This window comes from Leminorella grimontii (assembly GCF_039789245.1).
GTDB classification, from domain to species: Bacteria; Pseudomonadota; Gammaproteobacteria; order Enterobacterales; family Enterobacteriaceae; genus Leminorella; species Leminorella grimontii.
On the sequence record NZ_CP146357.1, the window covers coordinates 3,325,686 to 3,383,356 of the forward strand.

The window sequence follows — 57,671 nt, forward strand, 5'->3', positions numbered from 1 at the left end:
CCTGTTCAAGTACCCGAACATGAAACCCTGATGAGGATGCGATGAACATGAGACAGATAGGGAGAATGCTAAGGCCGCTCATCGCGTTCGGCGCGCTGGTGTGGCTGTCCAGCGCGCTCGCGGCGGAGCCTGACAACGGGCAGTGCCTGCGCTGTCACGCCGACAGCGATATTCACGCCGTAACGCCCGCCAACGCGGGAAAAAGGCTGTTTATATCCAATGAAGCCTATCGGGAAGGCGTTCACGCCTCGCTGCCGTGCGTCGCCTGCCACCAAAGCCCGGCGGGCAACGCCGGGTTTGAAGCGCTGCCGCACAAAGAGGTCGCTACGGTCGCCAACGCGTGCGAAAGCTGCCACGGCGTAGTCAAACACGATATCGTCAGCGCCTACCAAAAGAGCGTTCACGCGCAGAAAATCGCTCAGGATAAGTTTAGCTGTCAGTCCTGCCACGATGCCCACACCATGCAGCCCGCCGTTATTACACGGCCAAGCAGGTCGCAGATAGCGGCAACTAACGCGCTGTGTACCGACTGCCACACGAGAGCGGCGGACTACAAGGCGCTGTCCGGCAAATCTGTCACTGAGCAAGACCTGAGCCATCCTCAGCTCCCTGCAGCGCAGCTGCACCTGTCGTCACTGCGCTGTACGGACTGCCACGCGGCGACGGGAGACGGCACGCTTCACAACGTTGCGCCGGCAAAAGAGAGCGTCGCCTGCAGGCAGTGCCACAGCGAGTCGTCGCTGTTGGCCGAGCGCCAGCGCTTCACGCCGCCAGAGTCGCTTCGCGCAGGAAGCCTGCTGGGCCACGGCCTTTTTGACGACACATCGCTGATTAAAACGCTGGATTCGCTCGGCGGCATACCCGCACGGCAGCAGGTTCAGGTAGAAAACGCAGGTGCGTTCATCGACAGCTATATGGTCGGTGCGAACGGCTCCCCGAGGGTCGATCTCGCCATTTTCTGGGCGATGGGAATACTGGCTGCGCTGTTAGTCTCTCATGGCGCTATTCGCCTGCTGACAGGCAAACGCGAAGCGGGCGCTGAGTGGCACAGAACCTATCTGTACACGCTGCCGGTCAGAGTCTGGCATTGGCTCAACGCGCTGTGCTTTATCGTTCTGCTGTTCTCCGGCGTCGTGATGCATTTCGCCATCGGCGATCTGGCCTTCTGGGCAGAAGTGCACAATGCGGCGGGGCTTACCCTGTGCGGCGTTTGGCTGCTGTTCCTGCTGGTGAACCTGACCGGAAACGGCCACCACTACCGGGTTAGGATGCAGGGGCTAGCGGGCCGCATCGTCCGCCAGGCGCGCTATTACCTGATAGGCATCTTCCGCCATGAGCCGCACCCGGAAACGCCGAACGAACGCAGTAAGTTCAATACGCTGCAGCAGCTAGGCTATCTGTGCGTGATGTTCCTGATGGCGCCTCTGCTGTTGGCCAGCGGGCTTTTGATGCTCTACCCGGAATACGTCCCGGAAATGCTGTTTGGCCTTCCCGGCAAGCAGCTCGTTGCCTGGTCGCATTACGGGCTGGCCGCCGCCGCACTGGCGTTCCTGCTGGTACACTTCTATCTTTGCACCACGGGCGACAGCCTTAGCGCACTGATAAAGGGAATGATTGACGGCTATCACCGCCATAGGGATAAAAACTCAGACAACCGCGATTAATCAACGCACGGCCCCTTGAACATTAAGGGGCCTTTTTATAAAAAGAAACACAAATTCACATTTTGTAATAAATATTGAGATAAATCAGTGCCGCCCCTTCCGCTCCGTCTTACATTTCTTAATATTGTTCGGGGAGTGTCGTTTTATTATCCGTATCTATAAAAATAACAAGAAGACATAAAGGAAGGTCTACGCGCCATGCGTGAAGCACTTTGCAGTACGTTGCATCTTGAGAAAGCCATTGCGGCCTGTATTCAAGCCGCGCCCAGCGACTTTCCCATTGACGGCATCTTTCTCAACTATTACCGCGACGACATTCAAAGCATGCAGTTCCTCGCGCTGGCGACAAGGCGGCGCAGCCGGGCGAAGCTGAACGTGCTGTCGATTCCGATTCACGTACTGTCTAAATTTATCGTCAGGGAAAACTTTACCACCACCATCCTCAACCGGCTGTCGGACGATCCTCTCACCGAATTCGTTATTAAACACCACTTTCGTAAGGTGAAATCCGCCATCGTCATGCGCCTGAAAGTGGACGATATCCGCTTAGGGGCGGTTATTTTCTTTAGCTACAGGGCAAACGCCTTCAACGCACACCATGCGGAACTGGCCGAATCGCTGAGGGGGCCATTCTCTCTGCTAGCCTCCCGAGCGCTGTCCCAGCTTAAAATCATCAGTGAAGAAACGCTGAAAGCCAGCTACACCCATCGCGCATCGATGCAGGAAGACAGCCTGCCCGCCGGCGTCATCGCCACGCAGAAAAGCCCCATGGCCTCGCTGTTTATGCGCCTTCCCGACATTGCAAAAAGTCAGCGGGTCATCGTCATCAAGGGGGAAAAGGGAAGCGGGAAATCGCTGTTGGCCCACCATCTTTATCAGCAGTCGGACCGTTCGCAGCAGCAGTTGGCCGTGCTTTACGCCGAAACGCTGACGCTGTTTATCCACCGAGACGGCCAAACCACTGAAGCGCGTACGCTAACGCCGAGCTCGCTAACGGACGGTACGCTGCTTGCGCAGGTAAACAGCGGAACGCTTTTGATTGAGAACGTAGAAAGCCTGCCCGAAGAGCTGCTTTGTAACCTGATGAAAAGCATCCGCATTCATAAAGAGAAAGGATGGCCCACCAGCGTCATCATCACCAGAACGCAGTCGCAGCGCCATCAGATAAACCCCGAAGCGCTGCTGAGCTGTGAATGCTACTGTTCTCTTTACTGCCTCTCGGTCACGCTGCTTCCCTTAAGGCAGCGGCGGGAGGATATTCCCGAACTGGTGACCTATTACCTGCTTAAGCTTAGCCAGAATACGCAGCACAGGCCGCCGCTGCTTTCCGTGCGCTTTCAGCAGTCGCTGCTGCACTATGAGTGGCCTGGAAACATCGCTGAGCTTATCGCACGGCTGGAAAAAGCGCTGCTCGCCTGCAGCACCGACGTGCTGGACGTTAAGCCGGAAGAGTACGTTCAGAGCGCCGACGACAGGAACAGATCTATTCTGCCGTTAGACGAAATCGTGCGAAGACACATTATTGAAACGCTGAGAAGAACAAACGGAAAAATATCCGGCGAAGGCGGTGCGGCGCAGATGCTACAGGTCAACAGCAACACGCTGTACAGCAAGATGAAAAAGCTGGGCATCACCCGCGATATCTACGCGCAGTAGCGCATCCGCTACTGCGAAAGAGCGCGCATCGTGTTGAACGACCTATTGGCTGTTAAAAAGCAACAGGCCGTCCAGCTCCTGCTGCGCCTGTTCGAACAGGCGATACAGAGGAAGAAAATCCAACGCCTGCCTGTCAAAGTGGGTAAACACTATCTGCACCGGCAGGTTTATTCCTACGGTTAACGCATCCCACAGCGCGTCCAGATTATTACCAAACCAGTCCGGCAGTAAAAAGGTGTCGACAAACTGTAGATAAAAATCGGGCATTGAACCTATTTTAGCAAAATCAAAAACAACGCTTCTCATGATTACTTTACCTCCATGAAACGTTGATAATGGTCTATCGTTACATAAATCAGGCCATCATCTGAATACAGTAACCTCTCTGCTCCTCGATGGCCGCAGCGATAATTAATATCCGCTTCAAACCACGTTCGCCCTTTGGCCTGCGGCAGGCGCTTTTCCCGGTTAGAAAAGCGATCTCCGCCAATAGCCTTTCCGGGCAGAACGGAACACAGATTACCGTCGCGCGCATCCCAGCCTTGCGAACGGGCTTGACTCTTGGTGATGTAATAGTCCGGCAGGCGACCGTGCTCACGCACATAATTCACAACCGTTTGTCGCTGAGTCAGGCGGTCAATATCCTGAACGACCTGAGAAGACGAAGAGATACCGCCCGCAGCGCCGTCCGATATGCCGCCGTTGCTACTATGTAAAAAATTAAAGGCTAAGCCGCCAATAATCAGTAACAGAAAAACAACGAGTAGTAATTGCGTATTTCTTTTCATCACTCAGCGTTTGTTGGGGATATCTCTGCCATTCAACGTAGTTATATTACACACCCTGCCTATTTACTCTTTAATGACCATTTATCCTAGCCATTAATAATAAAAGTATGACATTGTTTTCAATTCGTCAGCTTATTTTCGCTTTCTTTACGTTGGCTAAAGAATTTTAATTCCGCGATGATGGTAAAGGTAATCACGACCAGCAGCCCCCACGAGCTGATTTTTCCCAGATGCACCAGCTCCCAGCCTCCCGTCTGATTTGGATACTGCCAGCCGCCAAACAGCGTAGTTACGTTCTCGGCAATCCAGATAAAAAAGCCTATCAGCAAAAAGGCCAGCGGCATCGGCATCCAAAACTCTCTTACCATCGGACGGAAATAGACGCGGGTACGCCAGAAGGCCGCCACTAAAGCCAGCGTCAGCGGCCAGCGGTAGTCGCCGATAAAGTGGTGAGTAAAGAAGTTCAGATAAATCGCAAACGCCAGCGTAACCGCCAGCCAGTGAGGCGGGTAGCCAGTCAGCCGCAGCGAAAGGTAGCGCCACGACTGCAGCATATAGCTGGCAACCGCTGCATACATAAACCCGCTGTAGAGCGGAACGCCGGCAAGCTTGGAGTAGGCAAACTCAGGGTAAGCCCACGAGCCGATGGTTGGAGAGGTCTTAAAGATTTCCAGCGCCAGCCCCAAAAGGTGAAACAGCGAAACGGCCGCCAGCTCTCTTTTAGTCTCTAAGCCGTAATACACCAGCGCAAACTGCACCGCCAGCGCAACGATAAGAATAAAGTCATAACGGGGTAAATCACCCATCGGCAACGCTTTCGACAACGCCAGAGTAATAAAGAAAGAAACGGCGAACGCGCAGCTCAGCGCTTCTTTAATGCCAAAGCTCCAAAACTCCAGCAGAGGCAAAGGCAAGCGACGCATCGGCGAGGGCATATACCACGGATACCGGTATTCCCTCAGGCAGTCGCTGTCATAAACGGCAATCGCGAACATAGCAAAATCCCTGCAAATAGAACAAACGTTATATGCAGAATAATCAGGCTATGTGTGAAGCGCGTGAAGCAAACGTGAAGTCAGAATAATTTTACCGCCCGACGGTAGTCGAGCGGCAAACGTCGTCAGATTTTACCCAGATAGTCGCGCTTGCCGACGGCTACACCGTTGTTGCGCAAAATGTTATAGGCAGTAGTAATGTGGAAATAGATGTTCGGCAGCGCGTGCTGTAACAGGAAAACGTCGCCGCGCATCGGTTCGTCGTACCAAGGCAGTTGGATCTGGCGCGATTCGCTGTCGGCGAAATCTTTCTCTTCCAGCGATTTAATGTAGTCAATCGTCTTAGCTATCCGCGCCTTAAGCTCGGCGAACGTCGTCTCGTTGTCTTCATAAATCGGCGGCTCCAGCCCGGCAAGGCGCGCTGCGCAGCTTTTGGTCATGTCGCTGACCAGCTGGACCTGACGCACCAGCGGAAACATGTCCGGCGCCAGGCGAGAGTTGAGCAGCACCTGCTCCTCAATGCGTCGCTCTTTGCAAAACGCGGTCGCAATGCTCATCAGAAAGTCGAGGTTGTTCAGTACGCGGATCGTACTCTGTGTTGCCAACTGATAATAGGACAAGCTCATCGTATCACTCCTGAAAGTCAGACTACCCCACGCGCCGCGCTCGCAGAACCCCTGAGGTTCGTAGAGGCGGCACACCTCTCTCTTTAGGCGGTTCCGCCCACGGTCAGGCTGTCAAGCTTCAGCGTAGGCTGGCCGACGCCGACCGGAACGCTTTGCCCCTCTTTCCCGCAGACGCCGACGCCCTTATCCAACGCCAGATCGTTGCCAACCATAGAAATTTGCTGCATCGCCTCAATGCCTGAGCCAATCAGAGTCGCCCCTTTCACCGGCTTGGTGATGCGCCCATTTTCAATAAGATAGGCTTCAGACGTCGAAAACACGAACTTTCCGGACGTAATATCGACCTGACCGCCGCCGAAGTTCGGCGCATACAGGCCAAAGTCTACGCTTTCAATAATCTCGTCTCTGGTGGACTCGCCGGCCAGCATATAGGTGTTGGTCATTCGCGGCATCGGCAGGCTGGCGTAGGACTCGCGGCGACCGTTACCGGTGGGCGCAAGCCCCATCAGGCGGGCGTTAAGCTTATCCTGCATGTAGCCTTTCAGTACGCCCTTCTCAATCAGCACGTTGTACTGACCGGGAACGCCCTCATCGTCGACGGAAAGCGAACCGCGACGGCCCGACAGCGTACCGTCATCGACAACCGTACAGAGCTCAGACGCGACGAGTTCCCCCATGCGGCCGCTAAACACCGACGCGCCCTTGCGGTTAAAGTCGCCCTCAAGGCCGTGCCCCACCGCTTCATGCAGCAGAACGCCCGGCCAGCCGGCGCCGAGCACGACCGGCATTGCGCCCGCGGGCGCCGCAACGGCGGAAAGGTTCACCAGCGCCTGCCGGACGGCTTCGCGAGCGAAGGCCTCGGCCCGAACGCCCTCCGAGGTCGGCTCAAGGAAGTAATCGTAGCCAACCCGACCGCCGCCGCCGCTGGAGCCGCGCTCGCGCTTGCCGTTTTCTTCGACCAGAACGCTCACCGACAGGCGAACCAGCGGCCGAACGTCCGCCGCCAGCGTGCCGTCCGTCGCTGCAATCAGCACCGTTTCATACACGCCGCTTAGGCTGGCGTTAACTTCCTGCACCCTGGCGTCTTCCGCCCGAGCGGTCTTGTCGACCAAGTGCAGCAGGTCAATTTTTGCCTCACGCGACAGGCTTTGCAGCGGGTCGAGGGCGGGATACAGCGGCGCATAGCCCACCGCGCCGAGCACGTGGGTTTTGCCGTCGCCGACGTCGTTAACAATGCTTTTGGCGGCGTTGGCGCTCTGAATCAGCGCCTGAAGAGTTATCTGATCGGCATAGGCAAAGCCGGTTTTCTCACCGTGAACGGCGCGCACGCCGACGCCTCTGTCGATATTGTAGGAACCCTCTTTAATGATGCGATCTTCAATCACCCAAGACTCATGGTAGCTGGACTGAAAGTAAAGATCGGCATAGTCCAATCGGCGTGAAGACATCTGCCCCAGAACGTCAAACAGATCCTGATGGCTTAAGCGATTGGCCGTAAGCAGCTGCTCACTGACCAGAGTAAGATTCATTGCGTTACTCACCTTTTTTTATCACCGCTTTAAGCACCGGCTCGAAGCGGTTATGTTTCATTAGCGGCATTTGCTCGCGCAGCTTCGGCAGCCCGCTGGTATCGACGCGCACCTTGATGCCCTCGACCGCATCGGCGTTAATGCCCACCACGCTGCCCCACGGGTCAACGGCCATCGTATGCCCCCAGGTGCGGCGCGTAGCGCCGTGACGCCCCACCTGCGCCGGAGCCAATATCCAGCACTGGTTCTCAATCGCCCGGGCGCGCAGCAAAATCTCCCAGTGCGCTTCGCCGGTCACGCGGGTAAAGGCGGCGGGAACGGTAATAATGTCCGCGCCGCGATCGCGCAGCGCCTGGAACAGGCCAGGGAAGCGCAGATCGTAGCAAATAGTCATGCCCAGACGGCCGACCGGCGTATCCACCACGGTCAGGTGCTGGCCGTAGTCGTAAGTATCGGACTCACAGTAGTGGCCGTGGCTGTCGGCGACGTCCACATCAAACATGTGCATTTTGTCGTAGCGCGCCTTCAGCTCGCCCTTATCGTCAAACAGCAGGCTGCTGGCGGTTAAACGCTCAGGGTTTTCGCGGCTGATAAGCGGCATCGAGCCCACCAGAATCCACACGCCGTAGCGCACCGCCATTTCACGGATGGCGTCCTGCAGCGGGCCCGTTCCCTCGGTTTCGGAGTGCTTATAGTAGGTTTGCGTATCGGCAAAAAGCAGCGCGTTCTCCGGCGTCACCACCAGCTTGACGTGCGGCTTCAGCTGCTTGATCTGCTGTTCGATCTGCGCCAGGTTAGCGCGAATATTTTCCCCACTGCATAACTGTAACAAAGCAACGTTGGCGCTTTTCATTAACTAGAGTCTCCCTTTGGCTGTCGTAGCACTTCATGCACGACAGGCTCATCTAAATCACCGTCAATTCTGTAACGTATCAGCGAAATCTTATTCCACAGCGGCGACAGCACTTGGCTTGCGGCAAACACCGCCGCGCCGGCTATCGGGTTAACGACGAAGGCCGTCGCTACGCCAACGGTGCCGGAAATTTCCGGCGCAACCACGGCGTTAAGGCCCAGGCGGCGATTAACGAAGTCAATATCACCGTCAATCGCGATGTCCGCTGACAGTCCGTCAACCAACAGGTTGTCGGTTTTTGCCACACCGTTGGTTAACTTGATGCTACCGCTGATAGTATCAAAGTAAAAACCTTTACCAAAGGTATCGCGAAAATCAAACTGCAGCTTGCGCAACAGTGCGTTAAAGCTCAGCAACCGCAGAAGCTGGCCCGCATGGCCGCCGCCCGCGTTGTCCACCTGCCCTTTGCCAAGCTTGGCCGTTACGCCGCCGTTGAGCGTATCGACCAGAGGAGACCAAGGGTCTCCCTGCCAGTTCAAGTCGAAATCGACGTTAAACGGCGCGTCTTTCAGCGGCGTATAAACGCCAAAGTAATTCATGCTGCGATCGATTCGTTTGCCTGACAGCGTACCGTCAAAGCGAGTCGCAGAGCCGCCCGGCGAGCGAAGCCAGTCGGCGGAAAAGGTTAACTTCGTCGTACCGGTATCCACCAGCCCGTTCGTCACGCTCAGGTTATCGCCCCGAAAGCGCAGATCGGCGTTAACCACTCCCAAACGCTGGCCGACCACCCAACACTCTTTACAGCGCACGGCAATAGAGGGAAGCTGAGGGAAACGGTTGAAAGCGGCGCCCGCACCTTTGTTTTTTGTTGAGGAAACCGAAAACAGATCGGATTTAGGGTTAAAGTAAAAATAGTCAATGTCGGCCTGCCACGGCTGGCTGCCGTTCATCGCCAGACTGGCGCGAATTTCCTTACCGTTGAGCGCGACGCTGGTTGCGCCGACGCTGCGGTTAACATCTACCGTAAGATCGCGCCAGTATTGCCCCGCAAGCTCAAGCTGCGGCGAGTGGATCACCCAGCGCGACGGCAGAGTAAACTTGGCCGCGACAGCGCTCTCTTTGCCGTCCGAACCGGACAGCGGCGACAGCAGCCCCAACAGGCGCTCGCCGTCTACGGCGGGTAACTGTATGTCTAAACGGGCGTCAGAAGGCAGCTCCGGCGTCTTTTTGCTGTTCATTCGCCAGGCAAATCGGGTGAGCTGAACCTGATTTTTCCCCAGCGTCCATCGGCTGTTTATCGCCTGATTGCCGGCAATGAGCCCCTGTAGATCAAATCCAACCGTATCTCCCTTCGCCTTCAGCGTCACCGGCAGCGCGCTGCCGCTGCGCTTGCTCAAGGGCGCAGGTAAGCGACTGCTTACTCCGTTAAGGTCGCCGCTTAACGCGACGTCATACCTGGGGCGTCCCTTTTCCGGCAGCGTGATGTTAACGTCGCTTTTCCAGCGGGCGCTGCCGGAAAGCTGCTTCGCGGCGTCCGCTGGCAACCACGGCAGATTGGCTACCACCCAGTTTCCGTCGATGCCAACCTGAACCGCATAATCTTTCGCGCCCTGACGGGTGGAGAAATTCAAGCCTATGGGCTGATTGAACCATTCGGCGCTCATCCTTTCGCTACTGAGGTTACCGTCGTCGAAACGGAAGCGACCGCTTACTTTCTCCATGATGCTGTCGATAGGCTTAATGTGCAGGCGGTTATCTTTGAGGTCTATCTCACCGCTGGCGTGGGCCTGCTCGCCGTCCAGCGGGATATCCAAACGCAAACGCCCGTTAACCTTGCCGCCGACGTCGATTTCATCCAGCGCCGAGCCGACGGTATCTTTGAGCGGCGACTGCTTTAGGTAGTCCCGCACGTCCGGCCCCTGACCGTTAACCTTGGCGTTAATGTCCAACTGCCCTTTATGGAAGTCGGCGATAACGGCGTCGATGTCAGTGCCTTTGACTTTACCCAGCATTGCCGACGGCGAGTGCATCCACAGGCCGCTGTTAATGAAGTTCAGGTTGATGGTCATATCGCTGAGCGGCTGCCAGGTCGGCTGAAACTTGAATACCGCGTCCGTCAGTGGAGCATAGACCTCAAACAGCCCGTCGTTGTGCGGATAGGGGAAATGATGCGGATCGCCGTTAAAAATAAGCGTCGCGTTGTCGGACTTGCCGGCAACGATGGCGGAAGAAAGGTAGTCAACCAGCGGGGTACCCATCAACGGCTCAGGGAAATAGCGCCAGGCGTCGCCTGCGTCATATGCCCTGATTCCGGCCAAAATGCTTAACCAAGGCGCATCGTCGCCACCCTGACGGTAGCTGAAGCTGCCGTTAGCCCATACGGACTTGGCCTGAACGTCAATGTTATCGCCCCAAAGTCTGAACTCATGCTCATCGTTTAACCAGTGAATGGAGGCGTTGGCGCTGTTGACGATGAGCGGTGCGCGGAACATCTCGTCGTAGGGCAGCGTACTTTGATCGAGACGCACCCCAACCGTTCCGCCCGCAGCGCTTCCCGCCACCTCAAACTCGGCGCGATCGCCTCCTGGAATATGTTTCCAAGGCTGCCAGCTGGCGTTTTCCCAACGGCCTTCAAAGCGGATTTTTTCCGGCGTACTCAGGGGAATGTCCAGCGCTAGTCGTTCCAGATTGCCCTTTGGCCGAATCTGTAGCCAGGCGTCAAGCGCGTCAGGCTGCAGGAAGCTAAACATCGGCAGCAGTGGGTTAATGCTTTCCAGATCCAGCTTAGCCGCACGGATCCGAAGCATTGATTCACTTTCTTCCCCCTGAAGGCTGGGGTTCTCTGGCTGCCAGAACAGGCTAACCCGTCCGCCCTTTGCCCACGCATGGCCGTCGGTTTTTAGATTCAACGCCGGCGCGTCCAGACGCCATCCGTCGCCCTGTCGTTTGACGTAAACCGCCAGCTTCTCAACGTCCAGCCGGTGCAAATCATCCCCTTTATGCCAGTCGGCGCGCCCTTGGCTGAGCAGCAGAGCGCCTCCGTCAATCTGACTGGCCTTAACGGACAGCCACGCTTCCAGGCTGAATCGCGCATCGTCAAAACCGGTATTGGTCTTAAACCAGTGGCTAAGCCACGGCAGCACGTTAACGTTATCCGCCTGAAGATAAACGGTCCCGTTATCCATCAGATCCGCCTCGTCGCGCAGGTTAAAGCGAACCTTCAGCAGGCCGTTAGGGCCGTTCTCCGTTGATACGCTGACCTGCCCTTCCGCGCGGTGGCGCTTGCGGTCGTTAAGCCAGTTCAGCCTTGGAATGGCCAGAGAAATGCGCTCGCCGGAGGCACCCAGAAAGGAGAGTTGGCTGTCGAGCAGGATAAAGTGGTCGAACTGCTTAAGGAAAATATTCTTGAGCGTGGCGCTTCCGGTAGGCTCGCGCCCGTCGTCGCTCTGGGACTGGCCTACCGTATAGTTCAAGGCGCCCTGTACGCGATAAAAGGTCAGATCGCGAAACTGCCAGCGGAAGTTAACCAAAGAGGCCCAAACGTCGAGCGCCACCGTGACGCGGTCGACGCGGACCTCGCCAACGTCGGTCTGTAAAGAAAGTTCGCGCAGGTCGAGGGTTGGGCCAAACATCTCCCATTTCCCTTCCATATGCTCGATGCGAGTCGGGATACCGGTCATGTCCGAGACGGTGGCGAGAATGGGCTCACGGTAGTCATTAATGCGAGGAAGCATAAAGCGCAGAGCGCCGACGGCCAGCGTCAGCAGCACTAAAAGCGCAACGGCTATTCTCAACACTATGCGACTGCTTCGCCCCATCCTTCCTCCCCTCACAACGCCCCCAGCAACTACTCCATCGCTACATCATAACGACGTCAAACTGTTCTCTGTTGTACAGCGGCTCTACTTGAATTTTAACCTGTTTTCCGACGAAGAGTTCGACTTCCGCCACGGAATAAGACTCTTCGCTCTTGAGCGCTTCCCCCACGTCGGGAGACGCATAGACCAGGAAGCGATCGGCATCGTAGGCGTGGTGAACGCGGACGATTTCACGCAGAATTTCATAGCAGACGGTTTCCACCGTCTTCACGCGCCCACGGCCCCGGCAGCTCGGGCATTCGCCGCAGAGCACGTGTTCCAGGCTCTCCCGCGTACGTTTGCGGGTCATTTCCACCAGCCCCAGAGCAGAAAAGTCGTTAACGCTGGTCTTGGCCCTGTCTTTAGACAGCGACTGTTCGAGAGAGTGCAGAACGCGGCGACGGTGATCCTCATTGGCCATATCGATAAAGTCGATGATGATGATGCCGCCCAGATTGCGCAACCTGAGCTGGCGCGCGATCGCGTGCGTTGCCTCAATGTTGGTGTTGAAGATGGTTTCATCCAGATTGCGGTGGCCGACAAACGCACCGGTATTAATATCGATGGTAGTCATGGCCTCGGTCTGGTCGATGATCAGATAGCCGCCGGACTTAAGCTCGACCTTGCGATCCATCGCCCGCTGAATCTCGTTCTCCACGTCGTACAGATCGAAGATCGGCTGCTTGCCGGTATAGCGCTCAAGCTTGTTGGTTACCTGGGGCATAAACTCGGCGGTAAACTCAACCAGAGAGTCGTAGGTCAGGCGGGAGTCAACCCGGATCCGGTCCAACGATTCGCCGACAAAGTCGCGCAGCACGCGCTGTGTTAGCGCCAGCTCGCCGTACAGCATATTCTTAGTGCCGCTGCGGCTCTTGCGCTCCATGATTTTATTCCACAGGCGCTTTAAAAAGGCCGCGTCCTGCGCCAGCTCTTCGGAACCGACGCCTTCCGCCGCCGTACGGATGATAAACCCGCCATGCTCGTCACAGTATTCGGCGACGATACCCTTAAGCCGCTCACGCTCTTCTTCGCTGTCGATGCGCTGAGATACGCCAACGTGAGCCGCTCCGGGCATAAAAACCAGATAGCGCGAAGGCAGCGTAATATCGGTCGTCAGCCGAGCGCCCTTAGTGCCCAGCGGGTCTTTCACTACCTGCACAACCAAATCCTGGCCCTGACGCACAAGTTCAGTTATGTCTCGGACGTGAAACTGCTTTTGCTCAGTATCCGCAATGCATTCCGTATGCGGCATAATGTCTGAAGCGTGAAGAAAGGCGGCTTTATCAAGACCAATATCGATAAAGGCCGCCTGCATTCCCGGCAGCACTCGGCTGACCCGGCCTTTATAAATATTGCCCACGATGCCGCGCTTGGATTCGCGATCGATATGCACCTCTTGCAGAATGCCGCCCTCAATAAAGGCTACGCGGGTTTCTGAAGGGGTAACGTTAACCAAAAGTTCTGCCGTCATGTTGGCTCCTGATTTTGGGGCTTGGCCTGCGACTGCAAAAACGCGTCGAGCAGCTCACGAGTTTCAACCAGCGGCAGGCCTACCACCGCGTGATAGCTGCCGTTAATCGAACAGACGAACGCGCCGCCCAATCCTTGAATGCCGTAAGCCCCGGCTTTATCCATTGGCTCGCCGCTGGCGATATACGCCGCAATGTCCTGCTCGCTCAGGCGGCAAAAGGTCACTTCAGTTGTGACAGAGTAGCACATCACATGCCGTTGATTCGCAAATGCAATTGCCGTTATGACCTGATGCTGGCGGGCAGAAAGCGCGCGAAGCATCCTGGCGGCATCCTCTTCGCTCTGGGGCTTCTCCAGCACCTCGCCGTCCAAAACGACGATGGTGTCGGCGCCCAGCACCGGCCAATCCCGCTCGGCTACCGCCACGCCGGCCTGCGCCTTACTCTTGGCCAGGCGGCATACGTAATCCAACGGCGACTCGCCGGCTTCCCGGCGCTCTTCAACGTCAGTGCTCAATCGTTCAAAAGAGAGGTTCAAAAGCCCCAGCAGCTCGCGGCGGCGCGGAGAGGCGGAAGCGAGGTAAATCGACGGCGTCATGCAGCCCTCATCTAACGGCGAAGCGCCGACGTATTTTACGCATTAACAGAAAAAGCCACGGCCAAAGCAGGCCGTTAATCAGGCTTTTCCACAATATTTCCGGCCTGAAGGCAACGTTGTGAACGGAGAACTCAGCCCAGAACACGATCACCTCCATCACTAGCGACAGCAGCACCACAATCAGCGCCTGCTGCCACAGGGCGAGATTGCGCAGCAGCTGACAGCGAAACGCGACGACGTAAGCGACAATGCCCAACGCCAGCCCCCGTACGCCGAGCGTCGCCCCTAGCGTCAGATCGCAAAGCAGCCCTAAAATAAAGGCGGTGCCGACGTTTATCCTGTGCGGCAGCGCCATGACCCAATAAACCAGAATCAGCATGACCCAGGAGGGGCGAAACAGATACAGCTCTTCCGGCCACGGCATGGTTTGCAGCACCAGAGCCAGAATAAAGGAGAACCAAACAATCCAACGCCCGGATCCGTGATAGCTGCTGCTCATCGCGCCCCTCGGTTAGGCTGAGCTGGCGCAGTCGTCGGCGACGGTACGGCGGAAGGCGGCGTCGCGTTGGATGGCGGAGTCGGCGGCTCGGATTCCGGCGGTAAAACCTGTGGCATCATCTGGCGCAGGCGCTCTTTGGCGATACGCCGAACCTCTTCCGGCGGCAGCGGCTGATTGCCGTCGCGATCGGTAGGCCAAAGCAGGAGGAGATAGCGCAGGCGCTGAAGAGCGACCGTCGGGTGCGCCTGAATGACGGTGCTGGCGCGCTGGTCGTCGATGGCCACGGATGAAACAACCGCCACCGGATAACCCTCCGGGAAACGGCCGCCTAAGCCTGAAGTCACCAGCACGTCACCCACGCGAATATCGATGTCGCGCGGTAAATATTCAAGCTGAAGATCTTCCGTGCAGCCCGCGCCCATGGCGATGACGCGAATATCGTTACGCAACACCTGAATAGGAAGAGAATGGGACGTATCGCAGATTAATAAAACCCGGCTGGTATTTCTAGCGACGGCAACGACCTGCCCGACGACGCCCTTATCGTTAATAACCGGTTGGCCTTCATAAACGCCGTCCTGAAAGCCTTTATCGATAACGACCTGATAGCTGTAAGGATCCGATTCGGTCGACAGCACCTGAGTAATCATCTTGTGCTCGTCGCCGCGCAGTGGAGAACCGAGCAGCTCGCGCAGCCGGTTGTTTTCCTGTCTGAGTTGCCCAAGCAGCTGCAGGTCGCTGCTCCTTAACAGCAGCTCTTGGCGCAGCCGCTGATTCTCACTCTTCAGCTCCTCCCTTGAAGCCAGAGTGTCAGAAACGCCGTCAAGAACGTCGCGCGGCGCGTTCGCCACAAAAAAGAAAGGGCTTACCGCCGTATCAAGATAGCTGCGCACTTTGGAAAATACGCCAAGCTTGCTGTCGACAATAATCAGACTAACCGCCAAAACGACGGCCAGAATAAGGCGTAGCTGTAGAGACGGCCCTCTGCTGAAAATAGGCTTCATATAGTTGGCATTATCCTTGTCGATATGAAGAAGCGCGAGGCTCCTTCGGCAGGGACAACCGGATTCTGTCGCTCCTAAAAAGGACAGAAGCGCCTCCCCAGTTCGGCAGGTTCAATAAACGGAAGAACCTAAAGTCCGACGCTGAATAAGGCGCATTCGCTGTCATGAGGCGTACGCGGGATCAGTCTTCGCTAAACAGATCGCCGCCGTGCATATCGATCATTTCCAATGCCTTGCCGCCGCCGCGGGCCACACAGGTCAGAGGATCTTCGCCGACAACCACCGGAATACCGGTTTCTTCCATCAGCAGACGATCGAGATTGCGCAGCAGCGCGCCGCCGCCGGTCAACACCATGCCGCGTTCGGAGATGTCGGAGGCAAGCTCCGGCGGGCACTGTTCCAGCGCTACCATCACCGCGCTGACGATGCCTGCCAGAGGCTCTTGCAGCGCTTCAAGGATCTCGTTTGAGTTCAGCGTAAAGCCGCGCGGCACGCCCTCGGCCAGGTTACGGCCGCGAACTTCGATTTCGCGCACTTCGTCGCCCGGATAGGCTGAACCGATTTCGTGCTTGATGCGCTCTGCGGTCGCTTCACCGATAAGTGAACCGTAGTTGCGGCGCACGTAGTTAATGATCGCCTCATCGAAGCGGTCGCCGCCGATGCGAACGGAAGAAGAGTAAACCACGCCGTTAAGAGAGATAACGGCCACTTCGGTCGTACCGCCGCCGATATCCACAACCATGGAGCCTGTGGCTTCTGATACGGGCAACCCGGCGCCGATCGCGGCCGCCATAGGTTCTTCAATCAGATAAACCTCACGAGCGCCTGCGCCCTGGGCTGATTCACGAATGGCGCGACGCTCAACCTGAGTGGCGCCGACCGGCACGCAGACCAGCACGCGCGGACTTGGGCGTAGAATGCTGTTGCTGTGAACCTGACGAATAAAGTGTTGAAGCATTTTTTCGGTAACGAAGAAGTCCGCAATAACGCCGTCTTTCATCGGACGGATAGCGGAAATATTGCCCGGCGTACGGCCCAGCATCTGCTTCGCTTCGTGACCGACTGCGGCCACGCTCTTTTGTGAGCCGACGCGATCCTGACGGATAGCCACGACGGAAGGTTCATTCAAAACGATGCCCTGTCCCTTAACGTAGATCAGGGTATTTGCCGTTCCCAAATCGATGGACAGGTCATTGGAAAACATGCCGCGAAATTTCTTAAACATTCTTGAGAGTAATCCTGCAAGCTGAGGCGAAGTGAATCGCCTACTTTACCAACCACGCGAAGGAGCAACAAGACGCAACGGCGCGTGCGCGTCTTTCCGGCATCCCGCGTGAACTCGATTCACATGCCGTTTAAAACGATAGACGGCAAGCGTTCTTTAAACTTTTTAACCTGATGATATTGGCCAATGCACAGCGTTAGTCGGCCTTAGACCAAACAAGGACAAGCAAGGCGCACTATTCTACGTGAAAACCGCGCACATTTCAGAGTTAAAAATGACGATTTTGTCGACTATTTTTTTCTTTCGAAACCGGTATCGGCTGCGGCGAGGCAAAAAATTCACCCTGTCCGCCGACAACCCCGCGAGAAAGCAGCGTTTCCCACTCTGCGCGAGTCCTTACGCTTGCCGCCATTACCGCAACCGACGTCTCCTGACAGGCGGCAACCAGGCTGTCGACAAACAGCTGGTTTTCAGGGCGCCGGTCGATGTTGCGCACAAGCCCAGGGTGAAGCTTGATAACTTCTATCGGCATAGACTTGACGTACATCGAACTGACCACCGTCAGACCGGCCTGAACGACGCCGAGCCGACACCCCAGTCCGAACAGCAGCCTGGCGACCGGCCGCAAGCGGTCGTTATATTGACAGACGTCGGCCTCCGCAAGTTCAAATATAATTCGCTTTCGCGCCGATTTTTCTTTTTCCAACAGGTGATCGCGCAGCCAGACCTGAAAAGAGTGTTTCAACAAAGAGTCTACGGTAACCGATACGGCGATCGTATCCTCGGGCCAGCTGTTCAACAGCGGCAGGGTTTTGCTCAGCACCAGTCGGTCAAAGCGCTCCGTCATGCCGAATTGCTGAATCAGCGGCATAAACTCGGCGGGCTGCAGCTCCTCATCGCCGTCGCGGATGCGCAGCAAAATTTCCCGATGGTTAAGCTCATTATTTATGGTTATCGCTGGCTTGTAGTATACCTCAGGCCCGCCGCGCGCCAGCATCTGTTCCAACAGCGTGCGCCAGCGAACGCTGCCTCTGACCAGAGGCGGAGCCTGATTCTCATAAATAAACCAGCCGTTGCTTCCCTGAAGCACCGCAGCTCTGGCGGCGTGTTCCGCGTTATCCATAATCTGTTCAGGCGTCTGCCCGCCCTGATAGGCGCAAACGCCGATGTGAATAAGGCTCTCTTTCTCAACGTTAGAAGGCAGGGGTAGGCCGTCTATGGCATTAACCAGCTGAGAGGCTATGGCGTCCGCCTCTTTCAGAGAACGGTGGGGCAAGATGACGCTAAAGTCATTGCTGAAATAGCGAGCCAATAGCGCCGCAGGATGGCGCATGATAAACGTCGACAGCATGTTGACCAGCATGTAGAGCAGGTCGTCGACCCTCGTTTTTCCATACTCTTCCAGCAGCAGCTCCAGCTCCGGCAGGCGGACTATCATCACCACGCCGTGAGCGTTAGGCTCCTCCAGCTGCGTCGCCAGCTGGTTGTCGAAAAACAGGCGGTTGTTAAGACCCGTTTGGGCATCTTGGGCGGCAAAAGAACGAATAAGCTTATCAACCCGAATTCGCTCCTCGCTCATATTTTTTAAGTCAGCCAACAGGCGGTCGAGCGCGGCGCTGGCGTTAATCGGCCATTCGCGCACGTCACCCCCCATGACGTCTTCCCGCTCGCCGGACAAAATTCTTTGCGCCCTCTCCTCCAGCAGTTCGACGCCCTTGAACTGGCGCTTAAGCCACCGAATCCACCAGAACATGATGATGGCGATCGCCAAAACCACGGCTAACATCGATAAAAAAAACGGCAGTGAAAACAGGGTGCTTAGAATGGGGTTAGCGTAAGTAATACGCAGCGTATATCCCGGATGCTTCTCCAGCGCTATCTCAGTCTCGCTTTGGGTATGAAAATGGCGCCAGAAATCGCGATGGGTATCGAGCTGATGGGTATAAATCGAATTTTTCCGATCGTCTCTGACTTCCAGATGGCTCACTCCCGTCGCTGACATCACGGTGGGTAAACCATAGTTATAGATGACCGGGGTAGGATAGGTTAACGCTCTGTCCACTGTTTCAATCAGGGGCCGCCAGTGGTCGGCCATTTTGCTTCCGCCGACCAAATAGACGCTCAGCGTACTGGTCAGCAGCGCTAAAATCATAGTAAGAAAAACCAGTATGGAGACAAAAACGGACAGTCTCGCGATGAATCTCATTCCCATAACGATTTATCAAATGCATAAAAATAAAAATCGGTTGTGGGATAACTATGCATAACTATGCCCACGCGTAAGCGCTAACCCGTCCGCCACTCGGGCCATGCTCCTTTTCCCGCTTACCTTCACCATGAGTAAATGCAAGCAGGATGCAAGAGTAGCAGACTTTACCAGCACGTTCCTGCGCCTTAGTATATTTTAACAGGTAATCGCCTCTTTGTTGGCCGATCGCACCACAATATAACTACAAAGAAGTGTTTTTCTGACGCATATCACTCTTTTTTCCATCAGAAAAGCGGCTACCATAACGTTATTAAATCAATAAGTAAGCACGTTCTGATTGGCGCTGCCGCCGGTTATCACACGCTTTCACAGGGAATAAGCCTATGGCCAAGATCGAACGCAAGGAAAGAATCGAAGGTTTGACGATCGCCGGCATCGTAAATAACGGCGGCTACTATTATACCGACGTAGAAATTTACCAGGACGGGCGAATAAGCGCTTGGGAGATGGAAGATCTCAACAGCATCAAGACACGATTTGGCAGCCCGAAGTTGCGGATGATGACGCAGCTCCCGACGGGCGCAGAGCTGTCCATTTCCGGATTAGGAAGCTACCGGATCGTCGACGCGAACTGGACGCACACGCCGCCAAGCTATTGCGAACTGATCGCCGAAAAGGTCAAGCAGCTCAACCCGCAAATGGCCAATATTTATTACTACACCGAGCAAGAGCTGGCCCTGTGGGAACAACGCCGCTGCGTGGTTTTCGCCAAGTCGTCGCCGTTTCGGGTCGTCCAGGAACTGTTTTATGAGACGGAATGCGGCGAAAGGTCCTATTTTTTCATGCACAAAGAGGGGATTAATCACCTCGTCAACGTCGTCGTTTATAAAAGCGGCCAAATACAGGTCGACTGTCCGCACGTTAACTTTCTGCTGACGCTGGACGAATTTAAGCAGCGGGCGCAGCGGGGCGAGTTTTTTACTGAACTGACAGAAGCGACGGAAATACATATTGGTGAACTGGGCGTTTTGACCTTTGCCGCCGACAAAGACGGATATACCGAGTTGCTGAGCGATAAGCTAGAAGAACTGGACGTCATTTATGAAAAGCTCAACGGTAAAGATCGCCTTCAGCGCTGCCGAGACGTTTACTATCAGTATCTGGAAAATACCAGTGATTACTGGCGAGAAGAACTTCGCAAGGCCTATCTGGCCGTTCCTGAAAGCCTTCGATGCTATTTGGGCGATATGGACTCGCGCGACAGTGACTACGTTCGCATTCTTTTCACCGACGAAAAACGCGAAGTTTGAGCAAGGGCGCATTTTCCGCTCTTTTCGCCTCATGAGTGGGTAAAAGCAAGTATTCTTTACCTAGCCGTAGCTTGGCGACGCTGCACAGAGCATTGCTTCTGTAATAACAAAAGCGAATAATGCAGCGATAATAAAGCAATTTTATACACTTACGCTCAGCGCGTTTTAAAAAGCTTCAGGGTACCGTGCTTCAAAAGCGACGGACACATTTCTTTTATTAACAAAATGTTATCAGGCATAAACCTATGACCAAAGCACTCATTCTCGAACAGCTCGACGGGCAAATCCAAGGGGAAATAAAAGACATTACTCCAGAACAGTTGCCTGAAGGCAACGTCGTCGTCGACATCAACTGGTCCAGCATCAACTATAAAGATGCGCTGGCCATTACCGGCAAAGGCAAAATTATTCGCGACTTTCCGATGGTGCCGGGCATCGACTTCGCCGGTACGGTACAAACCAGCGAAGACCCCCGCTTTCGCCCCGGCCAAAGCGTTCTGCTTACCGGCTTCGGCGTTGGCGAAACCCGCTGGGGCGGCCTGGCGCAGCAGGCGCGGGTTAACGGCGACTGGCTTATCCCCATTCCCGAAGGCTTGGATCAGCGTAAATCCATGATTATCGGTACGGCAGGGCTGACGGCCATGCTGTGCGTAATGGCGCTGGAAGACGGCGGCGTTACGCCTCAAAGCGGCGAAGTTCTGGTGACCGGCGCCAGCGGCGGAGTCGGCAGCGTCGCCGTGACGCTGCTACACAAGCTGGGATATCAGGTATCCGCCGTCAGCGGTCGGCTACACAACGCTGAATACCTGCTTTCTCTCGGCGCGAATCTGGTTCTTGAGCGCGACAGCTTCGAAGAGCCGGCAAAGCCGTTGGAGAAGCAGCGCTGGGCCGGCGCCGTCGACGTCGTCGGCGGCCCTATTCTGGCCAAAGTAATAGCCCAAATGAACTATGGCGCAACCGTTGCCGCCTGCGGGCTGGCGGGCGGATTCCAACTGCCGACCACCGTAATGCCGTTCATTTTGCGAAACGTCCGCCTTCAGGGCGTCGACTCCGTCATGACGCCGCAGGATCGCCGCCTGAAAGCGTGGCAGCGCCTGAGCGAACTGCTGCCGGAAAGCTTCTATCAGCGCGCAACCAGCGAAATTGGCCTGGACGACGTTGTTAAATCAGCCAACAACCTGCTGGATGGAAAAATTACCGGACGCGTGCTGGTCAACGCTCGTTAATGCCTTTAGCCCCTCTTTTATCACCCCCCGGTGCATAAACAGAGGGGCTTTCTTAACTAACACGCTTGTACAGATGTCGTTTTATCAGCGCTCGCGATCACAAAAGCTGAAACGTTTATCTTAAAGTGCGAACTTCCTAAAAAAGCGGCGTTCTAAATGGAAATTGAACAGCCTTGTATAATAATTAACGGGAAATGTAAGCAACCGCAAAAATGATAACCTCTGGTTAACTCACAGATAAATCAACATTTTTTACCGATTGGTAACATGCTTGACGGACCGGTGCTTAAAGCTTCGCCACAAATCTTCGCTGATAAGACCAGTAAAAAGCTGCTAATTTCGGCGATATCGTTATAATGGCGCACTTTAATTCGCGGCTCAGGCCAATTTCATGCATAAGAAAGGTGACAATTGGAACGCATCGAGTTATTTTTAGCGATTAGTTTCTTATTGCCGGAGATGTCAGCACAATGACGAAAAAAGCGCACATTTTGCTGTTAAACGGCCCCAACCTGAACCTGTTGGGGACGCGCGAACCCGATAAATATGGTCATACCACGCTGACGGATATTGTTAATCGCCTTGCCGGCGAATCCGAGCGTATGGGTTTTGCCTTCTCCCACTTACAGTCTAACGCCGAGCATGAGCTGATTGATGCCGTCCATCAGGCGCGCGGTTCGGTAGATTTCATTCTTATCAATCCGGCCGCCTTCACTCACACCAGCGTAGCCCTACGGGACGCGCTGCTGGCGGTCAGTATCCCCTTTATAGAAATACACCTGTCTAACGTTCACGCCCGGGAGCCATTCAGACACCACTCTTATCTTTCAGATATTGCGGTCGGCGTCATCTGTGGTCTCGGCGCAGACGGTTATGACTTTGCCCTGCAGGCGGCAGCCCGCCGTTTGCAATAACGTTTTCCATTCAAACACAAGAGAATACGGAATCACACCTATGGATATTCGTAAGATTAAAAAGCTGATCGAACTGGTTGAAGAATCTGGCATCAACGAGCTGGAAATCTCCGAGGGAGAAGAGTCCGTTCGCATCAGCCGCGGCCCCGTAGCTGGCAGCTACGTTCCGGCTCCCGTACAGCAGTTCGCCGCCGTTCAACCTGCGCCTATGGCTCAGCCTTCAGCGCCCGCAGCGGCAGTGGTTGAAGCCGCGCCCGCGGCCATCAGCGGCCACGTCGTACGCTCACCGATGGTAGGCACCTTCTACCGTACGCCGAGCCCGGACGCCAAGGCCTTTATCGAAGTCGGTCAGACCGTTGCCGTCGGCGATACGCTGTGCATCGTTGAAGCGATGAAAATGATGAACCAAATCGAAGCTGATAAAGCGGGCGTCGTTAAGGCAATTCTGCTCGAAAGCGGGCAGCCGGTGGAGTTTGACGAACCGCTCGTCATCATTGAATAACGAGGCGAGCTTATGTCTAAAAAAATGGGCAAGATTGAAAAAGTTGTCATTGCAAACCGCGGTGAAATTGCATTACGCATCCTGCGCGCCTGTAAGGAACTTGGGATCAAAACCGTTGCGGTTCACTCCAGCGCGGACCGTGACTTAAAGCACGTGCTGCTGGCCGATGAAACCGTATGCATCGGTCCCGCTCAGTCAACCAAGAGCTATTTGAACATTCCTGCGCTGATTGCCGCTGCGGAAATCACCGGCGCCGACGCCATTCACCCTGGCTACGGCTTCCTGTCGGAAAACGCCGACTTTGCAGAACAGGTTGAGCGCTCGGGCTTTATCTTTATCGGACCCAAGGCCGACACCATCCGCATGATGGGCGACAAAGTGTCCGCTATCAACGCGATGAAGAAGGCCGGCGTTCCCTGCGTTCCCGGCTCCGGCGGCCCGCTGGACGGAGACATGGTGAGAAACCGCGAACTGGCCAATCAAATCGGCTATCCGGTTATCATCAAAGCCTCTGGCGGCGGCGGCGGTCGCGGCATGCGCGTCGTGCGTAATGAAAAGGATCTGGAAGAGTCCATCATCATGACCCGTGCGGAAGCGAAAGCTGCTTTCAACAACGACATGGTGTACATGGAGAAATTCCTCGAGAACCCGCGCCACGTCGAAATTCAGGTCATGGCGGACGGCCAGGGCCACGCGGTCTATCTTGCCGAGCGCGACTGCTCAATGCAGCGTCGCCACCAAAAAGTGGTGGAAGAAGCGCCGGCGCCCGGCATTACGGAAGAAGTTCGCCGCAGCATCGGTGAACGCTGTACGAAAGCCTGCGTTGAAATCGGCTATCGCGGCGCCGGTACGTTCGAGTTCCTGTATGAAAACGGCGAGTTCTATTTCATTGAAATGAACACCCGTATTCAGGTTGAGCACCCGGTCACCGAGATGATCACCGGCGTTGACCTTATCAAAGAGCAGCTGCGCGTCGCCGACGGCCAGAAGCTGTCTATCAAGCAGCAGGATATTCACGTTAAGGGTCACGCTATCGAGTGCCGCATTAACGCGGAAGATCCGAACAACTTCCTGCCGTCGCCGGGTAAAATTACCCGCTTCCACGCGCCGGGCGGTTTCGGCATTCGCTGGGAGTCTCATATTTACGCGGGCTATACCGTACCGCCGTACTATGACTCAATGATAGGCAAGCTCATCGCCTACGGGGAAACCCGCGAGGTGGCCATTTCGCGCATGAAAAACGCGCTGGCCGAGCTGATTATCGACGGCATCAAAACCAACGTCAGCCTGCAAATGCGCATTATGGAAGACAAAGGCTTTGAAAAGGGCGGCACCAACATCCACTATCTGGAAAAAATGTTGGGCATGCACGAGAAGTGATTGTCGATGAATCGTAATGACTAAAACGCCGGGAACTCAGTTTCCGGCGTTTTTTATTTTACCGCGCTACGGTTCGTCAGGCGGGGCAAACATCGCAAACACTTCGGCTTCGGTCATCATTTCCGTTTTGTTGGCGAAGTCATAATAGTCCGGCTTGCGGTCGGTAAATATTTGCATCGTCAAGGCAAGGCGCTGAGCGTCATCAAACAGCCCTACCGGTATTTCATACTGTCCGTTGTGCATCAGCCTATAGAACAAACTGGTGCCGCAGATCTTACAAAATCCCCTTTCGGCCCATTCGGATGACCGAAATACGCCGACGTGCTCTTCACCGCTAAACGTCACCTCCGTACCGCAATCGACCGCAAGAAACGGCCCGCCGCTCCACTTACGGCACATTCCACAGTGGCAGGCGCCCACGCTGCGGCTCATTTTAGCGGCGGTGATACCGACGTTACCGCACAGGCAGCGTCCGTGTGCGGCTTGAGTATCTGACATAAAGACCTCCTCTCTTGGCTATGGCGCCGCCGTCGATACCTCAGCGGAGACAGTCCCGGCGGCTTAAACAAGGCTTTATCGGTGAAAAGGCGAACGACAAGGCCTACAATCATAGTGTGAATGTTGTCCTCAGGAGAACACTATGCCCTATTTACAGCTAGACGTTAACGGCTGCTACGATGCCGAACGTAAAAAGGCGTTAGCCAAAAGGCTTTGCCAAACCTATACCGCAATGATGGCAGTCGACATTCGCCGCATCAGCATAGCCATTCGGGAAACCGGCGACGGCGGCGTTTGGCGAACGGTAAACGAGCAGGGGGACCTCGAGCATGTCTCCGTACTCATGTGCGATATTCGGCAAGGGCGACCGGCCGAACAGAGAATGGCGCTGGCAAAGCGGCTTATCGCCGACTGCGTAGAAATACTGGGCCTAAGGGAAGACCGCCTCAACGTCGAGTTCACCCAGCACGCTGGAGATGAGATGTACCATCCCACGTTAGGCGGCTTTAGCCCCGACTGGTCGCCCGACGAAAGATAGCGCCTTTTCTGCCTATCGCTCCAAATTCAGGAGGGCGCACTGCCCTCTCTTTCCACCAACGCTTTCAGTTCCCTACGTTAAAATAGTGCTGTGCAAACGCTTACGTTTCCGTACAATCCTATCCCTTGAATCTTATTCGCCTACGGCTCATTGTCGTGGGAGATTGACTGTACTGACAGACAATGACGGAGTCGCACTATGGATCCTCGTTTTTCCCAGGCCCATAAAGAAGCCCGTTGGGCGGTATGGCTGACGCTCGTCTACCTGCTCGCCTGGTCACTGGCCGCCTATCTGCCGGATGCGCAGCAGGGCTTCACCGGCTTGCCGCACTGGTTTGAGATGGCCTGCCTGCTGGTGCCGCTGCTTTTCATTTTGCTGTGCTGGCTTATGGTCCGCTTCGTTTTTCGCGATATCCCGCTAGAGGACAGCCCAGAGGAGCATAACGATGCAGCTTGACGTTATTCTGCCGCTGATAGCCTATCTCATTCTGGTTTTCGGCCTGTCGATTTACGCCTACGTCAAGCGCCAGAAGGGCAACTTTCTCAATGACTACTTCATTGGCGATCGTTCGATGGGCGGCTTTATACTGGCTATGACGCTGACGGCGACCTACATTAGCGCGAGCTCGTTTATCGGCGGGCCGGGCGCGGCCTACAAATATGGGCTGGGTTGGGTGTTGCTGGCCATGATCCAGCTGCCCGCGGTCTGGCTTTCTCTTGGCGTACTGGGAAAAAAGTTCGCCATTCTGGCGCGTCGCTACAATGCGGTAACGCTCAACGACGTACTTTACGCCCGCTATAAAAGCAAAACGCTGGTCTGGTTTGCCAGCATCAGCCTGCTTTTAGCCTTCGTTGGCGCGATGACCGTTCAGTTCATCGGCGGTGCTCGCCTGCTGGAAACCGCGGCCGGCGTTCCCTACGACATCGGGCTGCTGATTTTCGGCGCAACCATCGCGCTGTATACCGCCTTCGGCGGCTTTCGCGCCAGCGTGCTTAACGATGCGCTGCAAGGCGTCGTGATGCTGGTCGGCGCCATTCTGCTCTTGATCGCGGTCATTTATGCCGCCGGCGGGGTAGGCTCTGCCGTCGACAAGCTGGAGGCGATCGATCCCAAACTGCTTTCTCCTACCGGGGCGGACGACTTCCTTTCCCTGCCGTTTATGGCCTCATTCTGGATCCTGGTTTGCTTTGGCGTTGTCGGCCTGCCCCACACGGCAGTGCGCTGCATCGCCTATAAGGACAGCAAAGCGGTGCATCGCGGCATTATTATCGGTACCGTTATCGTCGCCGTGCTGATGTTCACCATGCACCTGGCCGGGGCGCTGGGCCGCGCCGTCATGCCCGGAATGACCATTCCGGATCAGGTTATTCCGGCGCTGATGATTAAGGTGCTGCCGCCGGTTGCCGCCGGCATTTTCCTCGCCGCGCCGCTGGCCGCCATTATGTCCACTATCAACGCCCAGCTGCTGCAGGCGTCCGCTACGCTGATTAAGGATTTATACCTAAGCCTCAAGCCGGAACAGCTGCAAAACGACAGGCGTTTGGCGAAAATTTCAAGCTGGGTGACCTTTATTCTCGGCCTGCTGCTTATCCTCGCCGCCTGGCGGCCGCCGCAGATGATCATCTGGTGGAACCTGCTCGCGTTCGGCGGGCTGGAAGCGGTATTCCTGTGGCCGCTGGTGCTTGGCCTCTACTGGGAGCGGGCCAACGCCTACGGCGCGCTGTGCTCTATGGTGTGCGGCGCCGTTTGCTACGCGGTACTGGCGACGCTAAGCCTGCAGCTTTACGGCCTGCATCCGATCGTACCGTCCCTTGCGCTTGGCATCGTTACGTTCCTGCTTGGCAACGCCGTGGGGGAACGCAGCTCGCATTCCTCTGCCGCCTTAAGATAAAAGATTCGGGGCGCAGCCCCGCCTAAGTTCGCATTAAAGAGAGACGCTATGCCCTGGATACAGTTGAAGTTAAATACCACCGGCGCTAACGCCGAAGACATCGGCGACGCGCTGGTAGAAAGCGGGTCCGTTTCGGTGACCTTTCAAGATACCCACGACGTGCCTGTTTTCGAGCCGCTGCCGGGGGAAACCCGCCTGTGGGGCGACACCGACGTTATCGGCCTGTATGACGCAGAAACCGACATGAAAAGCGTCGTGGCGATGCTGGAGCATCACCCGCTGCTCGGTACAGGCTTCGCCCATAAGATTGAACAGCTGGAAGATAAAGACTGGGAGCGCGAGTGGATGGACAACTTCCACCCGATGCGCTTCGGCGAACGCCTGTGGATTTGCCCAAGCTGGCGCGAAGTGCCGGATAAAAACGCGGTTAACGTGATGCTCGACCCCGGCCTCGCCTTCGGCACCGGCACTCACCCCACCACCTCTTTGTGCCTACAGTGGCTGGACGGGCTGGATCTGGCCGGCAAAACCGTTATCGACTTCGGCTGCGGTTCGGGCATTTTAGCCATTGCCGCCCTCAAACTCGGCGCGGCCAGAGCCATCGGCATCGACATTGACCCTCAGGCGATACTCGCCAGCCGCGATAACGCAGAACGCAACGGCGTTGCCGACCAGCTTGAGCTTTATCTGCCCAAAGACCAGCCGGACGACCTGAGCGCCGACGTCGTGGTCGCCAACATCCTCGCAGGCCCTCTAAGAGAGCTTGCACCGCTGATTGGCAAACTGCCAGCGGCTGGCGGCCACTTGGGGCTGTCTGGCATCCTCTCTTCACAGGCGCAGGACGTCAGCGCCGCCTACAGCGACCTGTTTTTGCTCGATCCGGTGGCTGAAAACGCCGAGTGGTGCCGCATTACCGGCGTCAGGAAGGCATAAAACGCATTGCGCCCGCAGCGCGGGCGCTTTTTCTTTATTTCAGGCGCCGACGACGACAAATCAAGCGATCGACCGAGGGAGCACGTTGGCTTTAAAAAGCCGTATTTAGCCGTGTTTATACAACTTATTGTAAAATATGAAAAAGATATTTTACATCACGTTCGGCCTCTCGTTTCTTTGATTTTAGTCGAAAATTGTTCAAAGTTTGGCCTTTCATCTGGGCCGAAAAATGCGTAATATACGCGCCCTTGCAGACACATATGGCCGTTTGACTATCCATGCGCATTGGTAACCTTGAATTGACAAACCGCCTAATTGCCGCCCCTATGGCGGGAATTACGGATCGCCCGTTCAGAACGCTCTGTCATTCGATGGGCGCCGGAATGACGGTATCGGAAATGCTATCTTCCAATCCGGAAGTGTGGCGGACCGATAAGTCAAAGCTGCGCATGGTCCACTACGATGAGCCCGGCATTCGCGCCGTTCAGATCGCAGGCTGCGATCCGCAGGACATGGCGCAGGCCGCTCGCATCAACGTGGAAAACGGAGCTCAGCTGATAGATATCAACATGGGCTGCCCGGCCAAAAAGGTCAACCGCAAGCTGGCGGGGTCTGCACTGTTGCAGTATCCGGAGCTGGTTGGGAGAATTCTTCGCGCCGTCGTCAACTCCGTTGACGTGCCGGTGACGTTGAAAACCCGCACCGGTTGGGACCCAGAACAACGCAACTGCGTTGAAATCGCCCAGCTTGCCGAACGCTGCGGAATTCAGGCCATCACGATTCACGGCCGGACGCGTCACTGCCTGTTCAACGGTGAAGCGGAGTACGACAGCATCAAGTCTGTAAAAGAGAATGTAGGTATACCCGTTATCGCTAACGGAGATATCACTGACCCGCATAAAGCCAGAGCAGTACTGGACTACACCGGAGCCGACGCTCTGATGATTGGCCGCGCTGCTCAGGGAAGACCTTGGATCTTCCGGGAAATCCAGCATTACCTGGACACAGGGGAGCAGCTTCCACCGATGCCGCTGCAAGAGGTGGAACGTTTGTTAACGGCGCACGTAAGCGACCTGCACGACTTTTATGGGTCGGGCAAGGGGCTTAGGATCGCTCGTAAGCACGTTTCCTGGTATTTACAGGAGCATGCCCCCAACGACCAGTTCCGACGGACCTTCAACGCCATTGAGGATGCCGATGAGCAGCTTGATGCGCTGAAGGCGTATTTTGAAATTTTGCCTAAACAGATAGAAGAGCTAACAGAACCATGTTCGAACAACGCGTAAATTCTGATGTATTAACTGTCGCCACCGTCAACTCACAAGACCAAATCACGCAAAAACCCCTGCGCGACTCGGTTAAACAAGCTTTAAAGAACTACTTTGCTCAGCTTAACGGTCAAGACGTTAACGATCTCTATGAACTGGTCCTGGCAGAAGTTGAACAGCCCCTGCTGGATATGGTGATGCAGTACACTCGCGGCAACCAGACCCGTGCAGCCCTGATGATGGGCATCAATCGCGGTACGCTGCGTAAGAAGCTTAAAAAGTACGGCATGAACTAATCTCGCTGCGTATATCTCGATTTCAAAAAGCGCTTATTTTCTGATAGGCGCTTTTTCTTTTTCCAAGCATAACGCGCACCTATCGCAAAAAGATGGCAAACGCGCATTCTTATACTATTCCCGTTTTTTCATTACGTTATTATCAGGAAACCGCCTTATCATGGAAGATATCCTACCGTTGCTTAAGTATTTTTTACCTCTATTAATTCCGCTTGGTGGATGGCTTGCTGTTCGCTGCATCGGAAAGCTAGCAAGGATCGTCTCTCCTAAAACGCGCAGCCTTTTTTCCGCGCAGGATAATAACGTACGCCTGACGCTACCTGAAACAGGGCGCTATGTGGTTTCAGTCCTTATTCCTCCCTCAAAAATCCTGATAGGCGTTTCTCACTTTTCCGCTGATTTCGCCCTCACTTCTCGCCATTCCGGCGAAGGCATCGCCTACTTCCCTCGAAACCGTCTGAACTTGCTGACCGTGAGACGAACCGACATGCGAGGAAACCAGTCTTTACAGATAGGAACATTCCAGTGCGAGGAACCGGGAGAGTACGAAATAACCTGTATTACGCCGGAGCTTATCAGGCCAGAGTACCGGATTGAAATCACGCCTTATGTATCTCCCCTGCGGCTGTTTATTTTAATTCCCGGCCTTATTTTGGGCGCAGCCATGACGATAGGTGGAATCATTGCCTCTTCGATACTGCTTACGTAGCCTTCAAAGCGACAGAACCAGAGAATAGCCTGTCTGATACGCCAAGCTCATTTAGCTATTTACATAAAATTAACAAAAAGCTATCCTGCGCCTATTCCGTTTGCTCCGCGTCAGGGATGTGCGCCCGCCTCATTGGAGATCTCATGCCGCATCCCCGCGCGCCGTCAGCGCTGCTAAACCTCATTCGCCGTCTGCACTTCTATATCGGCCTGTTCATCGCTCCCTTTATCTTTATCGCCGCCCTGACGGGGGCGCTGTACGCGCTAACGCCGCAGTTGGAGAATCAGATTTACGCCGACGCGCTGGAAGCCGAGCCACAGGGCGAAGCGAAGGCGCTGTCCGAACAGATCGCCGCCGCACGGGCCTACGCGGGGCAAGATGCCAGAATTTACGCCGTTCGCCCCGCGCCGCAAGCGACAGATACGACGCGCGTACAGTTTACCGACCCCGTGCTCGGCGAGTCCGAATCTCGCGCCGTCTTTATCGACCCCTATACGCTCGCGGTTAAAGGCGACCTGACCGTTTACGGCACCAGCGGTATTTTACCGCTGAGAACGGCCATTGACCGGCTGCACCGGGACCTGCTTTTAGGCAACGTCGGCAGAAACTACAGCGAGCTGGCGGCCTCCTGGCTTTGGGTCGCCGCGCTGGGCGGGCTTTGGCTATGGTGGACGTCTCGACCTCGCCGCACGGTTAGCGCCGCCAGGGGTGCGGCGGCAAAAACCCGGCGTCGCCACGTTTTAATTGGCGTTACGCTTTCTCTCGGCCTGCTCTTCTTTTCGGCCACCGGGCTGACCTGGTCGCAGTGGGCGGGCGGCAATATTGACAGCCTGCGGGCTCAACTGGGCTGGCTTACGCCGCAGGTTAATGCAACGTTGACCGGCGTTCCCCCAAGCGTTCCTCAAGGAGAACATGCTCATCACCACATGGCGCAACGCCCTGCCGCCTTTGAGGAAAATGCCCGTAATGCCGACTGGGACAACGTGCTTACGTCCGCCCGCAGCACGGGCATCAAGGCATCAAAGCTTGAAATTCGTCAGCCCAAAAACGCCCAAACCGCGTGGACGGTGGCGGAAATCGACCGCAGTTGGCCAACGCGGGTAGACGCCGTGTCCATTCACCCCGACGACTTCGCGCTCGTCGACAGGGCCGAATTTAAACGCTTTCCCCTTATCGCCAAACTCACCCGCTGGGGCGTCGATGCCCACATGGGCGTGCTTTTTGGCCTGCCTAATCAGCTGATTTTAGCCGCCTTTGGATTAGGCCTCTGCGCGCTTATCGCCTTCGGCTACAGGATGTGGTGGTTGAAGCGGCCGACGTCGCCGGAAAGCGCCCCCGCGCAGACCCTGCTCAACGCCTGGCTGCCTCTATCCGTGCCTCAAAAGGCAGCTTCTCTTATCGTTGCCGCTGGTCTGGGCTACGCGCTGCCGGTTATGGGGGTAAGCCTGGCGGCTTTTTTACTGTTTGACGCGGCGCGATGGAAAACGCGCCGAGCGAGGGAAAGCGTCAACGCGCCCCAAAGAGCGCGTTGACGGTCAGCCTAATACAAATCACAGCGCCTTCGGCAGCCTGATAATCCAGAGATCGTTTTCGCTCTCTGGCTTATCCAGCGGCTGAATCACGATTTTGGCCTGCGTCGGATTACCGTCAACCAACAGATTACCTTTACCGTCGGCCTCGTAATCATCCATGTTCTTCTTGCCGCCTGCCGCATTCACCAGCTCGGGGCGAATTCCGAAGTCGTTGTCGTTAATCACCGCCAGAGTTTTATTATCAATAAGCGCCAGCCCTTCCGCCTTCTCCTGTCGCCAGCCTAGCGCGCGTAGGTCTACCGCCAGCGTTTTCGCGGCGAGAGTAATCCCTCTGGTCTTCAGACCATCGGCGTCGTCAAACTCCGGCGGATGCTTATCGAACTGGCTCAGATCGCTGGCTTGGCTGAGGTCTACCAGATAAATACGGTTGCGCATGTTTTTGTCTTTATCCGCCCCCTGCTCAATCACCAGCACGCGGTGATTGTCCAATGCGACGATATCGCCGATCTTGGCATCCTTTGCTTTTTTATAAGCCTCGACGTCAATCGGGTAGCCGTACATCGCGGTTTTACCGGTAGCCGGATCGAAGCTCACCAGACGGGTGAACCGCGCGCTGTTTTTGGTTTTGCCGTCGATATCGAGCGTACTCTGCACGGCGGCGAGAATGCGCCCGTCCGGCATGCGGGTTAGTCCCTCAAAGCCTCGATTCGGCTGGCGCCATTTAATGATATTGGGCAGGCCGCCCGCCACGCCTCGTTCTTCGCCCTGCGCCTGCGGGCCAAATTTCTCAAGTATCTTCCCGCTGGCGTCGATATGGACAATAAACGGTCCGTACTCATCGCACAGCCAGTAGCCGCCTTTACCGTCCGGGGCTATCCCTTCAGAATCCAGGCCTCGCTTGTCGCTTTTCAGAGCGTGTAAAGACTCGCCGAGCGCCACCTCGTTAGTGGCGCCGATAAGCCCTTCCGGCAGCGGCAGGCCGCTGATGTTCCCCTCGGCGTCGTGCAGCGCGCGGGCGTCAACGGCCTGAGCCTTATCCGCACTGACCCGAATATTCATCAACAGCGGCGTAAAGTCTGGGCTGGCAAAAATTTTTGACTCACGCTTTCCCGCCTTTGGCGCATCCGCATTCGGACCGCGGTCAGTGACGGTAGCGAAAATCAGATCGTTCCCCTCTTTATGCAAAAACAGCAGGCCGGAGCCGACGCCCACCGGCAAGCCGTCGGGAAACGCCGAACCGCGATACGCGACCCTATCGTTTTTGGGGAAGCTTACCGTATACCGACTAACCTGAATATCCGCATCGGCCGCGCTGGCATATAGGGGAAAAAGAGAAGCAAACAGCAGTGAAAGTGAGGCTTTTTTCATTTTCAGGCATCCTTGGTAGCAGACTTAGTGACTAAGCATAGTGTTACAAAGTGACTGTTTTATGAATGGCCCAAAGAATAGAACCAAGGCGAAGCGGCGGTGCTTTCTACGCCACCGTCCGCCCGTTAGCCGCGTTACTCGATCTTAAAGAACCGCTCATAAACGTTCTGTAGATGTTCGCGCATGCTGGCCGAGGCCCGCTTCGGATCGCGGTCTAAGATAGCCTGCCCAATGCGAGCGTGATCGACGTTCATGTGCAGCGCCAGATCGGGATCGGCGTAGTGGGCCTCCAGACGAACGAAACGCGTCGAGTTACGCTTATCCCACAGGTATTCCATCATGTCCCTCAGCACTTCATTGCCGCTCATTTCGCTAATCAGCAGGTGAAAGCGCTTGTCTTCGCGCAGGAAGTTCTCGTCGTTATCGCGCTGCTTCTCCAGATCCTGCAGCACTTCCACCAGCTCGGCGCGCTGATCGTCGGTCGCGTTGCGGGCCGCAAGTTCGGCCAGCATGGTTTCAAACACCTGTCGCGCCTTCAGGAGCGCCTGCAGGCTGAACTCCTCTTCCTGACGCGTCGCATCGGCTGGCGCCGCCTCTTGCGCACGCTCCTGCGGCAGCGGATTGGCGACGTATACGCCGTTGCCCACGCGAATTTCAATCCAGCCGGTCATCTCAAGGGCGATAAAGGCTTCGCGAATAGACGAGCGGCTCACGCCCATCTGCTTGGAGAGATCGCGCTCCGACGGCAGCGGCTCGCCCGGCAAAAACTGCCCCTTTTTAATGCAGTCAATCAGCAGGTTAGATATTTGGCGATAGAGCCGTTCAACTTTGAGAGTAGGTAATTCCATTTCGCCCCTCCGGGAGCGGAAAAACGTTTATAGCCGTAAGCATATCACAATCTCCTGTTCCATCGGGGACGCACCCCGGATCCCACAGGATCATAAATGTGACTATAGTCACATCAATCAGGTTCTTTTTCATGGATGATACCGTTCGGTCCAGTGGCCGGACCATCATGCCACTGGACCAAAATTAATTTATACCGCCGACGCCAAAACGAACGTCGACGATAACAATAAAAATTCATGGGATTAGGACAAAACATGCAAACGAGCTCTCCTGATACTGTCATGCCCCTCGACGCGGCAAAAACGGCAAAGGTCCGCAGAATACAGACAATTTCTCTGATGCTGCTGTTCTTCGCTGGCATTATTAACTTCCTCGACCGCGGCTCGCTGTCCGTGGCAAACGAAGCGATCCGCGGCGATCTGGGCCTGTCCGCCACGCAGTTTGGCGTGCTGCTGTCGGCATTCTCTCTTTCTTACGGCATCTCACAGCTGCCTTCCGGCCTGCTGCTCGACCGCTTTGGTCCCCGCATCGTGCTGGGCGCCGGGCTGATCTTCTGGTCCGCTATGCAGGGCATGGCAGGCTTTGTGCACAACTTCTGGCAGTTCATCGCGCTGCGCATCGGCCTGGGCATCGGCGAAGCGCCGTTTATGCCCAGCGGCGTCAAGGTGGTCAACGACTGGTTTAACGTCAAAGAGCGCGGCACGCCGATGGGCATCTTTAACTCGTCCACCACCATCGGACAGGCGTTCGCTCCGCCGATTCTGGTTGCTCTGATGTTGGCCTTTGGCTGGCGCGCCATGTTCATCATCATCGGCGTTGCGGGCATCCTGATAGGCGTCTGCTGGTACGCCTACTACCGCAACCGCGAAGAGCTCGACCTCGGTAAAGAAGACTTGGCCTATCTGAACGCCGGCAGTAAGCCTGCGGCAAAAACCCGCGTCACCTTCGGCGAGTGGGCTCTGCTTTTCAAAAAGCGCACCGTGTGGGGCATGATTTTAGGCTTCAGCGGCGTGAACTACACCGGCTGGCTCTATCTGGCCTGGCTGCCGGGATACCTGCAGGCCGAACGCGGCCTGAGCCTGGCCAACACCGGCTGGGTGGCGGCGATCCCGTTCCTGTTCGGCTCTATGGGCATGCTGGTTAACGGCCTGGTAGCCGACCGTCTGGCCAGAAAGGGCTTCTCGCTGATGACCAGCCGCAAGCTGCTTATCTGCTTCGGCCTCGTTTGCTCCGCTGCCTGTACGCTTTTGGTCGTGCAGTCCACTACTACGGCAATGGCGGTCGCCTTTATCAGTCTGGCGCTGTTTTTCGTCCACTTTGCGGGCACCTCCTGCTGGGGACTGGTGCAGGTCATCACGCCGGCAAAAATGGTGGCGTCAGTCAGCAGCATCCAGAACTTCGGCAGCTTTATCTTCGCCTCCTTTGCGCCGATCGTCACCGGCTGGGTGCTGGATACGACCGGTTCGTTCAACTGGGCGCTTATCGTCTGCTCCTGCGTGACGTTTGCAGGCGCATTGGCCTATTTCTTCATCGTGAAAGACCCCATCGAGGCCTGATAGCCGCCCGATGTTGCTAAAGAACACGTTTTTTTGAACAGAGGTATACATTATGGAACAAACATGGCGTTGGTATGGCCCGAACGATCCGGTCTCTTTGGACGACGTTCGACAGGCGGGAGCTACCGGCGTAGTGACGGCGCTACACCACATACCGAACGGCGAAGTCTGGACGGTTGAAGAGATTGAAAAGCGCAAGGCGCTGCTCGAATCGAAGGGCTTAACCTGGTCAGTGGTGGAAAGCATTCCGGTGCACGAAGAAATCAAAACCCACACGGGCAGTTATCAAAAGCATATCGACAACTACAAGCAGTCGATTCGCAACCTGGCCGCCTGCGGCGTTGACACCGTGTGCTACAACTTCATGCCGGTGCTGGATTGGACGCGAACCGACCTGGAATATGAACTGCCCGACGGCTCCAAAGCGCTGCGCTTTGACCAAATCGCCTTTGCCGCCTTTGAGCTGCACATCCTCAAGCGCGCGGGCGCCGAGGCCGACTACACCGAGCAAGAAGCGGCTCAGGCAAAGGCCTATTATGACGCCATGAGTCAGGCCGATATCGACAAGCTAACGCGCAACATCATCGCCGGGCTGCCCGGTGCGGAAGAAGGCTACACGCTGGACCAGTTCCGCAGCCACCTGGCGACCTACGACGGCATCGACAAGGCAACGCTGCGCGAGCACATGGCCTATTTCCTAAAAGAGATAGTACCGGTGGCCGAAGCCTGCGGCGTGCGGCTGGCCGTTCACCCTGACGATCCGCCGCGCCCGATCCTGGGCCTGCCGCGCATCGTCTCTACCATTGAGGACATGCAGTGGCTGAAGGAAACCGTCAACAGTATTTATAACGGCTTCACGATGTGCACCGGCTCTTACGGCGTGCGTGCCGACAACGATCTGGTGAAAATGATTGAAGCCTTCGGCGATCGCATCCACTTCACCCATCTTCGTTCCACCTGCCGGGAAGAGAATCCAAAAACCTTCCACGAAGGCGCGCACCTCAACGGCGACGTGGACATGTATTCGGTGGTGAAGGCCATTCTTGCGGAAGAAGCTCGCCGCCAAAAGGCCGGCGACCTGCGCAAGATCCCCATGCGCCCGGATCACGGCCACCAAATGCTTGACGATCTGAAGAAAAAGACCAACCCCGGCTATTCGGCCATTGGCCGCCTGAAGGGGCTGGCGGAAGTCCGCGGCGTGGAGCTGGCGTTAAAACGCGCCTTCTTCCCGGAGCTTTCATAGCGCTGACGCTTAAACCCAATCCTGTTCTCAAAACCGCAGCGAATTCGCTGCGGTTTTTTTTAGAAATGTGACGCGTAAAAAAGAAAGCCACATTCATTAACTATTACTGCGAATATTATTGAAATACCCAACTATCCTTAAGCGTAGCGGCGCAGATAAAAACGGCGCGCCGAACGGATAAAACAGACGGGCACGACGAAAGCCCCAAACTTCAGGATTAGGATATGGACATTAACTTTCACTACTTCGCCGTAAAGTCTCTCGCGGTCAAAGCCGGTTTTTCCGCCGACGAATCGCAGCTTATCGCCAGCTATTCCCAGTTTGTCGACGACTACAACCGCGCGGGAACCGTTATGCTTGATAACGTGCCGGAGTTCGCCAGGCACCTGGCGAAAAAGGAAGGGCGCGGCTGGTGCTTTCACTGCGTAACAACCGGATTCTCCAGCTGGTTCGACTTCGCCAAGCTGCTCAGCCGCGACAATCAGCGCAATATCGCTATCCCCTTTCACTTTATTCCTCCTCAGCCGCTGAACGCTAAAATTCCTGAAGGCTCGCCGGACTGGCGCGTCGCGCCGGAAACGTTCGAGAAACCGACCGTACTGAGAGACCTGATGCTCTACGCCAAAGAGCGCTATCGGAACGCGCCTGCGGCGAGAGAAAACCTGATCCTGATAGGCCTGCTGCTGCACGTTTTTGCCGATACCTACGCTCACCAGAAATTTTCCGGCTTCGGCGGCTGGTGGAATCACGGCGTAGTGACGTCCTCTTACGACAATCTGGAACAAAGCCATGCTCCGCGCGTCACCGCTGAAGCAAACGGCGAACCCGCCGCTCTCGACGGCGGGCTGCCCTCTCCCTTCGTCGGCCACGCTACCTTTGGCCATTCGCCGGATGAGACCTTCCTCTGCTTTACCGCCCGGCAAAAAAAGCGCGACCATACGTTTTTCGACCTGAAATACACGAGAGACAACACCGCCGAATTTTTGCTCTGCGCCCGGCGCCTGCTCAACTTTCTTCGCGACTGCCGCGGGCTGAAGGCGCTTTCTCAAAGCGAATGGGAACCGATAGGCGCTGCGGTGCGGCGAGGCTTTCTGACCAGGGAAAAAGAGCCGAAGAAGCTGGTTATCCATTGGCGTAAAAGCTTTCCCGATATCGACTACGACTATCGCGTCGGCGCGCTGTTGAGCCAGTCGTTAAGCCAGCCGCATCCGTCTTCGCTCGCCCGCGTTGCTAATTCAAACGCGGCCGTCGACCTCGTTGAGCGGGCCGTTAATGGGGAAAAGGCGTTGGCGGACATTTTTTCCGACGGCGATCCTTCTCTGGTTGAGCAAGAAGATGAAATTTCGACTCTGCCCAGAGAGATGGCTCAACTGAACGCCGCTAACGATTCGCTTCCCTCCGTGCTGACGAGGCAAACGCTCGCCGTCCACGGAGAGGACTTTTTCTGGTTCAACGTGTTTGCCAAACGGGTGAGAGACGCCGTAAAACGGGGCTTCGACAAATAACCCAGCGCGTCAGCAGGAGTAAATTACGCCTAACGATATGGCGCGGCGGCCAAGCCGAAGCGGCCATAAAAAGGAGGCTTGAAATGAATACCCAACCGCTGATTTTCGCGATAAAGCGCGGCAGCCTCAGCGATGGCAAAGGGATCCGCAGCGTCGTTTATATTAAAGGTTGCCCCTTACGCTGCGCCTGGTGCCTTAATCCGGAGTCGTTTAGCGTTCAAAGCGGCCTTTCGTTCGACGAGTCCCTCTGCCTTTTCTGCGGCAAGTGTGAGGCGGCCTGCCCATCGGGCGCAATATCGATGAATATTGTCCCTCGCGTCAACGTTAACGCCTGCCGCCGCTGCGGCGCCTGTGCGGCTAGCTGCGTACCAAACGCGCTGCGCCAGGTGGGCGAAGCCTACTGCGATGACCGGCTTATTGAACTGTTAGAAGACGATAAGGCTTTCTATGATATTTCCGGCGGCGGCGTCACCTTTAGCGGCGGAGAACCGCTGCTGTTTCCGCGCTATGTCGGGAGGCTGGCAAAGCGGCTGCAGCAGATCGACATTTCGGTCACTATCAAAACCTGCGGCTACTTTGACTATCGACGCTTCGCTCACTTTGTCGCGCCTCACGTGGATGAAATCTATTTTGACATCACGCTTATCGACGGCGCGGACCACCACCACTACACGGGCAAGCGCAATGCGCTTATTTTGACCAATTTGTCCCGGTTGGTTAATGAAACCCGTATTTCCATCATCCCCCGTACGCCGCTTATCCCCGGCATTACCGATACAAAACGAAATCTGGGGGGCATCACGCGGCTGTTGGAGCGCTACGGGCTGGCGTCACGACATAGGCTGTTACCCTACAACCGTCGCGTTAAAAAACGCCCGGTCCTCGTTTAGGATAAATTCTCTCTAACGGAAAAAGGCCCGCGGCTCCGCGGCCTCGTTACCGCTTCAGGTTCAGCTCGTCTATACTTATCTGACAGCGGCCTCGCACCCGCCTGCTACGACTGGAGGTTATCATGATGACGCTCTCTTTCTTTCGCGCTAACGTAATCGGCTTCGCCGTCGCGTCGCTGCCTACCCTTTCGAACACTTGCGCCCCCAAATGCACAGAGCGCCGGCCAAAGCCGACGCTCAAAGAGAAAGACAAGCCGGACACTCCGCTTAGCTTTTAGGCTTTACGTTCAGCACGTAGGTGCCTTTATAGGTGCCTAATCCATAAGTTTCCGTCTTTCGCGCCGAAACAAAGCGGATATAAACGCCGGAAGTGTCGGAGGGAATATCGGAGATCGTCGGATAGACCGACGCTTCAGCGCTAAATCCCGTGCTGCTGTCCCCTCCGGTTTGGCTAAAGCGCCAGTAGGCGCCCAGTGGCATGATGACGGCCGGATCGTCGGTTTTGGTTAAACCGCCGCCCGCAGGCGCAATCAGCTCAAGGCTGACCTTAGAGGCGTTACCGATGAAGTGAAACGCTTTGGTCATGCCCTGCATATAGCCGTCTTTATCCTCCAGCTTAAGCTGAACGGCGCCTTCGGTAACGTCAGTGTTGCGGTCGTAAACAACCCGTACGCTGGTGGCTATCTCTGCAGTCACTTCTATAGAGGTTCTTACCGTTACAACGGCCGACAGCGGCTGGGAAACGAGCAGCGCCAGCGCGATGAGATATTTTCCTATTTTCATTCTGTTTTCCTTGGTTGGCGTGGCTTTCGTTTACAGTTCCGGCGTAACGACGGCGGTAAACGTGTCGGAAAAATGCGTTCCCCCCTTCAATCCTGCAAGATCTTTTCCTCGCAGCGTGAAGGTGATATCAATCATTTGGGTCGCGCCCGGCGAACTGCCCAGCGAGTAGCGCAGCTCGTCGCGATAGCCTATCGTCTGGCCGTTAACGCTGACGGAATAAGGGATATATCTGTCGACATTTTCATGGCCATACATGCGGAAATCGGCGTTCGGCGCGCCCTTCGCTGATTCGAAGCTGAGCTTGAACGGTATAACGACGGGCGGCGCGGTGAGGGTCCGACCGACGACCAACGTCGCCGTTTTTCTACTGTCCATCCCGGTGGCGACCTCGTTAAACGTCGCCGCGTCGGCCTTAATGAACGAGGCGGTCAATATCGCGGTATCGCCCCTAAGCGATCGGGGGAAAGACAGATATACGTTATTTGCCTGCACCTCTCCGCCAGCGTCGCTCAGCCGCACTCGTCCCAGCAATACGCGCTGTCCTTGATAACGACTGAGATCGGCCCTGTCGTCCAGCGTGATTTCAGGCGCATCCCCCTCAGCGCTGCCGCCCAGAACAAATCCAATGGCGCTGTCGCCGCTGGGCGCGGCAAAGCTTATCGGGTTGCCGCACAGATAGTTTTTCTCATAGCGGTAAGGGCGTTGGCTAAACATGGCAATCGGGATCCGCACGCCGCTGAGTTCGCCGTTACCGGAAATAAATCGCCCTAGGCAAACGCCCTGACCTGCCGCCGATACCTGTCCGCTCAGCGTCTCTCCGGCAGAAACCGCAGCCGTATAGTAAGAGGGCCCTAGCGGGCTGGAACCGCCTTCCCTTACTACCGTCGCGCGATAGCCGCCTGCGCCGTTTCTCTCCACGTTGACGATCACATCGCCACGCCCCTGGGCCTCTGCCGCCGATGCAAAATTGGCGCATGGTCCGACTGCACTAGCCAAAAGCGCTATCGATATTAGGCGTAGCCCGTATTTCGCATCGTTTCTCATACATCACCCCTGCAATGAACAGTTAACGTAGCGGTAGGTTTTCCCATCAACCTCAAACGCCAACTCGCGGCTCGCCTTCACGCTCCTCGCCTGACCGGGATAGACGTTGACATCTTCGTAAGCGGCGCCGTCGGCTTTCACGTTACGCACTTCGGTTCGGCTGTTGCCCAGCGCCTCGAATCTGTAGCTTCCGCCTTTGCAGTCGACCTTAAACTCCTGGCTTAGAGAGCCATTTGGCAAATAGCGGATCAGCACGTCATAACCGATAGCAAAACGCACCTTGCCCGGTTCAATGGCGTCTTCCGGATAGCTTGGGCGCACGCGAAGGCGGTAAATCTGCTCTTTTTCCACCGGTTTTAGCGTCATAACGCGGATCTTTTTCTGTTCGCCGTAGGGAACAACCACCTTGGTCGGCGAGAAAATAAGCGTTGGGTCTGCCTTTTCCAGCTCCCGTTCAACCTTCTCCTTCGTCTCTCCCGGATTGGTTACGCGAAACAGATCGAGCGTGACAAACTCATACTTCTCCTTGTCCGCCGATGCGGGGAAAGAGGACTTAATCGTGATGTAGTTTTCCCGCGGCGTATCCATTCTTATCTGTTTGATAATCGGCACGACCTCTATTGCTGACGCAGAAAAAGCGGACGTTGCAAAGACGGCAGCCAGCCACACCGGCTGAAAGTTAAATTTGTTCACACTCGACTCCGTTAAGTTGAATTACTCCCCGTACGCTTTTAGCCTGCCCCTCGTTAACGCGGCACTCATACTGCGAGTCGCCGAGGCGCACCTTCAGCATTTCCAGCGTCTCTTCAGCCTTCATCATGAAGTCGCCGATAAAGAAGCCGGATTCATCAGAAATACCGTTACTTCCCACTACTCGGGCGTTAGCCAGCGGCCGGCCGTTGTAGTAAATCCTTCCTGTCACCGTTTGGTTTTTCAACGCGCTCAGCGTCACCTTATATGCCTGACCGGGCAGCACGTGGGTTGATTCGTTTTTAGCCGTCACGTTATAGAGGTTGTTTTCGCTGCCGGTAAAAACCTGCTCGGCGCTGGTATCGATCTTGGTGTAGGGCTGAACGCTGACCGTCGTCACCTTTCCACCCGGTACGATTACGCTGCCGCTGTTGCTGTTGCGCAGTTCAAAGTGTTCGTTTTCAGGCAGTGACGTGGCGTCAACCACCAGCGCGCTCTGGTCCATCACGGTGCCGTAAGCTACCGCGCCGTCACCGATGGCAAAACCGCTGCGCTGCGTGACAAAGCTCTGACGGTACCGGTCGTTGCTAAAGGATTTATTGGTGCCGACTGAGGTATAGCCAAACCGGTTATTGACCGTCAGGCTGCCGCCGACGCTTTCGTTAACGCCAACCTCATCCGACGCGGTGAGATACAGGTTATAGCGCCCGCCGCGATCGAATTCGGGGTTGTTAAGCGTCAGGGCATAGTCGGCGCTGTAGGTGCCGTCATCGTCGCCGCGATCGGAGTTTCGCGCCTTCAAATAGAGTGACTGGTAGTGGTTATAGCGGCTGTCTATCAGGCCCAGAGTAACCTGACTATAAATTTGATGATCGCGCTTGCTGTCGTCGCCGTCATAGACGTCTTTCCCGGTATGGTAGCCAGCGTCCAATCGCAGGTTGACGTTTCTGCTCAGTTGGAAATCGCGGTTAACCAGAACGTCGAACGCGTCCTGCTTGCCTTTATTATCACGACCGCCGCTGCTGTAAGAAGTGGCTCGGCTGTAGTCGACGCCAAAGCCGATTCGCCACGGCAGATAGGTCCTCATGCTCAGCTGCAAATACTCGCTGTCATAGGTAGGAATAATGCCAAACCTGCCGTAGTCTTCCTCGTCGCCGTTAAAAACGCTCTTGCGGTAAGTCACGTTGAAGCTGGTGTTGTCGAAGGTTTTCGTTCCCCCGACGCTGTAGCCATAAGAACCGGCATCGCCGTAAATGCCGTCGGCATAGAGCCTCTCAAGCAGCAGAAAGTTAACCGGCATATCCACGCTGGCGTTGCCGTAGGTCAAACTGTTGTCACTGATAACGCCCGTACCGAGAGACACTGCGTTTTCAGTGGTATAAGAAACCGCCAGGCTGCCGAAGTCGTTATTTTTGACTTCGTTCTTTTTGCTGTTCTTTTGGCAGTCTCGGCCGCACTGCCCGAGAATGTCGCTCATTTGCCCATCATAGCGGCCGAGCTGAACCAGATACTCGATGTTGCCGGCACGGAAATCGCCGTAGCGCTTATAAAACGGCTGAATTTTTCGCTCTTCGCTGCCGTTGCTAAGCTTTGACACCAGCGTGATGTCATACCCTCCGGTAGGCCAGCGGTCGGTTTTGAGCTCCTGTACGCCCGCGCCAAGCTGCTGCATATCAATCAGTTTGCCCTGGCGGTATATTTCGACGGTACCGGACGTCGGCATATAAAGCGTTACGGGAGAGGATGCGCCCGCGTTACGACTGCGGTAGTAGTCCGACAGATAGCCCAGCGATACGCCGTCAAAGTTGACCGGGTTCATGAAGCTATAGGACATGGACGGCGTACTGCCCGTCAGGTTATTGGTAATATTTTGTCTACCGACTTTGTAGCGAACTAACCGATCCTCAAGATACAGGGCAGCCTCATCAAATATGGTGCTTCCACCTTGGGATACGCTCCAGTCTGCATTCAGGTAGCTATTGCCGGTCAAACTAAGAGTATCGTTGGACATCAGGTTGAAGTTAGAACCATAGCTATCGTCAAAGTAGTTCAGACTCTGGCTGTGGACGAACCCCATACGGTTTTGATAGTCGATAAACGGGTTGCCGCCCTTGTCGCCGAGCTTTGACGACAGATAGGTGGCCGGTAAAACCAGCGTAAGGCGCGCCTCGCTTTCATTAATGTAGGCCGTTACCAAAGGCTGAGGAAATCCCAGTTTATTCACGCGCGCAAGCGGTTTAGACAGCGCCTCTCTTAGCGCGGCCTCATCGACAATAAGGCCCGGGATCGACGCGGACAAAACGCGCCCGGCAACGTTTGCCGGATCCTCCAGCGTGACGGAGGACATGGTGTAAGCTACGGCGAAAGTACCAACGTTAACATCGGCAACGATCACATCCAAAATGCCGACCGCCTCTGAGTTAAACACTTCATCAAACCCTTGGGGTAGCGAAATGGAGGGGAGCGTCGTCGCCGTCGGCCAAACCGTTAAGGGAAATAGCGTAACTATCACGCCCAAATAGAGGTTAAAATTATTTTTACTGTCCATGTGTTATCCATGCCGTCGTTTTTGCGCTCCGCAACAGGGCCGACACCAAACTTTTGCGGACGTCGCTTATAATATGGGCGTGACTATCATCGTAAACTGGCCTATATAGCCACCGGCGCCATAATTATCGGCGCGCTCTTTTGATTCGAAAGTCACCTTTAACCCGTTGTCTTTACTTCCTTGACTTAATTGCGCCAATACCGGAACGATGCGCTCGTTTTCTGCTCTCGTTTGTGAAGCGTTCATCGTGAAATAGCCATTAAGCGGCATTTTAATGTCCGGAGCATCTTTGGAAGTCAATTCAAACGGGCTGCTCTCCATAATAATTTTTGCCTGGCTTACGTTTCCAACCAGATAAATATAATCCGAAGTATTGATATATTTTCTTGTGCCCGCATCAACGTAGAGAGGAAAATTAATTTCTCCGGAAGTTACGTCAACGCCCTTATAATAAATAACGATCTTAGCCGGCATATCCGCATCAACGGTGACGTCAATACTCGTTCCCCTCCCGGCTGAAAAAGCGCAGAAGTGGATGCCTAACAGGGCCAATAAAATTCGTTTATTCATTTTCATCGCTCTACTATCGGGCCGATCGAAACCGGCCCGACCGCTTGATAAAAGTTAAGCGTTATTAGGGTGCAACGGCCACGTTGGCATACACAACGCCGCTATAGCCGCCGGAAGCATACGTGTTGTAAGCACTGGTTGACTCAAACACAAACGCAACTTCCTTCTCGGTGTGGCCCGTCGCACCGGAACCAACCGCCGTCATGTTGTAGTTTTTGCTGTCGCCAGAGTTCACAAACGTTTGCTTGGCAGCGCCGCTTTCAATGGTCGCTACGGTAAACGGGATCTTGTTCAACTGACCGCCGGTGGTGCTGTTCAACTGGAACGGGGAGCCAGTACTCGCGTACTGATCGTCCAGAGTCAGCTTCACTTTAAGATCGGAGACGTTGTTGCTCCACAGACGCAGCGATTTAACTTTCAGCGTATCGGCCGACATGGTGTTAGTAGCCGATGCGTGGCCGCTTCCGCCCGGAGTCAGGCGAATATCCAGCTCGGTAACCGGGTTTCCGTCCGGATCGGTGATAAGAACGCCGTCAGGAACTTCAGCCGTGACGTTGAAACGCGTGTCATAGTTGGTTACCGGAGCAGACAGTGCGGCGCCAGAAAAAGCCAGACCGGCAACGACGAATGCTAACTGTTTAATTTTCATATCGATTAATACCTATTAAATAAATGAATACTAACTTTCCGTGTAAGCAAAGGCCTAGCCCCGCTTTAATTCCTCTCCCAAAAACCAAAAGAGTGAGCAATTAAAACCGACTGTCTCTTATAGGAGAAAAGTCGCTAGCCCATATAGGAAAATAAAAATAATTTCTGTAAAAAACCAATATACGAACCAAATAATCACATGAGCATAAATATAAATTACGCAAATAAGTTTATTCGCTCGCCATGGAAATATTAACGGCTAAATATAATTCCATATAATCAATTTTCCTTAATTGTTCTTACTGAAGAGAGGAAGGAATATATAGCTAATCAACTATAATAAATTAAGAAAGCGTGTAAGGGTTTTCATTATCGTAGCGGCCGTCGGCTATGGCGTTAACGGATAAACGCTCGTCGCGTTTATCCGTCTTCTTAACAAAATTTAAAATACCTTAAGCGTATTGTGCCCAACTTCCTCGAATACCGCTCGCCGCAGGTCTTTTTCCAATTCGTCTACTGATTCAGAGACAAAGAAGTTATTCTTCCCTACGCAGGCAGTCCAGTCGGTCGAAGGCTTATATCCTACGCCGACAAAGGCGATTTTACCGGCCGAATAGCGGGTTGCCATCGACGCTTTAATTCTATCGCACATCCCGCCATTAATAAGGTTTATTGTGGGTTGAATATTGGGATGATCCTCACCATCGGACACAATCACAATAACGCGCTTGGCCGCTCGGCTATGGCTTAGCAGCTGCGCGGCACGTAAAATACCCGGACTAATGAACGTATTCCCATACGCCACCATATCGCTTATCTGCGATATTTCATCGTATCTATCGGTCAAAAGTACCTCGTGAGCGTTAGTCGATTTCAGGCAAGCCCAGTGTTCTACCGCAATCGCATTGACGCTATTAGCAGGCTCGCCGGGAATTGCGTTAAGAGTTTCAGCGTAGTCAATGTAGTTTTCAAACGTATCGACAACGGCACCAGGGATTTCATCAAGCCTTGTATTGGTCGATATCGGCATGATGCAACGCCCTCCGCTGCCAATGCCCCAGTCGAAGGGCACGAAGCCAACGCGGTTGGTCACATTGTATGAATAAAGCTCGCGGCTTAGCTTCAGCACGATGCGCTTGAGTTCCTCAACTTTACTTCCCCCGCCGGACAGCTCCCCATTCATTGAGTTTGAAAAATCTACCGCAAAAACAACGTCGATATTGGCGCGATACTTGCGCGCTGCGCCGTTATCTCCCACGTAGACCGTTGATTGAAAACTCGGGAAATAGGATGACGAGAACCAGGCGTCGTGTTCGGTAACGGCGTTGAGGCGATACTCCACGTATTGAACGCTGTCGTTGCTATGAGGCACGCTGATAACGTCTGAAACGCTGATTGCAGGAGCGGAGACCGATTTATCGTTACGCATATAGCTCCCCAAATAGAGGGTCGCAAGAACGCGATTTCGGGCCACGGCCTCCGGCGTCTGGTTTCCGTTATCTTCCGCAGCCAGCGCCAGCGCAGCCTGCTCCATCGCGTCGGAAAGGCGAGCGCGTTCAATGAGAAACCGCGATCCTTCAAAACCCAATGCGGCCATGCCGAGCAAAAAACCGCCCATAAGTACAAACATAATGGCAATGGCGCCCCGCTCGTTGCGGGCAAAGTCGCTGATGGACCTCTTTTTACGCAGCCTGTCCTGTTTCACTACTCTTTGTTTATGCATATTCTTATCTCACTACTCTGATGGAGCTCCTGTCGATGGGTCTCTTTGCCTTTTCTAAAACAGACCAGATAAGGCAAACGTCCCGGCCGATATCTGGCTACCCATTCGCCATGCAGATCGCGGCCATAGTCCAGAGAACCGCTGAACGGGCGTGAATCCGGGTTAACGTCCACAACCTGAACGTGCAGCCGCTGCTGCAGCGTCGGGCTGTAAGACATCTCCCGATCGAACTCAATAACCAGCAGCTGCTGTTCAATGCGCGAAGAGTCGATAAACAGCAGCGCATCGGGGTCAGCGGCAGCGTTTACGCTCAGCGCGCTGATGCAGCCAGCGGCAAGGCAGCAAACCCATGTTCTCCTCACGCCCATCCGCTATCTGACCACAACAATAGCGAACGATTTTTGTTGAGCCCCCTCGCTGTTGAAGTCCGTCAGCTTTTTAAACCAGCTTGCAGACGGTAAGCACAGCGTGACCTGATACATCGGGACCCAGCGGTTATAGCTGCCTTTTGGGGATAGCTCCTGTAACGTATCGAGCTTAGAGTAAGGCTCGCAGGACGCAGCGCCCACGTGATAGCGGTTATAGCGCGATATCTCTTTACGATCTGAACTCAGCAGCTTAAGGTCGACGAAGTGCAGCTCTTCAACCGTAGCGGACAGCTTGCTTAAGTCCGCATCGCTGTGCATGTTTTGCAGCGTTTTTTTCGCAAGCAGAACGGCCTGCTCGGCCTGTTCCTGAGACAGATACTCATCGCTGCCGTAAAGCTGAGTCCTCTCCCTGAGCGTGCCGGCTACTGAATAGGTAACGCGGTCAAGCTTGCCGACCAGCGCCTGCTGCAGCATCAGGTCCACTAGAAACATGATAAAAAATATCAGGACCAGCGCTATCAGGCCGAACTCCACGGCAACGGCGCCACGCTGATTAGTCCACAAATTCTGAACGTTCGTATTCCTGAACAAAGATCACCTCCCGTTTTAACAAGGTTTTTGCCCATATGCCCGGAAATGGAAAAAACATTGGCTTATAGTCGTACGCTACCTGATAGCGGGCTAATGGGCGGTTGTCCGATGCGGCGCTGTAGTTATCGTTCAGCAGATCGGCTACGTTATTAGCGAACTGCACCTGAACCTGAACGGATTGACTATTGGCAAGAAAATGCCACAGCCGCCCCCCTTCATTTGTCATACGCATGCGAAAGCGCGTTTCATAGTTCGAAGCGCCTTGCAGTTGAGCGTTCTTGGCCTCCTTCGCGGACTCGCTGACCGCCAGATCGACCGCCGAGGAGATATAGGCAAGCCGAACAATCTCGGCAACGAACATCACCATGATAAAGAAGCCAAAAAACGCCATTGAGAACTCGATCGCGGCAACGCCCTCTCGCTTTATAACGAACTGATTGATTTTCAGTAACATCATCCCTTCTCCTTTCCCTTTGCCAACGGAATGCCGTCAACGCGATCCAGCGCGTCGATAATGCTGTCGGCATCGTCAGAAAGTTTTTCCGATTCAATAACGTCGCGGGCATAGCGAACGTCGCCCACTTTAACCAGCGAAAACACCAGATTGTGCAGCAGCTGCTCGCTCTTTCGTCCACGCAGATACTGAGGAAGCAGCAGGCGAACCGCATCGTCGTAGCGCCGATCGATGATCGATACCATCGCCAAATTGTTAATGGCGACGTCGTCGGCAATAAACAGCGTTCTGGCGCGCTCAATGGATTCTTTGGCCTCCGTCAGGCGGCCGCTTTGCGCATAGGCAATGCCCTTAAGGTTGTAGGCATCGCCGCTTTCCGGATTGCGCGTGAGCATCATGTCCGTCACGCGCAGCGCTTTGTCGTACTGCGCCTGCGCAATCATATTTTTGGCCTGCAGCATATAAATGCTGTCGTCAGGATTTTGCATCAGCGGCTGAAGGTAGGAGATAGAGGCTTCGCTGTCGCCTGTCAGGTAGTAGTAATAGGCCAGCTTGTAGCGCACCTTCGGGTCCTCTTTTTCCTTTAACCATCCGCGATAAAGGTCAATGAGCCCGCTGTAGTTTTTTGCGCTCAGCAAGATGTCTTCCCTGGCGCTGTCGGCCGTCGCATCCATTCGTTGAGTATTGACGCAGCCGCAGATCAGCATCGCGGCGCTCAGCGCCAGTGAGTAAAAAAGACGTTTAGACATGTGACAAAATCCTTAATAGTCCGGGTGCGGCAATCAGAATGACGATTGGAAACATCACCAATAGAATGAGCGGAATGCTCATTTTGGCCGACAGTTTCCCCACTTTTTCCTCTGTTCCAAGGAGCTGTATATCTCTAATATCTTTAGATAAATCCATTAATTGCTCATAAACGGATGTACCAAAGTAGACGCTTTGCCCAAGCGTGGAGCACAGCATTTTGATTTCCAGCGTCGGCAGCGTGGCGTAAAGCTCTTTAAGCGCAGATTCAAGCCCTCTGACCTCCGCCTGCCGAATCACCCTATCCAGCGTCTTGGCCAGGTCGGCGTTCATATCGCCAAACCGGGCGGAGACGTATTCCAATGAGCTTTCAATCGTCATACCGGCCTGAACGCACACGGCGACCAGATCGATGAAGTAGGGCATATCGTTCATCATGGCGGCGACCTTTCTTTTCATCATCGCGTTGCGCACCTGAGCGGGTACGACGATTGCAACGATCAGCATTAAAACCGCAATGATGGCCACGCCATCGAGAGAAATGTGTATATCGACGCATTTGGCCGCTAAATACGCCAGCAGGGTAGAGGCGCTCGACAGCATCAGCTTATGGCCGACGTTCTTATCCAACTCATTAAAGAAACGAATGATTCGACTATTGTTGATAATCAGACTTTCATACTCTGTGCGGGAAGAGCGCGGGCTGGCGACTTCGCCGCCATCGCCCTCAATCGCCTGCTTTACGCGTTGAATAAGCTGACGTTCGCGCAGCAGCAGCAGAATAAACGCGCAGCCAAGCACCACCAGCATCAGGTAGAAGATCGTCATCAGGTGACCCTCCTGACCAGCAGCCAGATAATGCCCAGCCCCAGAGCTTCACTGGCTAAAACGTAGTAGAGAATGATTCTCCCCGCGGGATCTCCTACCACGAAATCAAAGTTCTCAGGGGAGAAAAACTTCATGCCGAAAAAGAACAGAACCGGTATTGCAGCGACAATCTTGGCCGACATTCTCGCCTCTGACGTCATAGCAAGCTTTTTGCGCTCCATCGCCTTACTGTTCGCCACGACGCGAGCAAGGCGACTCATCAGAACGCGCAGCTGACCGCCGCGCTGCACGCTAACCAGCATCACGATGATGAAAAAATAGAACTCTTTATATTTGAAGCGCTGATAGGCGTCGTTAAATACGACTTCAGCGTCCTCTCCCAGATTCAAACGGCGCCCTATCCGGTGAAACTCTGCGCCAAGCGGGCCGGACACGTCCTGCCCGGCGCGTTCTATCGCATGGTGGATACTGCTGCCGGAAGAAACGGCCGCGTTAACCACGGACAGCACTTCGGGAAACGCGTTATCAAACAGGCGACGATTCTCGATGCGCCCCATCCGTAAAAAGCCCCATATCGTAGCCAGGACCGTCAACGTGATGACGGTAAACCAGTCAAATCGGGTCCACCACGCGTTAATGGCCGCGACGACGCCGAAGATAATAAAAACCAGCGACAGGTTGCGCACCGTCTTATCGTCGTGGTAGCCGCGAAAATACTGGAGCCATTCACGACATAGCTCGCCCGCCTTTTCTCTTAGCGCGTTTTGCGCCGGGCGCTCGCCTTTTACGCCCTCAAGCATCCCCCGACGCTTTTTCCACTGCAAAACGTTCAGCGCCAGCATAAGCACGCCGGCTAAGACAATCAGCCATTGAACTATCATGATGTCATACCGAATAGGTGCTTAAGTTCGCCGGCAAGGCCGAACATTATTGCGTTATTCATCACGACCGAGCGCATCAGCAGGCCGTGATTTCTAAATTCGCCCGCAACGCCGCCTTCATCAGTACGCTCCGTTTTCGTTTGAAAAGTAAAGATGTCCTGCAATATGACGTTGTCGCCTTCGATGCCCATAATTTCGCTGATGTTCATCACCTTGCGGGAACCGTCGTTCAGACGAGAAACCTGCACAATCAGGTTAACCGCCGATGCGATATTGCGACGAATGGCCGTAATGGGAATGTTCATGCCGGACATCATCACCATACTTTCCAAACGCGCGATTGCGTCTCTCGGCGAGTTGGCGTGCAGCGTCGACATAGAACCATCGTGGCCGGTATTCATCGCCTGCAGCATCTCGAACGCCTCCTCTCCCCGGCACTCCCCGACGATGATGCGATCCGGCCGCATACGCAGTGCGTTGATCACCAGCTCGCGCATAGAGACCTGCCCCGTGTTCTCTACGCCCGCCATCCGCGTCTCCAGCCTGACGACGTGAGGCTGCATCAGCCTGAGCTCGGCGGCATCTTCCAGCGTCAGAATGCGCTCGTTTTCACTGATATACTGCGACAGCGCGTTAAGCAGCGTCGTTTTGCCCGAGCCGGTGCCGCCGGAAATAATGATGTTGATGCGACAGCGCGCGGCAATTAGCAAAAAGTTCGCCATGTCGCTGCTCATTGCGCCCAGCGCTACCAGATCGGGCAGGCTTTTGTTGTGCTTGCTGAACTTACGTATGGAAATAGACGTACCGTCCAAGGCGATGGGGGGAATAACTACGTTCAGACGGCTACCGTCGGGCAGGCGAGAGTCCACCATCGGCCGCCCTTCATCGATGCGGCGGCCGACCTGCAGCACCAGGCGCTTGGCGATGTCGGTTAGCTGAGCGTTGTTAATAAAGCGACGCGAGGTCTTATTAAGCAGGCCGTTGCGCTCGATAAAAATCGACTCCGGCCCGTTGACCAAAATATCGCTGACCGTGTCGTCCTCTATAAACTCGCGCAGCGGCCCAAAGCCCAGAATCTCGTCAGCGATGCATTCAACCATCATTTTCTGTTCCGCCGCGCTGACGTACAGGTTATGAGAAACAATGACGCTGTCGACGTTGTTATACAGTTCCAAAATCAGCGCGTCGCGATCGACCAGGCGCTCGATTTTATCGACTTCGATACTTTTGAGCGTCTCATCGCGGATCAGAGCCTGAGTGTCGATATCCAATGCCATATCTTTTCCTTACTTCGACAACAACGTTTGACGCAGCCGCTCATAAAGCGGCAAAGGCGCGACTTTGACAATGCTGGACTCTTCCATGCCCAGCACGTAGCGCATCAATTTTTCTATCGGACGCTTACGGCCCCGCAGCCAAAGCCGCGGCGACAGCAACCCTTCCCCCGCCTTTTTGACATAAGGAAATCGGATATCAATAGGCCGCCCTAACAGCGTTTCCAGATCGCTTAGCGCCAGAGCGGCGCCCAAAGGGGGGCGACTCTCATTCAGGCAAATCAGGTTGCGCCGTCCGCAGGGCGTCCCCCCGCGCAAAAGGCGTTCGGACTCGTCTAAAAACCGCCGCGCGGCGCGAATCGACGCCGCACTGTGATCGATAACCAACACGCTGCACTGGGAGCTTTCAGCCAGTCCGCTCAGCTGCTCCTTGCTACAGTTGTGAATGCTTTGGTCAAAAACGACGAAGTTGTATTTTTGGTACTCTTCATCGGATAAGTCCGGCAGAAACAGCGCCCCTTCGCGTTTAAAATACAGCTGCTCGCCATAGCTCGCCGCGTCCTGAGACAGCTTCTTTCCCAACATCAGATCGATATCAAACGATCCGTTATTTCCCTGCAGCAGTAATAAGGGCAGCGACTTTTCCTGCGTAATCAGCCGCGCCAGCTGGTAGCTAATAAGCGTGGCGCCGATGCCGCCCTTGCAGCCCAATACGCTGATATTTACCGCACGGCGGCGGCTTTTCTGTATCGCACCGACGGCCGCCGTCTCCACCAGCGCATCCAGCTGTAGGGCGGAATAGAAGTAGGAGACGCCCTGAGCCATAAACGCCTGCGACATAGCGATAGAATCGACGTCGCCCACTACGGCGCACCAGCAGCCTCTGGGGATCTTTGAATAAATGGACGCGACGATCCTCGCCGCGTCAGCGCTGTTCTCAATGTCTATCACCACACCGCTAAGGTTATCCGGCAATTCAAGGCGCTCCGGGCTAAAAAAGCTAAAAGCGCGCTCCTCAACGCCAAAAATGCCGGCCATACGCAGCTTCTGGCAGATTTCCATACGCAACGCATTGCGAGGCGATATCACCAGGGTACACTTCTCTCTTTGGACGTCGCTCTTGCGAGCATTGTCTTTTTGCAGCGTCAACAACATGACGGGAAAGCTCCCTAAAATATAAATTCCATTGGATTAACCAAGCTCTTACGTAAGCTGTTGTTCAGCGCACAACCAAGAGAGTCATTGTCTCGATAGCGATAGTTTTGTGCGTTATAGCGGCAGTTGCGCTCCCGCAGTCGCACTCTCTCCACCGTTACCGTCAGGCTTGCGCGTTCGCTCAGGCTGAAGCCGCCCTTCTCCTGAAGGATAGTTACGGTATAGGGCGCAACGCCGCTGACTATCAGCGCCTGCCTGACGGCGTCAGCTTCATCCTTCGCTTCACGCTTAGACCAGGCAATGCGAACGCGGCTTCCCCTGTCGTCGCGGACGGCGCCAAGCACTTTTCCTACCAGTATTTCTCTATCAATACTGTTATTGCCTTCCAGTGAGAACGTCTGCGTTTCGATTTCTGCGCTGGAGTAGCTGTTTTTATCTCTCTGATACGCATCGTTCGCCCCGGCGCTTGAACAGAGAAAAAGAAGAATGGGCAAAAGTAATGCAGTCGAAAATTTCATCGAATGAATCCTCCTTTACCAAGAAAGTCCACCGCCCGCTTTTTGCTTCGGCTTTCGCCCAGCGCGCTGAAATTGAAGAAACGCTCCGTAGTGCTGGTTCGAATAAACCCAGGGAAGCTAATATCCTGAGAAGAGAGCGGCTTGACCAGGTTAACGGTCGCCACCACCATCAGCTCGGTGCGGTTTCGTTCGGTTTTAGCATTGCGGAAAAACGCCCCCAGGATGGGGATATCGCCAATGTAGGGTAAACGCGCCAGCGACTCTTTTTCCGAAAGGTTGATAAGCCCCCCAAGCAAAAAGCTCTCGCCGTCCCCCAGTTCTACCGTCGTTCTGGCGCGGCGCGTTTTCAAAGAGGGAAACGAGTCGCCGGCGTCCGTGTTATAAACGTTGTCAACGCTGCTGACCTCTTCGCCCAACGTCAGGCGGATACGGCGCGTATCGTTGACCTTGGCGCCGATGTTGAGCTTGATGCCGAACTCTTTATATTGAACGTTAGTACCGTTTTGGGAGCTGGTAACAATCGGAATTTCGCCACCAACCAGAAAATCTGCCGTCTCTCCCGACAGCACCGAAAGGTTCGGCTCGGCCAGAACTCTGGCAATAGAATCATTTCGAATCGCGTGCACCAGGTTGGTTAACGAATCCGCGTCGAATTTAACGAAGCGGAAAGTGCCGGCGCTTTGCCCCACGGTGCTCCAATCAATGCCAACGTTGTCAGTAAATTCCTTAGTGACCTCAACGATAGACAGCTTGACGTTGACCTGGTTGGTAACGGGCAGCCTGAGCTTGTTAATCACGCCCTTGTAGGTAACTTCGGTAAGGAACGTCGACGGACTTTCGCTTTCGCCGCCGGAGCCGCTGTCGCTATCGCCCAACTTCTTCACCGTTTTTTTAACTTCGTTTCTCTCCGCCCCGACGCCTTCGCCGACAATCTGGTAAATGCGCTCGCGGGCCTCTTCGTTCGGCGCCTGTCCGGTAATTAAATAAGTCTTCCCAGAGCGCTGTATGCTCACGTTGCTGTCGGGAAACTCCGTGCGGATCGTTTTATCCACGTTACCGAGCAGGCCGTTAACGACAATAGAAACCTGAACTACCGGCCGGCCGGTCTTATCAAACACGCTGAGGTCCGCACGTCCCTCTTTACGCGCGTACAAAACCAAATCGTTTTCGCTGACCAGCTCATAGTCGGCAATATCCGCCGAAGAGATAAATACGCTGTCAATGCTCTCCTGCGTCTTGATCAACCGAGATTCACCGGGTTCTAAATAGACGTCATAGGCCTGCGCCTTGGCAACGAACAGCGCTGACAAGAGCAGAGGGACATACAGCCAAAACCGCTTAACGTTTTCTCTCACCACGATGTCACCCTCTGATCTCTTTTATTGTTTTTAATTGAGGCAATAGAGAGTCCAGCTCGATTTTGCCCGTCTCAGTACCGCCGCCTACCGGCAATATCAACAGATCTCCCACTTTCTCAACGGTATAAATAAGTTCTAAATCATGCGTATTGGCCTTAAGCTGAAGGTAGCCAACTACGTCGTCGCTCTGGCTGGCTTCCCGCCGCTGAACCTTCAATACGGTCAAAGGAGAAATCAGACGGCTAAGAACGTATTTGCCGCTTTTCCCTCCGGCATCAGTACTGGATTCCACGCCCACGTTAGACTTAATCCGCTTGTCTTTTGGCACTTCCAGCATGCGTAAATAGAGCGAGACTTTGTCGCCACCTCGAATAGAATCAAGCAGATAGCCATTAACGGCCTTTACCGGATACTGATAAATTGTTTCATTGCTTCGCAGGCTGTTAAGCGCAAACCCCACGGTATTGGGGCTTTCCAACATAGGCGCCGGTAAATAACTCCCCGCTTTCACCGAGCCGTTAAGCAAAAAGCCGCGCAGCGAGTCCGCGTTTAACGATGAAACATCTAAACGAACAAGATCGCTCTTTTCGTCTACCGTTATCTCATTAATTTCATAGTCTTCAGCACCAAGAACGTGGCCACTAGGAAGATCGACGCGCGCCGTCGCCAGCGTAATCGTTTTCTGCTGAGAACGCGGACTATCCGCCGTCTGCGGCGGCGCTTCCTTCACGTCAGGGGCGTCGCCGCTGCGCACAATCATGCCGACGATCCCGACCGCGATGACGACTAATGAAATGAAAAACATCGTTTTATGGTTCACTGATAAGAAACTCCCTTTATTTTTAAGAGCAGGTGATACTTGCTGTTACTCAATTGAAAGTGATTAAGATCCGTTCAGTGGGTAAATAAAATTAAAAGAAAACCTCCGGCAATGGCCGGGCCGTAGGGCACCCCCAAACGGCGAATTGATTTGTGAAAAAAAAGAAGTCCAAAGAGGGCGATCAGCCCGCCCAATACGGCCGTAAACCATAAAAAAAGCCAGGCACTGTCAAACGTTAAAGAAAGCGAAAGCGCCGAAATAAGCTTGACATCCCCGGCGCCAACGACGTTGAAATAAAAAAGAATGAATCCGGACAGCAGAAAGAAAAGCGCGAGAAAATAGTTAACCGTTCCGTCGCGAGAAAATCCTAACAGAAGAGATAAAAAGAAAATAATAACAACGGCCCTATTACTGATAATCCTATATCTAATATCCGTATAGACTATCCACAATAAGGACAAAAAAATAACAGTCATCAAGCCAGTAATAATAAATTCCATATTAACTCTTATTATTTTATGGATAAAAAGTCAATTTCTCATCCAGAGCAACGTTCTTAAAAGTCGACGCATTTTTAATGACGGCAGCCACCGCTAATCTCAGCTGCCGTCAACGTCAAAAATCAGCTACCAGAGGCAACGGTGACGCTCCGGATAGACGCAGCGATCTTCTCAAACGTTTGTTTCAGCTCGAACAAGAAGCCGCTATTGGCGCCATTCCCCAGCACCAAAGCCAATAGTGAAGCGACGGCCACGCCGATCAGCGCATATTCTATAGCCGTGATGCCGCGCTGGCTCTTGACAAACTCACGAACGTAAAGAGATGCAGAAATGTAGCCTTTTGTCATAATGTTAAGCATGTTAAATTCCTTTATAAGAAGATCTGTGACTGAAAAAAGTTAATATGATTCGGAGATATCGAACATCCAGAATTCGAATATCGCTATTACCGTTCTACTTTAACCATCTCTTGAACTAATAAAATTCAACTCCAAGTAGAATACAATCTACAGTTGACTTAAATAGCTCACCAGAAGATAGCAACGCCAGTAGACCACATTAAATTTTTATTACCCCACATTCACTACTTCAAATTTTTTTATATATTCTTAGTTATTTATATCTGAAGAAAATAAAGTCTCAGTTCAACCCTGAATGTTCTAAAAAGATATAAATAATCAACACAGAGAGTATGCTTAACCAGCACACCGCCACTACGGCCAGTATGGAGACAAAGGTGTTCCAACGTGATTGCGTAAAAAATCGACCACGCGCCGGTTCCTTACTCTGTT

At 54.6% G+C, this 57,671-nt stretch carries 57 protein-coding genes and 1 pseudogene (2 of these 58 cut by a window edge); 21 read left to right on the top strand and 37 right to left on the bottom strand.

Annotated features, from left to right (window positions below; genetic code table 11):
* The 3 genes from V8L73_RS15365 to V8L73_RS15375 all read left to right on the top strand — a co-directional run.
* A protein-coding gene (locus tag V8L73_RS15365) for a cytochrome c3 family protein (RefSeq protein ID WP_261832024.1) crosses the window boundary here: on the top strand, nt 1-31 show its 3' end. 401 nt of this gene lie to the left of the window's left edge; 31 of the gene's 432 nt are visible here — the last part of the coding sequence; its start codon lies beyond the left edge, outside the window; the stop codon is at nt 29-31.
* A gap of 16 nt (nt 32-47) precedes the next feature.
* Nucleotides 48-1,664 carry a thiosulfate reductase cytochrome B subunit gene (gene phsC / locus V8L73_RS15370; protein WP_347253378.1) on the top strand — a complete coding sequence of 539 codons (1,617 nt, stop codon included), beginning with the start codon at nt 48-50 and terminating at the stop codon, nt 1,662-1,664.
* 198 nt (nt 1,665-1,862) lie between these two features.
* Complete coding sequence (locus V8L73_RS15375) at nt 1,863-3,320, top strand: sigma 54-interacting transcriptional regulator (protein WP_347253379.1); 1,458 nt, start codon at nt 1,863-1,865, stop codon at nt 3,318-3,320.
* Between the two features lie 42 nt (nt 3,321-3,362).
* Here the strand turns inward: V8L73_RS15375 and V8L73_RS15380 are convergent, their stop codons facing one another.
* The 13 genes from V8L73_RS15380 to csrD all read right to left on the bottom strand — a co-directional run bounded on the left by V8L73_RS15380 (nt 3,363) and on the right by csrD (nt 18,969).
* Nucleotides 3,363-3,626: a barstar family protein gene (locus V8L73_RS15380; protein WP_027274863.1), complete on the bottom strand. Its 264-nt coding sequence runs from the start codon at nt 3,624-3,626 to the stop codon at nt 3,363-3,365.
* A 2-nt stretch (nt 3,627-3,628) separates the two neighbouring features.
* Nucleotides 3,629-4,108 (bottom strand): ribonuclease domain-containing protein, encoded by a 480-nt coding sequence (locus tag V8L73_RS15385; RefSeq protein ID WP_347253380.1) that lies wholly within the window; start codon nt 4,106-4,108, stop codon nt 3,629-3,631.
* A 119-nt stretch (nt 4,109-4,227) separates the two neighbouring features.
* Entirely contained in the window at nt 4,228-5,103 is an 876-nt protein-coding gene (locus tag V8L73_RS15390; RefSeq protein ID WP_347253381.1) for a DUF817 domain-containing protein, read from the bottom strand.
* 125 nt (nt 5,104-5,228) lie between these two features.
* Nucleotides 5,229-5,729, bottom strand: coding sequence for a DUF1993 domain-containing protein (locus V8L73_RS15395; protein ID WP_027274861.1), 501 nt, complete (start codon nt 5,727-5,729; stop codon nt 5,229-5,231).
* Between the two features lie 83 nt (nt 5,730-5,812).
* Nucleotides 5,813-7,258, bottom strand: coding sequence for a metalloprotease TldD (gene tldD, locus V8L73_RS15400; protein WP_027274860.1), 1,446 nt, complete (start codon nt 7,256-7,258; stop codon nt 5,813-5,815).
* A 4-nt stretch (nt 7,259-7,262) separates the two neighbouring features.
* A complete protein-coding gene (nit1, locus tag V8L73_RS15405) occupies nt 7,263-8,111 on the bottom strand; it encodes a deaminated glutathione amidase (protein ID WP_027274859.1) in 849 nt (282 codons plus the stop codon).
* Complete coding sequence (gene yhdP / locus V8L73_RS15410; protein ID WP_347253382.1) at nt 8,111-11,908, bottom strand: AsmA2 domain-containing protein YhdP; 3,798 nt, start codon at nt 11,906-11,908, stop codon at nt 8,111-8,113. The genes nit1 and yhdP overlap by 1 nt, the downstream gene beginning before the upstream one ends.
* Nucleotides 11,909-11,969: 61 nt before the next feature.
* Nucleotides 11,970-13,439 (bottom strand): ribonuclease G, encoded by a 1,470-nt coding sequence (gene rng / locus V8L73_RS15415; RefSeq protein WP_027274857.1) that lies wholly within the window; start codon nt 13,437-13,439, stop codon nt 11,970-11,972.
* Complete coding sequence (locus V8L73_RS15420) at nt 13,436-14,035, bottom strand: Maf family protein (RefSeq protein WP_347253383.1); 600 nt, start codon at nt 14,033-14,035, stop codon at nt 13,436-13,438. The genes rng and V8L73_RS15420 overlap by 4 nt, the downstream gene beginning before the upstream one ends.
* Nucleotides 14,036-14,042: 7 nt before the next feature.
* Nucleotides 14,043-14,534, bottom strand: a complete 492-nt coding sequence (gene mreD / locus V8L73_RS15425) for a rod shape-determining protein MreD (RefSeq protein ID WP_027274855.1) — start codon at nt 14,532-14,534, stop codon at nt 14,043-14,045.
* Nucleotides 14,531-15,538, bottom strand: a complete 1,008-nt coding sequence (gene mreC, locus V8L73_RS15430; RefSeq protein ID WP_027274854.1) for a rod shape-determining protein MreC — start codon at nt 15,536-15,538, stop codon at nt 14,531-14,533. Before mreC ends, mreD begins: the two co-directional genes overlap by 4 nt.
* A 181-nt stretch (nt 15,539-15,719) precedes the next feature.
* Entirely contained in the window at nt 15,720-16,763 is a 1,044-nt protein-coding gene (gene mreB / locus V8L73_RS15435) for a rod shape-determining protein MreB (RefSeq protein WP_027274853.1), read from the bottom strand.
* Between the two features lie 268 nt (nt 16,764-17,031).
* Complete coding sequence (csrD, locus tag V8L73_RS15440; protein WP_027274852.1) at nt 17,032-18,969, bottom strand: RNase E specificity factor CsrD; 1,938 nt, start codon at nt 18,967-18,969, stop codon at nt 17,032-17,034.
* Between the two features lie 386 nt (nt 18,970-19,355).
* On the opposite strand from csrD, the gene V8L73_RS15445 reads away from it, so the two are divergent.
* From V8L73_RS15445 to accC, 5 genes are all read left to right on the top strand, one after another.
* Nucleotides 19,356-20,282: a DUF7638 domain-containing protein gene (locus V8L73_RS15445; protein WP_027274851.1), complete on the top strand. Its 927-nt coding sequence runs from the start codon at nt 19,356-19,358 to the stop codon at nt 20,280-20,282.
* 245 nt (nt 20,283-20,527) lie between these two features.
* A complete protein-coding gene (locus tag V8L73_RS15450) occupies nt 20,528-21,508 on the top strand; it encodes an MDR family oxidoreductase (RefSeq protein ID WP_261832014.1) in 981 nt (326 codons plus the stop codon).
* A 470-nt stretch (nt 21,509-21,978) separates the two neighbouring features.
* A complete protein-coding gene (gene aroQ / locus V8L73_RS15455) occupies nt 21,979-22,422 on the top strand; it encodes a type II 3-dehydroquinate dehydratase (RefSeq protein ID WP_261832013.1) in 444 nt (147 codons plus the stop codon).
* A gap of 40 nt (nt 22,423-22,462) precedes the next feature.
* Nucleotides 22,463-22,924, top strand: coding sequence for an acetyl-CoA carboxylase biotin carboxyl carrier protein (gene accB, locus V8L73_RS15460; protein ID WP_027274848.1), 462 nt, complete (start codon nt 22,463-22,465; stop codon nt 22,922-22,924).
* 24 nt (nt 22,925-22,948) lie between these two features.
* Nucleotides 22,949-24,304 carry an acetyl-CoA carboxylase biotin carboxylase subunit gene (gene accC, locus V8L73_RS15465; protein WP_036024017.1) on the top strand — a complete coding sequence of 452 codons (1,356 nt, stop codon included), beginning with the start codon at nt 22,949-22,951 and terminating at the stop codon, nt 24,302-24,304.
* A gap of 66 nt (nt 24,305-24,370) precedes the next feature.
* Here the strand turns inward: accC and V8L73_RS15470 are convergent, their stop codons facing one another.
* Nucleotides 24,371-24,802, bottom strand: coding sequence for a GFA family protein (locus V8L73_RS15470; protein WP_027274846.1), 432 nt, complete (start codon nt 24,800-24,802; stop codon nt 24,371-24,373).
* Nucleotides 24,803-24,944: 142 nt separating this feature from the next.
* On the opposite strand from V8L73_RS15470, the gene V8L73_RS15475 reads away from it, so the two are divergent.
* From V8L73_RS15475 to V8L73_RS15510, 8 genes and pseudogenes are all read left to right on the top strand, one after another.
* A complete protein-coding gene (locus V8L73_RS15475) occupies nt 24,945-25,340 on the top strand; it encodes a hypothetical protein (RefSeq protein ID WP_347253384.1) in 396 nt (131 codons plus the stop codon).
* 198 nt (nt 25,341-25,538) lie between these two features.
* Nucleotides 25,539-25,796, top strand: coding sequence for a YhdT family protein (locus tag V8L73_RS15480; RefSeq protein ID WP_347253385.1), 258 nt, complete (start codon nt 25,539-25,541; stop codon nt 25,794-25,796).
* A complete protein-coding gene (gene panF / locus V8L73_RS15485; RefSeq protein ID WP_347253386.1) occupies nt 25,786-27,231 on the top strand; it encodes a sodium/pantothenate symporter in 1,446 nt (481 codons plus the stop codon). Before V8L73_RS15480 ends, panF begins: the two co-directional genes overlap by 11 nt.
* A gap of 48 nt (nt 27,232-27,279) precedes the next feature.
* Nucleotides 27,280-28,164, top strand: coding sequence for a 50S ribosomal protein L11 methyltransferase (gene prmA, locus V8L73_RS15490; protein ID WP_347253387.1), 885 nt, complete (start codon nt 27,280-27,282; stop codon nt 28,162-28,164).
* A gap of 278 nt (nt 28,165-28,442) precedes the next feature.
* Entirely contained in the window at nt 28,443-29,450 is a 1,008-nt protein-coding gene (dusB, locus tag V8L73_RS15495) for a tRNA dihydrouridine synthase DusB (protein ID WP_347253388.1), read from the top strand.
* Entirely contained in the window at nt 29,432-29,728 is a 297-nt protein-coding gene (fis, locus tag V8L73_RS15500) for a DNA-binding transcriptional regulator Fis (RefSeq protein WP_027274839.1), read from the top strand. Before dusB ends, fis begins: the two co-directional genes overlap by 19 nt.
* A 160-nt stretch (nt 29,729-29,888) precedes the next feature.
* Nucleotides 29,889-30,437: a hypothetical protein gene (locus V8L73_RS15505; RefSeq protein WP_051155724.1), complete on the top strand. Its 549-nt coding sequence runs from the start codon at nt 29,889-29,891 to the stop codon at nt 30,435-30,437.
* Between the two features lie 116 nt (nt 30,438-30,553).
* A pseudogene (locus V8L73_RS15510) lies at nt 30,554-31,954 on the top strand (PepSY-associated TM helix domain-containing protein); the annotation flags it as partial.
* A 33-nt stretch (nt 31,955-31,987) separates the two neighbouring features.
* Here V8L73_RS15510 and V8L73_RS15515 read toward each other — a convergent pair.
* A complete protein-coding gene (locus V8L73_RS15515) occupies nt 31,988-33,337 on the bottom strand; it encodes an esterase-like activity of phytase family protein (protein ID WP_347253389.1) in 1,350 nt (449 codons plus the stop codon).
* 134 nt (nt 33,338-33,471) lie between these two features.
* Entirely contained in the window at nt 33,472-34,185 is a 714-nt protein-coding gene (locus tag V8L73_RS15520; RefSeq protein ID WP_347253390.1) for a FadR/GntR family transcriptional regulator, read from the bottom strand.
* A gap of 255 nt (nt 34,186-34,440) precedes the next feature.
* Here V8L73_RS15520 and V8L73_RS15525 point away from each other — a divergent pair, with 255 nt between their 5' ends.
* The 5 genes from V8L73_RS15525 to V8L73_RS15545 all read left to right on the top strand — a co-directional run bounded on the left by V8L73_RS15525 (nt 34,441) and on the right by V8L73_RS15545 (nt 39,658).
* Entirely contained in the window at nt 34,441-35,742 is a 1,302-nt protein-coding gene (locus V8L73_RS15525; RefSeq protein WP_261832004.1) for an MFS transporter, read from the top strand.
* Nucleotides 35,743-35,794: 52 nt separating this feature from the next.
* Entirely contained in the window at nt 35,795-36,985 is a 1,191-nt protein-coding gene (gene uxuA, locus V8L73_RS15530) for a mannonate dehydratase (RefSeq protein ID WP_347253391.1), read from the top strand.
* 224 nt (nt 36,986-37,209) lie between these two features.
* A complete protein-coding gene (locus V8L73_RS15535; RefSeq protein WP_347253392.1) occupies nt 37,210-38,490 on the top strand; it encodes a DUF6765 family protein in 1,281 nt (426 codons plus the stop codon).
* An 83-nt stretch (nt 38,491-38,573) separates the two neighbouring features.
* Nucleotides 38,574-39,380 (top strand): glycyl-radical enzyme activating protein, encoded by an 807-nt coding sequence (locus tag V8L73_RS15540; protein WP_347253393.1) that lies wholly within the window; start codon nt 38,574-38,576, stop codon nt 39,378-39,380.
* 122 nt (nt 39,381-39,502) lie between these two features.
* The gene (locus V8L73_RS15545; RefSeq protein ID WP_347253394.1) at nt 39,503-39,658 is read left to right on the top strand and encodes a hypothetical protein; all 156 of its coding nucleotides are present in this window, start codon (nt 39,503-39,505) and stop codon (nt 39,656-39,658) included.
* On the opposite strand, the gene V8L73_RS15550 is transcribed toward V8L73_RS15545, so the two are convergent.
* The 21 genes from V8L73_RS15550 to V8L73_RS15650 all read right to left on the bottom strand — a co-directional run.
* Nucleotides 39,648-40,163: a hypothetical protein gene (locus tag V8L73_RS15550; RefSeq protein WP_027274833.1), complete on the bottom strand. Its 516-nt coding sequence runs from the start codon at nt 40,161-40,163 to the stop codon at nt 39,648-39,650. The two genes, V8L73_RS15545 and V8L73_RS15550, sit on opposite strands and share 11 nt — an antisense overlap.
* 30 nt (nt 40,164-40,193) lie before the next feature.
* Nucleotides 40,194-41,207 carry a hypothetical protein gene (locus V8L73_RS15555; RefSeq protein WP_134389187.1) on the bottom strand — a complete coding sequence of 338 codons (1,014 nt, stop codon included), beginning with the start codon at nt 41,205-41,207 and terminating at the stop codon, nt 40,194-40,196.
* A gap of 3 nt (nt 41,208-41,210) precedes the next feature.
* Nucleotides 41,211-41,900: a hypothetical protein gene (locus V8L73_RS15560; protein ID WP_027274831.1), complete on the bottom strand. Its 690-nt coding sequence runs from the start codon at nt 41,898-41,900 to the stop codon at nt 41,211-41,213.
* Nucleotides 41,887-44,445 (bottom strand): TcfC E-set like domain-containing protein, encoded by a 2,559-nt coding sequence (locus tag V8L73_RS15565; RefSeq protein ID WP_347253395.1) that lies wholly within the window; start codon nt 44,443-44,445, stop codon nt 41,887-41,889. Before V8L73_RS15565 ends, V8L73_RS15560 begins: the two co-directional genes overlap by 14 nt.
* A gap of 66 nt (nt 44,446-44,511) precedes the next feature.
* The gene (locus V8L73_RS15570) at nt 44,512-45,015 is read right to left on the bottom strand and encodes a hypothetical protein (protein ID WP_027274829.1); all 504 of its coding nucleotides are present in this window, start codon (nt 45,013-45,015) and stop codon (nt 44,512-44,514) included.
* 64 nt (nt 45,016-45,079) lie between these two features.
* Complete coding sequence (locus V8L73_RS15575; RefSeq protein WP_027274828.1) at nt 45,080-45,664, bottom strand: hypothetical protein; 585 nt, start codon at nt 45,662-45,664, stop codon at nt 45,080-45,082.
* A gap of 441 nt (nt 45,665-46,105) precedes the next feature.
* Nucleotides 46,106-47,386 carry a TadE/TadG family type IV pilus assembly protein gene (locus V8L73_RS15580; protein ID WP_347253396.1) on the bottom strand — a complete coding sequence of 427 codons (1,281 nt, stop codon included), beginning with the start codon at nt 47,384-47,386 and terminating at the stop codon, nt 46,106-46,108.
* Nucleotides 47,368-47,748 (bottom strand): hypothetical protein, encoded by a 381-nt coding sequence (locus tag V8L73_RS15585; protein WP_347253397.1) that lies wholly within the window; start codon nt 47,746-47,748, stop codon nt 47,368-47,370. The genes V8L73_RS15580 and V8L73_RS15585 overlap by 19 nt, the downstream gene beginning before the upstream one ends.
* Before the next feature lie 9 nt (nt 47,749-47,757).
* On the bottom strand, nt 47,758-48,345 hold the full coding sequence (gene tadF, locus V8L73_RS15590; protein WP_027274825.1) for a tight adherence pilus pseudopilin TadF: 588 nt from the start codon (nt 48,343-48,345) through the stop codon (nt 47,758-47,760).
* Entirely contained in the window at nt 48,308-48,802 is a 495-nt protein-coding gene (locus tag V8L73_RS15595) for a TadE/TadG family type IV pilus assembly protein (RefSeq protein WP_245614598.1), read from the bottom strand. Before V8L73_RS15595 ends, tadF begins: the two co-directional genes overlap by 38 nt.
* Nucleotides 48,799-49,548: a tetratricopeptide repeat protein gene (locus V8L73_RS15600; protein ID WP_027274823.1), complete on the bottom strand. Its 750-nt coding sequence runs from the start codon at nt 49,546-49,548 to the stop codon at nt 48,799-48,801. The genes V8L73_RS15595 and V8L73_RS15600 overlap by 4 nt, the downstream gene beginning before the upstream one ends.
* Nucleotides 49,541-50,374, bottom strand: a complete 834-nt coding sequence (locus V8L73_RS15605; RefSeq protein WP_027274822.1) for a type II secretion system F family protein — start codon at nt 50,372-50,374, stop codon at nt 49,541-49,543. Before V8L73_RS15605 ends, V8L73_RS15600 begins: the two co-directional genes overlap by 8 nt.
* Complete coding sequence (locus V8L73_RS15610; protein ID WP_036023952.1) at nt 50,374-51,255, bottom strand: type II secretion system F family protein; 882 nt, start codon at nt 51,253-51,255, stop codon at nt 50,374-50,376. The genes V8L73_RS15605 and V8L73_RS15610 overlap by 1 nt, the downstream gene beginning before the upstream one ends.
* Nucleotides 51,252-52,532 carry a CpaF family protein gene (locus V8L73_RS15615; protein WP_027274820.1) on the bottom strand — a complete coding sequence of 427 codons (1,281 nt, stop codon included), beginning with the start codon at nt 52,530-52,532 and terminating at the stop codon, nt 51,252-51,254. The genes V8L73_RS15610 and V8L73_RS15615 overlap by 4 nt, the downstream gene beginning before the upstream one ends.
* A 9-nt stretch (nt 52,533-52,541) precedes the next feature.
* Entirely contained in the window at nt 52,542-53,684 is a 1,143-nt protein-coding gene (locus tag V8L73_RS15620) for a hypothetical protein (protein ID WP_347253398.1), read from the bottom strand.
* A 14-nt stretch (nt 53,685-53,698) separates the two neighbouring features.
* Complete coding sequence (locus V8L73_RS15625) at nt 53,699-54,202, bottom strand: hypothetical protein (protein WP_027274819.1); 504 nt, start codon at nt 54,200-54,202, stop codon at nt 53,699-53,701.
* A complete protein-coding gene (locus V8L73_RS15630; protein WP_309297014.1) occupies nt 54,199-55,560 on the bottom strand; it encodes a type II and III secretion system protein family protein in 1,362 nt (453 codons plus the stop codon). Before V8L73_RS15630 ends, V8L73_RS15625 begins: the two co-directional genes overlap by 4 nt.
* A gap of 4 nt (nt 55,561-55,564) precedes the next feature.
* On the bottom strand, nt 55,565-56,380 hold the full coding sequence (locus V8L73_RS15635) for an SAF domain-containing protein (RefSeq protein ID WP_027274817.1): 816 nt from the start codon (nt 56,378-56,380) through the stop codon (nt 55,565-55,567).
* Nucleotides 56,381-56,454: 74 nt separating this feature from the next.
* Nucleotides 56,455-56,880, bottom strand: a complete 426-nt coding sequence (locus tag V8L73_RS15640; RefSeq protein ID WP_027274816.1) for an A24 family peptidase — start codon at nt 56,878-56,880, stop codon at nt 56,455-56,457.
* Between the two features lie 122 nt (nt 56,881-57,002).
* Nucleotides 57,003-57,239 (bottom strand): Flp family type IVb pilin, encoded by a 237-nt coding sequence (locus tag V8L73_RS15645; RefSeq protein ID WP_036023950.1) that lies wholly within the window; start codon nt 57,237-57,239, stop codon nt 57,003-57,005.
* A 280-nt stretch (nt 57,240-57,519) separates the two neighbouring features.
* Nucleotides 57,520-57,671, bottom strand: the end of a protein-coding gene (locus tag V8L73_RS15650; protein ID WP_027274814.1) for a winged helix-turn-helix domain-containing protein. The gene runs 451 nt beyond the window's last position; the window shows 152 of its 603 coding nt (coding positions 452-603); its start codon lies off the right edge, out of view; its stop codon occupies nt 57,520-57,522.

Coding starts and splice junctions, on each gene's coding strand:
- phsC (WP_347253378.1), top strand. CDS start 48: ATGAGACAGATAGGGAGAATGCTAAGGCCGCTCATCGCGTTCGGCGCG.
- V8L73_RS15375 (WP_347253379.1), top strand. CDS start 1,863: ATGCGTGAAGCACTTTGCAGTACGTTGCATCTTGAGAAAGCCATTGCG.
- V8L73_RS15380 (WP_027274863.1), bottom strand. CDS start 3,626: ATGAGAAGCGTTGTTTTTGATTTTGCTAAAATAGGTTCAATGCCCGAT.
- V8L73_RS15385 (WP_347253380.1), bottom strand. CDS start 4,108: ATGAAAAGAAATACGCAATTACTACTCGTTGTTTTTCTGTTACTGATT.
- V8L73_RS15390 (WP_347253381.1), bottom strand. CDS start 5,103: ATGTTCGCGATTGCCGTTTATGACAGCGACTGCCTGAGGGAATACCGG.
- V8L73_RS15395 (WP_027274861.1), bottom strand. CDS start 5,729: ATGAGCTTGTCCTATTATCAGTTGGCAACACAGAGTACGATCCGCGTA.
- tldD (WP_027274860.1), bottom strand. CDS start 7,258: ATGAATCTTACTCTGGTCAGTGAGCAGCTGCTTACGGCCAATCGCTTA.
- nit1 (WP_027274859.1), bottom strand. CDS start 8,111: ATGAAAAGCGCCAACGTTGCTTTGTTACAGTTATGCAGTGGGGAAAAT.
- rng (WP_027274857.1), bottom strand. CDS start 13,439: ATGACGGCAGAACTTTTGGTTAACGTTACCCCTTCAGAAACCCGCGTA.
- V8L73_RS15420 (WP_347253383.1), bottom strand. CDS start 14,035: ATGACGCCGTCGATTTACCTCGCTTCCGCCTCTCCGCGCCGCCGCGAG.
- mreD (WP_027274855.1), bottom strand. CDS start 14,534: ATGAGCAGCAGCTATCACGGATCCGGGCGTTGGATTGTTTGGTTCTCC.
- mreC (WP_027274854.1), bottom strand. CDS start 15,538: ATGAAGCCTATTTTCAGCAGAGGGCCGTCTCTACAGCTACGCCTTATT.
- mreB (WP_027274853.1), bottom strand. CDS start 16,763: ATGTTTAAGAAATTTCGCGGCATGTTTTCCAATGACCTGTCCATCGAT.
- csrD (WP_027274852.1), bottom strand. CDS start 18,969: ATGAGATTCATCGCGAGACTGTCCGTTTTTGTCTCCATACTGGTTTTT.
- V8L73_RS15445 (WP_027274851.1), top strand. CDS start 19,356: ATGGCCAAGATCGAACGCAAGGAAAGAATCGAAGGTTTGACGATCGCC.
- V8L73_RS15450 (WP_261832014.1), top strand. CDS start 20,528: ATGACCAAAGCACTCATTCTCGAACAGCTCGACGGGCAAATCCAAGGG.
- aroQ (WP_261832013.1), top strand. CDS start 21,979: ATGACGAAAAAAGCGCACATTTTGCTGTTAAACGGCCCCAACCTGAAC.
- accB (WP_027274848.1), top strand. CDS start 22,463: ATGGATATTCGTAAGATTAAAAAGCTGATCGAACTGGTTGAAGAATCT.
- accC (WP_036024017.1), top strand. CDS start 22,949: ATGGGCAAGATTGAAAAAGTTGTCATTGCAAACCGCGGTGAAATTGCA.
- V8L73_RS15470 (WP_027274846.1), bottom strand. CDS start 24,802: ATGTCAGATACTCAAGCCGCACACGGACGCTGCCTGTGCGGTAACGTC.
- V8L73_RS15475 (WP_347253384.1), top strand. CDS start 24,945: ATGCCCTATTTACAGCTAGACGTTAACGGCTGCTACGATGCCGAACGT.
- V8L73_RS15480 (WP_347253385.1), top strand. CDS start 25,539: ATGGATCCTCGTTTTTCCCAGGCCCATAAAGAAGCCCGTTGGGCGGTA.
- panF (WP_347253386.1), top strand. CDS start 25,786: ATGCAGCTTGACGTTATTCTGCCGCTGATAGCCTATCTCATTCTGGTT.
- prmA (WP_347253387.1), top strand. CDS start 27,280: ATGCCCTGGATACAGTTGAAGTTAAATACCACCGGCGCTAACGCCGAA.
- dusB (WP_347253388.1), top strand. CDS start 28,443: ATGCGCATTGGTAACCTTGAATTGACAAACCGCCTAATTGCCGCCCCT.
- fis (WP_027274839.1), top strand. CDS start 29,432: ATGTTCGAACAACGCGTAAATTCTGATGTATTAACTGTCGCCACCGTC.
- V8L73_RS15505 (WP_051155724.1), top strand. CDS start 29,889: ATGGAAGATATCCTACCGTTGCTTAAGTATTTTTTACCTCTATTAATT.
- V8L73_RS15515 (WP_347253389.1), bottom strand. CDS start 33,337: ATGAAAAAAGCCTCACTTTCACTGCTGTTTGCTTCTCTTTTTCCCCTA.
- V8L73_RS15520 (WP_347253390.1), bottom strand. CDS start 34,185: ATGGAATTACCTACTCTCAAAGTTGAACGGCTCTATCGCCAAATATCT.
- V8L73_RS15525 (WP_261832004.1), top strand. CDS start 34,441: ATGCAAACGAGCTCTCCTGATACTGTCATGCCCCTCGACGCGGCAAAA.
- uxuA (WP_347253391.1), top strand. CDS start 35,795: ATGGAACAAACATGGCGTTGGTATGGCCCGAACGATCCGGTCTCTTTG.
- V8L73_RS15535 (WP_347253392.1), top strand. CDS start 37,210: ATGGACATTAACTTTCACTACTTCGCCGTAAAGTCTCTCGCGGTCAAA.
- V8L73_RS15540 (WP_347253393.1), top strand. CDS start 38,574: ATGAATACCCAACCGCTGATTTTCGCGATAAAGCGCGGCAGCCTCAGC.
- V8L73_RS15545 (WP_347253394.1), top strand. CDS start 39,503: ATGATGACGCTCTCTTTCTTTCGCGCTAACGTAATCGGCTTCGCCGTC.
- V8L73_RS15550 (WP_027274833.1), bottom strand. CDS start 40,163: ATGAAAATAGGAAAATATCTCATCGCGCTGGCGCTGCTCGTTTCCCAG.
- V8L73_RS15555 (WP_134389187.1), bottom strand. CDS start 41,207: ATGAGAAACGATGCGAAATACGGGCTACGCCTAATATCGATAGCGCTT.
- V8L73_RS15565 (WP_347253395.1), bottom strand. CDS start 44,445: ATGGACAGTAAAAATAATTTTAACCTCTATTTGGGCGTGATAGTTACG.
- V8L73_RS15570 (WP_027274829.1), bottom strand. CDS start 45,015: ATGAATAAACGAATTTTATTGGCCCTGTTAGGCATCCACTTCTGCGCT.
- V8L73_RS15575 (WP_027274828.1), bottom strand. CDS start 45,664: ATGAAAATTAAACAGTTAGCATTCGTCGTTGCCGGTCTGGCTTTTTCT.
- V8L73_RS15580 (WP_347253396.1), bottom strand. CDS start 47,386: ATGCATAAACAAAGAGTAGTGAAACAGGACAGGCTGCGTAAAAAGAGG.
- V8L73_RS15595 (WP_245614598.1), bottom strand. CDS start 48,802: ATGATGTTACTGAAAATCAATCAGTTCGTTATAAAGCGAGAGGGCGTT.
- V8L73_RS15600 (WP_027274823.1), bottom strand. CDS start 49,548: ATGTCTAAACGTCTTTTTTACTCACTGGCGCTGAGCGCCGCGATGCTG.
- V8L73_RS15605 (WP_027274822.1), bottom strand. CDS start 50,374: ATGACGATCTTCTACCTGATGCTGGTGGTGCTTGGCTGCGCGTTTATT.
- V8L73_RS15610 (WP_036023952.1), bottom strand. CDS start 51,255: ATGATAGTTCAATGGCTGATTGTCTTAGCCGGCGTGCTTATGCTGGCG.
- V8L73_RS15615 (WP_027274820.1), bottom strand. CDS start 52,532: ATGGCATTGGATATCGACACTCAGGCTCTGATCCGCGATGAGACGCTC.
- V8L73_RS15620 (WP_347253398.1), bottom strand. CDS start 53,684: ATGTTGTTGACGCTGCAAAAAGACAATGCTCGCAAGAGCGACGTCCAA.
- V8L73_RS15625 (WP_027274819.1), bottom strand. CDS start 54,202: ATGAAATTTTCGACTGCATTACTTTTGCCCATTCTTCTTTTTCTCTGT.
- V8L73_RS15640 (WP_027274816.1), bottom strand. CDS start 56,880: ATGGAATTTATTATTACTGGCTTGATGACTGTTATTTTTTTGTCCTTA.
- V8L73_RS15645 (WP_036023950.1), bottom strand. CDS start 57,239: ATGCTTAACATTATGACAAAAGGCTACATTTCTGCATCTCTTTACGTT.